Below are 56,032 nucleotides of genomic sequence, written 5' to 3' on the forward strand. Positions count from 1 at the left end.
GTTCAACCGCGCCCGCCGCTTGCCCGTCCGCTACGAACGGCGCGCCGACATCTACGAGGCCTTCACATTCCTGCAGGCCAGCCTCATCACCCTCAACCAGATCAAAAGGTTCTGTTAGGCGCTCTTAGTCGAGGTGGTGAGCGCGAGCGGCGCGACGGTGGTGATCCCGCCGCGCCGCAACCGTAAGGTCGCACGTGAATTTGATCGCGATGTGTACAAGGAGCGTAACCAGATCGAGTGCTTCTTCAACAAGCTGAAGCGGTTTCGGTGGGTGGCCACGCGCTATGACAAATTGCTTGTCAACGATATGGGCTTCGTCAAGCCTGCGGCCATCGCCATCTGGCTTGGATAGTTAATCAATCGCTACGGCATAGAGAACTTCACGATCGTGTCGCAATCGCGATGCTCTCTCGGTTTTTAGTTTTGCGGCATTTTCTTCGACGAACCGGCATGCACTTCGTCGGAAAATGCTCCAGTGGGCGGCGTTGATGACCGGCACGTCGACCCGCCCGAACGCCGCCACCGCCTTCTCGACGACGGCGCGGCAATGGGCCGGATCCTCGATGTCGCCCGGCACCAGCACCGCCCGCCGCCCGGCGGATTCGACCGGCTTGGCGGTCTCGCGGGCGTCTTCGTGCTTGTCGTGATAGGCGATCAGCACGTCGGCACCCTCGCGCGCGACGGCGAGCGCGACCGCCTCGCCGATGCTGCTGTCGCCGCCGGTGACGATCGCCTTGCGATCGGCGAGCCGCCCCGAGCCGCGGTAGCGCGTCTCACCGTAATCCGGACGGGGATCCATCTCGGCGTCGGCCGGGCATCGGGATCGGCTTCCGGCGGGCGAACGGGGGTTTCGGGAGGTCGGGCTCCGTCGGGTCCGGTGATGTCCAGCCAACTGGCGGGGAGTATGGCGTTCCAGGTCCGGCCCTGCCTCGCGCGCGAGCATGTTGCCCAATGGGCAACCAAGTCGGAGGAGCGGCGTTTCCGGTGTCCCTGATGGATGGCTCAGACGCCCTCGGAGACCACGATGCTGACCCGCTTCCTCGCCACCGCCGGCGCCCTCGCCCTCACCACCGGCCTCGCCCTCGCCCAGACGACGGCCCCGACCGCCCCGACCGCGCCGGGCACCGCCCCGATGGGCACGACCACCGCCCCGGTCGCGACGAAAGACATGAAGGACATGAAGGAGTGGCAGGCCGTCAAGCTTGCCAAGATCAGCCTGGCCGACGCCATCGCCACCGCCGAGAAGAAGGACGGCAACGGCCGCGCCATCGACGCCGATTTCGAGAAGGCCGACGGCAAGAACCCGACCCACTGGTCGATCAAGGTCGTCTATCCGGACGGCAAGCTGGTCGAGCACGGCATCAACGCCGACACCGGCGAGCTCTACAAGAGCGAGAACCAGCCGATCGAGCGCTACTTCACCCGCCTCAAGGTCGCTGACTTCAACAACGCCAAGGTCTCGCTGAAGGACGCCCTGGCGATCGCCGAGAAGCAGGCCGGCGGCGGCAAGGCCTACGAGGCCGAGGTCGAGCGCGAGGGCTCGGCCGTCGCCTACGAGATCAAGGTGGCGCTGGCCGACAACGAGAAGGAAGTGAAGGTCGGGCCGGACGGCCAGATCATGAAGGACTGAAGCGGTCGTTGATCGGCGCGCCGTCCCCGGGACGGGGCGCCGGCCTTCGCGAGATCCGTCGCACCGCAGCCGTAAGGGCGGGTGCGACGGCCCCCCGCCCCCGTGCTAGACCGGGGTAACGGCCGCGAACGGCCGAAGAGCCAGGGGGAAACGATGAGCGTCTTCTTCGGCGAGAGCCACCGGCGCCTGCAGGACGAGCACGGCACGCGCCGTCTCGCCGACCGGCTGGAAGACCACGCGCACGAGGCGTTCGAGGCGCCGGAGCGCGACTTCATCGCCGGTGCCACGATGGTCTTCCTCAGCACCGTCGACGACAACGGCCAGCCCACCGTGTCCTACAAGGGCGGCCCCCCGGGCTTCGTGCGCATCACCGGCCCGAGCGAGCTGATTTTTCCGAGCTACGACGGCAACGGGATGTTCCTGACGCTGGGCAATCTCGGGCAGAACCCCCGCATCGGCCTGCTCTTCATCGATTTCGAGAATCCGCACCGCCTGCGGGTGCACGGCGCCGCGGCGCTCGCCGACGATCCCGGCCTGCTCGCGCTCTATCCGGGCGCCGACCACGTCGTGCGGGTCTCGGTCGAAAAGATCTTCGTCAATTGCGGCCGCTACATCCACCGGAGCCGGGGCACCGAACTGTCGCCGCACCTGCCCGACGCGGACGGGCACCAGCCCTTCCCGGCCTGGAAGCGGATCGACCTCTTCGAGGGGGCCCTGCCGGCAGTCGACGAGCAAAAGGTCGCCCGCAAGGGCGGTACGATCCCGCTCGACGCCTATCGCGGCGAGGCCGATCCGGCGTGAGGCCTCAGGCCCCGCCGACGACGCTGCCGCCGGCCTCGGCGAGCGCGCCTTCACGCAGCTCGAGGCCGAGGAACCGGCCCGGATCGACCGGGCCCGGCAGGGTGAGCTTGCGCGGCGGCAGCACCCGGAAGCCGAAGCGGGCGTAGTAGGGCGCGTCGCCGACCAGGATGACGAGGCCGTGCCCGCCCTCCCGCGCCGCGTCGAGGGAGGCGCGCATCAGGGCGCCGCCGATGCCGCGGCTGCCGAAGGCCGGATCGACGGTGAGCGGCCCAAGCACCAGGAGCGGGCTCGCGCCGGCCCGGGCCGGCGAGACCCGGATCGACCCGACGAGCAGGGTGCCGACGAGGGCGGTGAACGAGAGGTCGGAGAGATGGGGCACGCCCTCGCGCAGCCGGAAGGCGGTGCGGGCGTAGCGTCCGGGCCCGAAGGCGCGCTCGTGCAGGCGCTCGATGGCGTCGTTGTCGCGCGGGGATTCGGGACGGATGACGAGGGGAAGCGTGGTCACGGGCACACTCTCGGGCGGGCGTCGATGAGGAAGGGCGGATCGGTCAGCCGATCCGTCGTCGCGCCTCTGCCCTCGGGGCCATCGCTCAACTCCTGGCGGGCGCTCCGCCCGCGGGGGCGCCATAGCAGCGCTTGCCTGTGAGTGCAAACCTCCGGTGGCATGCCGTTCGCATCGTGCGGGCATGCAAGCGCTTGCCTTGAGGCAGGGCTTGCGGGTTAGCTGCGCGTGGGAACGCCTCAACGGTTCGGGAACGACGCCACAATGACAATCAGGTCTGCTCTCGCCCTCGTCCTCTCCCTCGCCATCGGCTGCGCGGGGGCGGCCCGCGCGGAGGACGCGGTGCCGGCGACGGTCCGGATCGCCACCGAGGGCGCCTACGCGCCCTACAACTTCACCAAGCCGGACGGCACTTTGGACGGCTACGAGATCGAGCTCGGCCGCGAGATCTGCGCCCGCGCGAAGATCAAGTGCGAGTTCGTGGCCCAGGACTGGGACGGCGTGGTGCCGGGCCTCAACGCCAAGAAGTTCGACGCCATCATGTCGGGCATGACGATCACCGACGCCCGCCTGAAGGTGGTGGACTTCACTAAGCCCTATAGCGGCGACTCCTCGGGCTTCGCGGTCGACCGCAACGGGCCGCTCGCCAAGCTGCCGATGGGCGGCCAGAAGTTCAGCCTGATGGACGAGGCCGAGGCGGCGAAGGCCCTCGACGCGATCAAGCCGCTCCTCAAGGGCAAGACCGTCGGCGTCCAGGTCTCGACCATCCACGCCGCCTTCATGGACAAGTACCTCAAGGGCACCGTCGAGGTGCGCGAGTACAAGACCACCGAGCAGCACGACCTCGACCTCGCCGCCGGCCGCATCGACGCGATCTTCGCCAACGACGCTCCCCTTCGGGCAACCGTCGAGAAGCCGGAATTCGCCGACACGGTGATGCTGGCCGGGCCGCGCTTTCGCGGCGGCATCCTCGGCCGCGGCGTGGCGATGGGCCTGCGCAAGGGCGAGGCGAAGCTGAAGGCCAAGCTCGACGAGGGCATCGACGCGGTGATCGCCGACGGCACCCTGAAGAAGCTCTCGCTCAAGTGGTTCAAGGCCGACATGACCCCGCAGGGCTGATGGCACGCCATCGGACGGGGGCCGCATCCGCGTGAGCGCCTTCACCCTTCTCGGCTTCGGCCCCGGCGGCTGGGGCGGCGCGCTGCTCGTCGCCGCCGGCACCACGTTGGCGCTCGCCCTGTGCGGCTTCCTCCTCGGGGCCGTGCTCGGCGGCCTGGCGGCCGGCGCCAAGCTCTCCGGCGTCCTGCCCCTGCGGGCGCTCGCCGACGGCTACACCACGCTCCTGCGCGGCGTGCCGGACCTGCTCGTCATCTACCTGATGTATTTCGGCGGCAGCGCGGCCCTCGGCGTAGTCGGGGGCTGGTTCGGCGTCGAGGGGTTCATCGGCGTACCGGCCTTCGGGGTCGGCGTCGTGGCGCTCGGGGTGATCTCGGGCGCCTACCAGGCGGAGGTCTTCCGCGGCGCCTACCTCGCCCTCGACCGCGGGCAGATCGAGGCGGCCCGCGCCGTCGGCATGCATCGCGGGCTGATCCTGCGCCGCGTCGTGGGGCCGCTCGTCGCCCGCGACGCGCTGCCCGGCCTCGGCAACGTCTGGCAGATCCTGCTCAAAGACTCGGCGCTGGTCTCGGTCACGGGCCTCGTCGAATTGCTGCGCCAAGCCCAGGTCGGGGCGGGCTCGACCCGCCAGCCCTTCACCTTCTACCTCGCGGCCGGCGCCCTCTACCTTGCCATCACCTCGCTCTCGACCTGGGGCTTTTCCCGGGCCGAGTCGCACGCGCGCCGGGGGACCCGATGATCGACGTCGCGTTCCTCGAATCGACCATCCGGACGCTGCTCGGCGGCGTGCCCCTCACCCTGAGCCTCACCGCCGGCTCGGTCGCCCTCGGCGGCGTCCTGGCGGCGCTCGCCGCCTGGGGCCGGCTCTCGGGCGTCGCGCCCGCCGACTGGCTCGCCCGGCTCTACATCTTCGTGTTTCGCGGCACGCCCCTGCTCGTGCAGATCTTCCTGATCTATTACGGGCTCGGGCAGTTCCGGCCGACGCTCCAGGCCTGGGGCTTGTGGACGTTCTTCCGCGAGCCGTACTGGTGCGCGCTCCTGGCGCTCGCCCTCAACACCGGCGCCTACACGGCGGAGATCTTCCGCGGCGCGGTCCTGTCGGTGCCGTACGGGGCGCTGGTGGCGGGCCGCGCCTGCGGCATGCCGCGGCTCCTGCTGTTTCGCCGGGTCACCCTGCCGCTCGCCACCCGCCAGGCCCTGCCGGCCTACGGCAACGAGGTGATCTCGGTGGTCAAGGCGACTTCGCTCGCCTCCACCATCACCCTCATGGAGATCACCGGCCTCGCCCAGAAGCTGATCGCCCAGAGCTTCCGGGCGCTCGAGGTCTTCGTCTGCGCCGGCGCCTTCTACCTCGCCCTCACTTTCGTGATCATCGGCGCCCTGCGGCTCGCCGAGGCCTGGCTCTCCCCGGACCTGCGCCCGCGGCCGGTGGCCCGCCCCGCCTAATTGTCGGACCCGCCCATGCTCGCCCCCTCCCCCACGCGTACCGAGGCCGTCGCGGTCCGCGACCTGCACAAGCATTTCGGACAACTCGAGGTCCTGCGCGGCGTCTCGCTCTCGGCCCGCGAGGGCGAGGTGGTGGCGATCCTCGGCTCGTCGGGCTCCGGCAAGTCGACGCTGCTCCGCTGCATCAATCTCCTGGAGGTTCCGGAGGCCGGCGAGGTCGTGGTCGGCGACGAGGCGGTGGCCTGGCGCGCCAAGCGCGGCGGCCGGATTCCGGCGGATACCCGACAAGTCGACCGCATCCGCGCCCGGGTCGGCATGGTGTTCCAGAGCTTCAATCTCTGGTCCCACCGCACGGTGCTGGAGAACGTGATCGAGGCGCCGGTCCACGTGCTGGGGCGCAGGAAGGCCGAGTGCCTCGCCGAGGCCGAGGCGCTGCTCGCGAAGGTCGGCATCGCCGACAAGCGCGACCACTACCCGGCCCATCTCTCGGGTGGGCAGCAGCAGCGCGCCGCCATCGCCCGGGCGCTCGCCATGCACCCCCGCGTCCTGCTCTTCGACGAGCCGACCTCCGCCCTCGATCCCGAGCGCGTCGCCGAGGTCCTGCGGGTGATGCGGGCGCTCGCCGAGGAGGGCCGCACCATGCTGGTCGTCACCCACGAGATGGCGTTCGCCCGCGACGTCGCCCACCGGGTGATCTTCCTGCACGAGGGCCGGATCCTGGAGGACGGCCCCTCCGAGCAGGTGTTTTCCGCGCCGCGCTCCGACCGGTTCCGGCAGTTCCTGGCCCGGGGCGAGTGATACCGTGTCCGGAAGATCCCTTCCGGACACGGTATCACCAGCCCGCGCGGCGCTTGAGCGAAGCTGAAATCTGCATCGCGGAGCGATCAACCGGATTATCGTATGAGATTCCTCCCGGCGCCGGTCGCGCCGGGTGCGCCGTCAGCGCGCCGCGAGATCCCGGCGCAGGGTCGGCAGGCCGATGCCGGCGGCGTCGAATCCGCCATCCACCGCCAGGGTCTGGCCGGTGACGTAGCTCGCCCGCGCCCCGCACAGGTACACGATGGCGTCGGCGATCTCGCGCTCCAGGCCGTAGCGGTTGAGCGGCACCGCGTCGTGGTAGTCGGCCCGGATCGCCGGGCTGTGGACCTTCTTGGCCATCGCGGTGTCGACGGGCCCAGGCGCCACGGCGTTCACCCGGATGCCGAGATGCGCGAGCTCGACCGCCTGCTGCTTCGTCAGGTGCTTGAGCGCCGCCTTGCTGGTGCCGTAGGCGACCCGCAGGGTCGAGGCGCGCTGCCCCGAGATCGACGTGATGTTGACGACCGCCCCGCCGCCGCCCCGCGCCATCAGCGGGGCGGCCGCCTGCACGCACAGGAACGGGCCGGTCAGGTTGACGGCGAGCACCCGGGCCCACTCGGCCGGGGTGGTGTCGAGGAGCGGCTTGAACACCGCCGTGCCGGCATTGTTGACGAGCGCGTCGAGGCGGCCGAACCGGGCCTCCACGGCCGCCACCGCCGCCGCCACGGCCTCCGGGTCGGCGACGTCGCCGGTGAGCGCCAGCGTGTCGTCCGGCCGGGCGATCTCGGCCACGGCCGCCTCCTGCGCCGGCCCGTCGATGTCGAGGAGCGCGACGCGCCAGCCCTCCTCCAGGAAGAGCCGCGCCGCCGAAAGCCCGATGCCCCGCGCAGCCCCGGTGACCAGGGCCACCCGGCCCGCGCCCGTCCCGCTCACGCCCGTCATGTCGCGTCCTCCCGCTTGTTGTGCTCCGTGCATCGCGGCCGGAGCCGGGGAGGTCAAGCCGGATCGGGCTCGGCCGCGTTGCGCGCCATGAAGGTCTCCGCCGATCCGCTCGCGGCATCGACGAAGATCACGTCGGTCGGCGCCCGGCGGGGCGTGTCGACGGAGAGGAAGACCACCGGCTCCTCGATCAGCCGCGGCAGGGCGTGGACGACGCCGCGCTCGAAGAACAGGAGCTGGCCCGGCCCGAACTCCGCCTCGTCGGACGCGTCGCCGATCCAGAACGTGCCGCGGCCCGAGAGCACGTAGAGGTACTCGTCGCACCCCTCGTGGTAATGCGCCGGCGTCGGCCGGTAGACGCGAAACACCCGGGCGCTCGCCGCCGGCCGGTCGGTCAGGTAGGTGTCGACCAGCATCGTGGTGGCGCTCGCCGGCAGGGCGTCGGCGATCGCCCGGACGTCGAAACGGCCGCTCGTCGCCTTTTCGGTCGGATCGATCTTCGCCATCGCGCATCTCCCTGGGCGGTCGCGGCGCTCGGCGCCGTCCCCGGCAGCTAGGGCGATGCGGACGGGTGTGCGAGGGGGCGGCTCTCCCGGCCGATCGGTCGCGGGCAACTTTTATGCGAGCCTTATAATAAGACCTTGACGACGCAACCCTGACGGCTACCCTCTCGGACAATTCGCCGCCAAAAGGCGAAGCTGACACGAGAGGGAGGATAATGGATGTCGTCATCCATGTCGCGCCTTGACGCCTGGACGGCTACGCCATGCCGTCGCTGAGAGCGTCTCTCGACTACCGGCGCCGCACGGTGAGCGTGGCCTTTGCTGTGTTGCTGGGCTGTGTCCCGGCCCTGGCCGGCGAGATCGACGTGCTGCACGCTTCGGTCGCCCCCACCGAGAAGGTCGGGTCCGACGTGCCCCTGCACCTGACGGTGATGAACCGTGCGGCCGAGGCCGATTCGCTGGTGCGCTTCCGCTGCCCGTTCGCGAATTTCAGCGAGCGCGTCACGGTCGACAAGGGCGGCGAGGGCCCGCCCTCCAGGCGCCCGGTCCAGGCCATCGCCCTCAAGGCCTCCGGCGAGACCGCGCTGACGCCCGAGGGCATGCACGTGATGCTGCTGCAGACCCGCCAGCCGCTGGTGGCCGGCGAGCGCTTCACCTGCTCGGCGAGCTTCCGCAAGGCCGGCCCGGTCGAGGTGCCGGTCGAGGTTCGCGCCGCGAACTAGGATTTATTTCTTAATAAGAGACGCCGGCCGCGCGGCTGCCCGCGGCGCGGCGACACGTCCCAAAAGACGGCGGCCCGGAGGAGACCCCCATGACGACGTCCCGGACGGCGCGGCGCATCCTTGCCGCCACCTCCCTCGCCGCGCTCGCCGCCGGTGCCCTCTCCCTGCCCCCGGCGCTCGCCGCCGAGGGCGGCGTCACGCAGGAGCGCCTGCTGAACGCCGACAAGGAGGAAGGCAACTGGATCCAGCACCACAAGAACTTCGCCGGCCACCGCTTCTCGACCCTGACCCAGATCAACAAGGACAACGTCAAGGGCCTCAAGGTCGCCTGGACGATGGCGCTGGGCGGCATCGAGTCCGGCGGCATCTGGAGCCACGGCGGGCTCGAGGGCACGCCGATCGTCGAGAACGGCATGATGTTCGTCACCGACGGGTGGGGCTCGGTCTACAAGATCGACACGCGCGGCGGCGAGGGCAAGCTCCTCTGGAAGATGGACCCGAAGACCGACCGCGAATGGGCCGGTGCGGTCGCCTGTTGCGGCGTCAACAACCGCGGCGTCGCGCTCTGGGGCGACCTCGTGGTCAGCCACACCCTCGACGGACGCCTGATCGCCACCAACAAGGAGACCGGCCAGGTCGCCTGGCAGCGCCAGGTCGCCGATCCCGACAAGGGCGAGACCATCACGGGCGCACCGCTGATCGTGAAGGGCATGGCGATCTCGGGCGTCGGCGGCGCCGAGTACGGCATCCGCGGCTGGATCGCCGCCACCGACCTGAAGACCGAGAAGGAGGTCTGGCGCACCCACACCATCCCGGGCAAGGGCGAGCCGGGCTACGAGACCTGGAAGGGCAACAACAACGCGGCCGTCAGCGGCGGCGGCTCGACCTGGGTCACCGGCACCTACGACCCCGACACCGACACCATCGTGTGGGGCACCGGCAACCCGGGTCCGGACTGGGACAACGCCTACCGCCCGGGCGACAACCTCTACACCGACTCGACGCTCGCCCTCGACGCGACGACCGGCAAGATCAAATGGCACTTCCAGCACACGCCGAACGACCCCTACGACTATGACAGCGTGTCGGAGAACCTCCTGGTCGATGCCGGCGGCCGCAAGCTCGCCATCGAGGCCGACCGCAACGGCCATGCCTACGCGGTCGACCGCACCAACGGCCAGTTCGTCTGGGCGACGCCGTTCGTCAAGAAGGTGACCTGGACCAAGGGCATCAACCCCGATACCGGCAAGCCGTTCGAGTACGATCCGAACAAGGATGTGCAGCGCTACAACCCGGCAGCGACCCCTTCGGCCGAGAACAAGACCGCCGATTTCTGCCCGGGCAACATGGGCGGCAAGAACTGGCCGCCGACCGCCTACAATCCGAACCTGCAATACTGGTACATCCCGGTCATCGAGAGCTGCAACCGCGTCACCCACGAGGCGATGACGCAGGCCAACCTGAAACCCCGCGAGTTCTTCACCGGCGGCGGGCCGACCAACCCGTTCCGCATCACCGGCAGCGTGACGGCGATCGACGTGAAGACCGGCAAGGTCGCCGGCAAGCACGAGACCCAGTTCCCGCTGCTCGGCGGCATGCTGGCGACGCCCGACCTCGTCTTCACCGGCGAGCCCGGCGGCGGCGTGATGGCGCTCGACGCCAGGAGCCTCGAGAAGCTGTGGGAGTTCCGCACCGGCAGCGGCGTCAACGCCCCCCCGATGACCTTCACGGTCGACGGCAAGCAGTACGTCGCGATCCTGGTCGGTCTCGGCGGCGCCTGGGACAAGTGGTTCATCGACTCGACCCCGGAGCTGAAGAACATCCAGACCGGCTCGATGCTCTACGTCTTCGCGCTCTGAGCCGACATTCCTTGAGGCGGGGCGCCGGCGGCGCCCCGCCACGCGCGGGATCCCCGCGCACGAGGTCACGCAAGAGGTTCATGCGGATGCGGAAACTGGTAGTGCCGGCACTGCTCGCCGGCCTGGCGCTGGCCTCCCCGGCGGCCTGGGCGCAGGGGGTCCGGAGCGGCGGCGGCGAGGGCGACCTCGCGGTATTCAAGAAGGCCTGCTCGGGCTGCCACAAGTGGCATGGCGGCGGCGGCGGCGGCTATGGCGGCGAGGCCCTGTCCCTGCGCAAGACGCAGCTCGACAAGGACCAGATCGCCGAGGTGGTGCGCTGCGGCCGGCCCGGGACCGGCATGCCCTACCACCTGCGCGGCGCCTACGATTCGGTGAAGTGCTACGATTCGCTGAAGGCCGACATGGCCGGCAACATGCCGCCGGAGACGGCCGTGTTCCTGCGCCCGGCGGAGATCGACGCGGTGGCGGGCTACGTCGCCACCCAGCTCAAGGGCAAGGGCGAGCCGACCTTCGAGGAATGCACCGCCTTCTTCGGCACCACCTCCCGGGCCTGCGACGTCTACCGCAAGAAGGAGGGCTCCGATGCGCCGACCGTCTCGCACTGACCTGGCGATCCTCGCCGCCCTGACCTGCGCCGGCCCGGCTCTGGCCGCCGGCCCCGAGATCGCGGACCTGCGCGACATCAAGGTCGGGATGCCGGTCTCGGAGATCTCGCCGAAGGGCTACGGCGACCTCGCCTGCCGCGAAGGCCCGGCCAAGCTCATCGCCGGCTGGACCGATTGGCGCGCCTGCCCGGCCGACGCCAAGGGGCTGCACGCCATCGGTTTCTCCTACGCCGACGGCACCACCCGCAACGGCACCCGGGTCGCCGGGCACCCGGCCCGCCTCACGCTGCTGGTGGGCGACGACGCGCGGGTGGACGGGCTGGTGATCGAGACCGACGACGCGGTGCCGCTCTACCTGCGCAAGAAGGGCCACCTCCTCGGGATCCAGGCCCGGGGCCACTGGGGCGAGGACGGCTGGACCTGCGCCGAGGCCAAGCCCGTCGGCGACGAGACGCCGCTCGGCGAGACCTTCGTCAAGGAGGAGTGCCGCAAGGCGCTGGGGCCGAAGAGCGTGACGGTCACCCGCGACCTCTACGGCCACCAGGGCGCCGACCCGCGCGCCTTCATCAGCCGGACCCGGATCGTGGTGGCGGCGACGCGGTAACGGGAGCGGGGATCGGGACCTCCCGGTAGGGACCGAGACGGCACGGCCGGACCGCCGCTGGATGCGTCAAACCCTTCGATGCCCGGCGCCTCGGACACGGGCTGAGCATCCCTCCGCCCTCCCCGGGGACGCGATGCGGGCGGATCGGGGAGGACGCTCTTGGCCGCCCTCCTCCTCGTGAGCCGCGGCTGCACGAATTGACCGCCCCGACGAACCGCCCGTCACCTGACGGGTCGTCGATAGAAATCCGTCAACACCACAGTCATGGAAAAGCGCCCGATCGCGAGCCGATCGGGCGCTTTTCCCAGGCGTGCCGATTTTCGGCACGCCTCCCGCATCCCAGTCGCCAGTCGTTAATGAGCGTGTTCCATCGCGCCGATCCGGTTCTTCTTGCGCGCGAGCAGGAGAAGGCACCCCGCACCGCCGGCCAGAAGGCCGGACACGATCACCAGGCCGCTGCTGTAGCTGCCGGTCGTATCCTTGAGATATCCCATGACGAACGGTCCGAGATAGCCGGCCAGGTTTCCGATCGAGTTGATGAGCGCGATGCCCGCCGCGGCGCCGACGCCGGTCAGGAACGAGGTCGGCAGGGTCCAGAAGGTCGGAAGGGCCGAGTAGATGCCGATCGCCGCGAAGGTCAGTGCCACGATCGCGATGGCGGGCGTCGTCAGCGTGGCCGCGCAGACGCCGAAGGCGAGGGATGCCAGGAGGGCGGCCGTCGCGAAGTGGCCGACCCGCTCCTGGCGGGCATCGGACCGCCGCGTCCAGTAGATCATCGCGATCACGGCGAACAGGTTGACGACGCCGGTCGCCATGCCGATCTGCAGGTTGCTCATGGTGCCGAAGCTCTTGATCATCTGCGGCAGCCAGAAGCCGAGCGTGTACGAACCCATGACGACACAGAAGTAGATGAACGCGAAGCCGAGGACCTTCTTGTCGAGGAGTGCCGTCTTCAGCGACTTGTGACCGTGATCGCTCGCGATGCCGGCGCGCTCCGCCTCCATCGTCCGGATGAGCCAGTCACGCTGCTCCACCGGCAGCCACGCGGCCTTCTCGGGCCGGTCGGTCAGGTAGGCCAGCACCGCGAAGCCGAGCAGGAGCGCCGGAACGGCTTCGATGACGAACATCCACTGCCAGCCCTTCATCCCGAACCCCTCGACCCCGAGGAGCACGGAGGAGACCGGAGCCCCGATCATCGCCGACAGCGGGATCGCGACCATGAACAGGCCCACCGCCTTGCCGCGCGCCTTCGCCGGGTACCAGTAGGTCAGGTAGAGGATGATGCCCGGAAAGAAGCCGGCCTCCGCCGCGCCGAGCAGGAAACGCACGATGTAGAAGCTGATCGGGCCCTGGATGAAGGCCATGCTGGCCGACAGAAGGCCCCAGGTGATCATGATCCTGGCGATCCAGATGCGGGCACCGACCTTGTGCAGGAAGATATTGCTCGGAACCTCGAACAGCGCGTAGCCGATGAAGAAGACCCCGGCGCCGATGCCGTAGATCGTGGCGGAAAAACCGAGATCCGCATTCATCGTCAGCGCGGCGAAGCCGACGTTGACCCTGTCCAGATAGGCGATGAAGTAGAGCAGCATCACGAACGGGATGAGCCGCCACGTCACGGTCCTCAGCGTCGCCGATTGCAGGGCGTTATCAGCTTCCATGGACATCGTTTCCCCTCTTGCTTGGTCGTATTTTGGTGTCCCGGACCGCCCGGCGGGCAGGCTCGGCCGGGCGCGGGTGTCGGCCCGCGAGCGGAGCGACGCCGTTCGCTCGCGGGCAGACGGCCTTGGTGGCGCGCCGTCACGCCGCCGGCACGGTGCGGGCGCGTCACGAGATGCGTCGCGGCCTCTCGCCGTCGTCGCGCTTTCGCGCCGCGACCGCGGTGGACCGGCGGCCCGTTCGAGCGACGTGCCGCCGACGAAGCGTCAGTACGAGCCTTCCAGCATCGCCAGGTAATCCGCCGCCGACGCTTCGCGCGGGTTCGTCTTGTGGCAATGATCCTTGAGCGCGCCCGAGACGATCTGGGGAAAGAGCGCCTCCTCGACGCCGAGCGCGGAGAGCCCGCTCGGCAAGCCGATCTGCTTCGTCATCCGGGAGATGGCCGGGATGACCTCCTCCTCGTCCTTCAGGCCCATCGCCTGCGCGAGCCGGGCGAACTTCCCCTCCGCCATCACGGTCGCGTCGTCGCGGTTGAACGCCAGCACGGCCGGCATGAAGATGGCGTTGAGCGTGCCGTGATGCAGCCGCGGATTGAGACCGCCGAGGGAATGGCTGAGGCTGTGGACGCAGCCCAGCCCCTTCTGGAACGCCATCGCGCCCATCGTCGCGGCGATGCTCATGTTCAGGCGGGCGTCGCGGTCTTGCGGGGTCTCGGTCGCGGCGCGGATGTGCCCCCAGGCGCGACGGAGGCCTTCGAGCGCGATCCCGTCCGCCGGCGGGTTGAAGGAGGGAGCCAGGAAGGTCTCGATGCAATGAGAGATCGCATCCATGCCGGTCGCCGCCGTGAGCGTGGCCGGGAGGCTCAGCGTCAGCTCGGGATCGCAGATCGCGGCCTTGGGGATCAGGTAGGGCGACAGGAGGCCGACCTTGCGGCCGTCGTCGAGGATGAGGATGGCGCCGCGGCCGACCTCGCTGCCCGTCCCCGACGTCGTCGGGATCGCGACGGTCGGGAAGGTGGCGGCGGTGATGCGCTCGGAGCCGCCCTCGATGACGGCGAACGATTTCAGCGGGCCGTCATGGGCGGCCATGACGGCGACGGCCTTGGCGAGGTCGAGCGCCGAACCGCCGCCGAACGCCACCAGGCCGTCCGCACCGCAGGCCCGGAAGAGGTCGGTGGCCGCACGGACCGCGGCCTCGTCGGGATTGCTGGGGGTCGCATCGAACACGCCGACGACCCTGTCGCCGAGCCGGGTGCGGATCCGGTCGACCATGCCGAGGCGCTGGAGCGTGGCGTCGGTCACGATGAAGGCCCGGTCGATCCGTGCGAGCGACAGCTCCGCGTCGAGCGTGTCGAGCACCCCGTACCCGAACTGCACCCGGGTGACGTAGTTGATCAGCGGCAACGGCTTCCTCCACCTTTACGCAATCTTCGGCAACGGCGCTCCCGTGACCCATCGGGTCCGGTGCGGTCGCAATTGCCGTGAAGCTACCGGTAAGTTCTCTGCTGTAAATGCCTTGAATTCCGATACGGATATAACGAAAGCGAATATCGAATGTCGGAGCCTGTCACCCGCGGGTTGGGCCGCCTGACGATGCGGCAGATGCTCCTCCTCGCCACGATCGATGACAGCGCCTCGCTGAAGGGGGCGGCGACGCGCATCGGCATGAGCCAGCCGCGGGCGACCAAGAGCCTGCAGGAGATCGAGGACATGGTGGAGCAGCAGCTCTTCACCAGGACCAACCGGGGCCTGACGCCGACCATCGCGGGGGCCTGCGCGATCCGCCACGCGAAGGTCATGCTGTCGCAGATCGGCAGCCTCGAGGAAGAGTTGCGTCACATCGCCGAAGGCGCGTGGGCGAAGCTGCGCATCGGGACGATCATGGGGGCGACCCCGATCGTCACCGAGGCGATCGGGACGTTCTCCGAACGCTTCCCGAACGTCTCGCTGGAGATCCTCGAGGATACGAGCGTGGAACTGCTGCGGTTGCTGGACCGCGGCGACCTCGATCTGATGATCGGCCGAAGCTCCGTCAGCGGCAGGCCCGAGCTCTACGACACCGTCGCGTTCCACGACGAGCTGCTCACGGTCGTCGCCAACCCGGCCCATCCGCTCGTCGAGCGCAAGCGGGTGACCCTCGCGGAGCTGTCGCAGTCGCGGTGGATCGTCTACACCGCCATGATGCCGATGCGCATCTCGCTCGAGCAGGAATACCGCGAGGCCGGCCTGGCGTTTCCACGCACGCTGGTGGAGACGCGATCGGCCTTCGCGACGATGTCGCTGCTTCATTCCAGCCCGAACTACATCGCGCTCCTGTCGAGCGACGTCGCGGCCTTCTTCGTCGATCTCGGCGCAGCGCGGACGCTCAATTTCAGATTGCGCTCGAAGAGCCAGGCCTACGAGGTGATCACCCGCCGCAAGACGCCGCTCCCGCCGGCGGCCGCGGAGTTCATCCGGGCCTTGACCATGCGATGACCGCCGCGCGCCGGGCGCTCTCGAGGCGGACGGCCATCCGGCGAACGGGCGTGGGTGCCGGGCGCCCGGTATTTCCTGCCGTTATATCGCTATCCTCAAGCGCCGGATTTACACGTCGTCGTGCTTTCCTATAGTCGCCGCCGACCCGGGCCGGTCGTCGGGGCGGCGTGATCAAGTCAGGGCCGTGCAACGGCACGGCGGCCCGAAGTCGAGGGCAGAGCGCACGCGCGAACAAGCGTGAATGCGGCCCGACGGCGAGCGTCTTCCCTCGTCCGACCGGGATGGGGTCGTTACGTCGGCGCGAGGTGCGATACGTCGTGTCGCAAGGTCGATGGGCAGCAGAGCAGGCGGAGCGCGATCGGGCGCCGTGAGGACGCGAGCATGAGGTCGCGTCCTTGCCGGTCGCGCGCCACGACATCGAGAGCAAGAAGAATGTCCGAGGTCCTCATCGCGCGGCTCGCCGAGATCGTCGGCTCCCGTCACGTTCATGTCGGCCGGCGCGCTACGCGGCGGTTCAGTACCGGCTACCGCTACGGCGAGGGCGAGATCGCCGCGGCCGTGCAGCCGGGCACGCTCCTCGAGCAGTGGAGGGTGCTGCAAGCGTGCGTCGATCACGACGTCGCCATCATCCTGCAGGCGGCCAATACCGGGTTGACGGGGGGATCGACGCCGTTCGGCGACGGCTACGACCGGCCGATCGTGATCGTCAGCACGCTGCGCATGATCCGCATCGACCTGATCCGGGACGGGCACCAGGTCGTCTGCCTGCCCGGCGCCACCCTGGAGAACCTTGAGCGGCGCCTTCGCCCGATCGGCCGCGAGCCGCATTCCGTCATCGGCTCGAGCTGCATCGGCGCCTCGGTGACCGGGGGCGTGTGCAACAATTCGGGCGGCTCGCTGGTCCAACGCGGCCCGGCCTACACGCAGCTCTCGCTCTTCGCGCGGATCGACGCGCAGGGGCGGCTGGAACTCGTCAACCATCTCGGCGTCGCGCTGGGCACCTCCCCGGAGGAGATCCTGGGGCGCCTCGACCGCGCGGCCTACGGCCCCTCCGACATCCACGACGAGAACGGCGCCTGGGCCTCGGACCGCGAGTATCTCGGGCACGTCCGCGACATCGACGCCGCCACGCCGGCGCGCTTCAACGCCGATCCGCGGCGGCTCTACGAGGTCTCGGGCTCGGCCGGGAAGGTCGCGGTCTTCGCCGTGCGGCTCGATACCTTCGCGGTCGAGCCGGAGGAGCGGGTGTTCTACGTCGGGACGAACGATCCGGCCGTTCTGCAATCGATCCGCCGGCACGTTCTCGGCCGGTTCGAGAACCTGCCGATCGCCGGCGAGTACATGCACGCGGACGCCTTCCGCGCCGCCCAGACCTACGGCAAGGATCTCTTCCTTTTCATCCGCCGGTTCGGCGCGATCAACGTGCCGCGCGCCTACGCGGCCAAGAGCTGGTTCGACGGGGTGACCGAGGCGGTCGGCCTCGGCAAGTCCGTGTCGGATCACCTGCTGCAGGCCGTGACCCGGCTCCTGCCGGAGCACATGCCGGCTCGCCTGATCGGGTACCGCGACCGCTACGCGCATCACCTGATCTTCCGCACCGGCGGCGCCGGCATCGCGGAGATGCGGGACTACCTCTCGTCGATCCTCCCCTCCGAGGACGGTGCCTTCCTCGAATGCGACGACGAGGAGGGCCGTGCCGCCCTCCTGAACCGCTTCGTGACCGGCGGCGCCGTCGTGCGCTACCGGACGGTGCATCGACGGACCGTGGAGGACATCGTCGCCCTCGACGTCGCGCTCCCGCGCGACGCGCTCGACTGGTTCGAGCGGCTCCCGTCGGACATCGAGGAAAGAATCGCGCTGAAGATCTATGTCGGGCACTTCCTGTGCCACGTCATGCACCAGGAATACCTCGTCCACAAAGGCCAGGACTGCGAGGCGCTGGAACACGCGCTCTGCGCCCTGCTCGACGCGCGCGGCGCGGAATATCCGGCCGAGCACAATGTCGGCCACCTCTACGAGGCCAAGCCGGCGCTGAGGGATTTCTATCGTAGCCTCGATCCGACCAACGCCTTCAATCCCGGCATCGGGAAGACCTCCCGCCTGCGCCGGTGGGCGGCGTCGGAGGTCGCGAACGACACGGATGCGGCGTCCGACCCCTGCGGATGCCTGGACCATACCGGTGCCGGATGGACGGACCGGGCTCACGCTCAACGCCGCTGAGGCGGAGCCTTCCACCGACACCACGACGAGCGATCGAACCGGAGCGACGACATGAACATCGGCAATGCCAGCCTGATCGGGGGCGCCCAGGTCCGCGGCGAGGGGGAGACCTTCCGCGCCGTCGAGGCCGCCACCGGCAACGGCCTGGAGCCGGCCTTCGCCTCGGCGACGCTGGAGGATGTCGAGCGGGCCTGCGCGCTCGCCGACGCGGCCTTCGACACCTTCCGCGAGACGTCCCTCGAAGACCGTGCGGCGTTCCTCGAGGCCATTGCCCGCAACCTCCTCGATCTCGGCGACGACTTGATCGTGCGCTGCATGGCCGAGAGCGGCCTGCCCCGCGCCCGCCTCGAAGGCGAGCGCGGCCGCACCGTCGGCCAGTTGCGGATGTTCGCCGAGGTGGTCCGCAGCGGCGCCTTCCTGGGCCTGCGGGTCGACCCGGCGCAACCCGAGCGCAAGCCGCTGCCGCGCCCGGACCTGCGCCTGCGTCGGATCGCCGTCGGCCCGGTCACGGTGTTCGGCGCCTCGAACTTCCCGCTCGCCTTCTCGGTCGCGGGTGGCGACACGGCTTCCGCCTTCGCCGCCGGCTGCCCGGTGGTCGCCAAGGCGCACTCCGCCCATCCCGGCACCGCCTGGCTCGTCGGGACGGCGGTGCAGAAGGCGGTGCAGGAATGCGGGCTGCCGGAGGGGACGTTCTCGCTCCTGCTCGCCTCGAACCGCGACGTCGGGCAGCGGCTGGTGGCCGATCCGCGCATCGCCGCCGTCGCCTTTACGGGCTCCCGCGCCGGCGGCACGGCGCTGATGCACACGGCCGCGTCCCGTCCGGTCCCGATCCCGGTCTATGCCGAGATGAGCAGCATCAACCCGGTCGTCCTGCTGCCGGCGGCGCTCGAGGCCCGCGGTAGCGACATCGGCCGGGCCTTCGCCGGCTCGCTCACTCTCGGCTCGGGCCAGTTCTGCACCAATCCCGGCCTGATCCTGGCGGTCGAGGGCCCGGGCCTCGACGGCTTCGTCGAGGCGGCCTCGGCAGCCCTGGCCGAGATCCAGGCCGCCACGATGCTGACGCCCGGCATCCACCGGGCCTATTGCGCCGGCGTCGCGGCGCTCGAGGCCAACCCCGCCGTCACCACCCTGGCGCGGGGGCTCGCCGGCGGCACCCATCAGGGCCAGGCGGCGCTGTTCTCCACGACCGCCGAGGCGTTCCTGTCCGACCATACCCTCGCCGAGGAGGTGTTCGGCGCCGCCTCCCTGGTGGTGCGCTGCCCCAACCTCGCGACGATCCGGGCGGTGCTGGAGCGGCTGGAGGGCCAGCTGACCGCGGCCGTGCACCTCGACGAGGCCGACCATGATGCTGCCCGCGCGCTCATGCCGGTGCTGGAGCGCCGGGTCGGGCGCATCCTGGTCAACGGCTTCGGCACCGGCGTCGAGGTCGGCCACGCCATGGTGCATGGCGGGCCGTATCCGGCGACCTCGGACGGGCGCACCACCTCGGTCGGCAGCCTCGCCATCGACCGCTTCCTGCGCCCGGTGAGCTACCAGGACCTGCCCGACGCCCTGCTGCCGGACGCCCTTTCCACCGCGAACCCGCTGGGGCTGCTCCGCCTCGAGGATGGCCGGCTGACGGCCTGACGCTCGCGCGCCTATCGGGCGCCATCGAGACCGACATCCCGCGGACCTGACCACACGGTCGCGGGATGCAAAGCCGACCCGATCTCGCGAAGCGCGCGGCACCCAGCCGCGGCCCGGGACCGTGGTTGAGACCAAACGGGAGGATACGATGCAGATCTCGCGACGAGCCCTCGTGGGTGGGGCCACCGCGCTCGCGGCCGCCTGGAGCGGTGGTGCCCGCGCTCAAGGGATCGGATCCCAGGGGCCGAGGATCAAGATCGGCGTGCTGGCCGACTTCTCTGGCATCTACACCGACCTGCTCGGGCCGGGCGGCGTCGGTTGCGTGCAACAGGCGGTGGCGGATTTCGGACCCGAGCAGCACGGGTTCTCCGTCGACGTCGTGTTCGCCGACCACCAGAACAAGCCGGATGTCGGTTCAGGGATAGCCCGGCGCTGGTACGATTCCGAGGGCGTCGATCTGGTGATCGGCCTGCCGAACTCCTCCGTCGCGCTCGCACTCGCCTTCGTCACCGCCGAGCGCAACAAGGCCTGCATCGGCACCGCGGTCACCTCGATGGAGTTCACCGGCGCGCAATGCACGCCAAACACCATCAACTGGACCTACGACGCCTACATGCTGGCGAAGGCGCTCGGCACCGAGACGGTGAAGAGCGGCGGGCGCAAGTGGTACTTCATCACCACCGACAACGCCTTCGGCAACGCGATCCAGGGTGAGACGGCGAGCTTCGTGCAGCAGGCCGGCGGCACGGTGCTGGGCAATTCCCGCTACCCGATCGGCGCGACCGACTACTCGTCGTTCCTCATCGCCGCGCAGGGCAGCGGCGCGCAGGTGCTCGGTCTCGCGCTCGCCGGCACCGACATGGTGAACTGCCTCAAGCAGGCCGACGAATTCGGCCTGCGCGACCAGATGCGGATCGCCGCCCCCGTCATGTTCCTCAACGACATCAACGCGCTCGGCCTGCCGCTGACGCAAGGGTTGCTGCACACCAACAGCTTCTACTGGGACGCCAACGACCGCACCCGCGCCTTCACCAGGCGCGTGCTGCCGCGGATGCAGGGTGCCTATCCGGGCATGGTCCATGCCGGCTGCTACGCCGGCACGCTCCACTACCTCAAGGCCGTCGCCGCGCTCGGCGTCACGGCCGCCAAGGCGAGCGGAGCGGCGGCGATCGCCCGCATGAAGGAGATGCCGGCCGACGACGACGCCTTCGGCCGGACGGTGGTGCGCCAGGACGGCCGCGCCCTGGTCCCGGCCTTCCTGCTCCAGGTGAAGAAGCCCGCGGAGAGCAAGGCACGATGGGACTACTGCAAGGTGGTCACCGAGATCCCCGGCGACGAGGCGGCCAAGCCGCTCGCCCAGGGCGGGTGCCCGCTCGTCAAGGCGTGAGCGGCGCCCCGCAGGGCCGGTGCCCCGGGCCAAGCCCGGCGGCACGGTGTCGATGAACGCGCGCAGGCGGGTCCGGCCACGAACCGTCGCGCCGCCGTGACCGGCTTGCAGGGCCCCGGGCTGCGACCACCTGCGAGCGTGACGGGCTGGGGCACGAGCGGCGTGCCTCTCGGATATCGATCGCCTGTTCGAGCCCGTCTCCGCGCGCCCTTCGCGCGCCACCAGCGTGCAACATCTTGTCAGCATCTGACCAAAGGCAGGAGGCGCGCCAATAGACTTCATAATCAGTATTAGCTCAGAAATTTACCAACGATTAAGGCATTTCCAATATCGTGACTTGAGACTATTTATCCGAGAGGGCGCCGTGCCGTCAATTCGTGCCTTGATTGTATCGACGTCGGTTCTTCTCGGAGTATCGGCCGTCGGCCTGGCTGGGACCGAGCTCGTCAAAAGCCGCGATCGCAGCAACGTGGCCGACCAGGTGGCGGTCTACATGCAGACAGACCGCAACCTGTTCGCGAGCTTGGCGCAGGCACGCGTCGAGCGCGGATACGGGCTGTTGACGCTGCAGCGGGAGCCCGACCTCAATCGCAGCCATCGCGAGCTGTCGCTCGGCGCCCGCAAGTCTTTCGAGCAGGCGATCTCCTTCGCTCTCGACTATCTCGGCCAGGTGTCCGATCCCGCCGTCCTGGCGAAGCGCGGCGAGCTTCAGCGCCTCACCGACGAGTGGAGGCAGATGCGCCCGGCGCTGGATGCCGCCTACGATCAGAAGCTCTCGGCGCGCGACGCGTCGCTGACCAAGCGACTCGACGAGCTGGGCAGCCGGTTGCTCGTTGCGATCGACGCGACCTCGGACGCGACCGAGAAGGTCATCCAGAGGCTCGATCCCTCGTTGGGCAGCCGCATCGATGCCCGGGCGGCGACGTGGACCGCGCGCACCAGCGACGGGCGCGGCACCCTGGTCGTCAACCGCCTCCTGGCCGCCGACCAGGCCGCGACGGCCAACGACTGGACGCAGCTGAACAGCGCCTTCACCGAGAGCCGGACGGCCTGGCAACTGGCGGGCCGGATCATCGACGTCGGCGGGTTCGACGCCTCCGTGAAGGACACCTACGCGCGTTCGAACGAACTCTATTACGGCGGGACCTTTAAGGCGATGCGGGAGACCGCCGTCGCGGCCGTCGCGGAAGGGCGCAAGATTCCCCTCGCGCTGGCCGACTGGGATGCCGGCGTGATCGCGGGGCAGAGGGCGATCGTCGACGTGGCGCTCGCCGTGATCGATTCGGCCGTCGCGAAAGCCAAGGCAGAATCGGCGGCGGCGCAACGAAGCTTCGTCCTGGCGGTCGTCGTCATCGTCTTCGCCGGCCTCCTCTCGGTCGCCGCGGTCCTGATCGTGCAGACCCGCGTGGTGCGGGGCATTCTCGACCTCGCGGCGGCGATGCGGCGCCTCGCGGAGGGGCAGGTCGGCACGACGGTCCCGGGGATCGACCGCAGGGACGAGCTCGGCCGGATGGCGAGCGCGGTCCAGATCTTCAAGGACAACCTGATCCATACCCGGTCCCTGGAAGAGCAGACGGCTCTCGCCCGCGCCTCCGCGGAAGAGCAGCGCAAAGCCGGCATGCGCCAGATGGCCGATGCGTTCGAGGGCGCGGTCGGCGGCATCGTCTCGCAGGTCTCGGCCGCCGCCACCGAACTCCAGGCGACGGCGCAGCAGATGAGCTCCACCGCCTCCGAGACGGCCGCCCAATCCACCACCGTCGCGGCGACCGCCAGCCAAGCCGCCAGCAACGTCGATGCCGTCGCAGCCGCCGCCGAGCAGCTCGGCTCGTCCGTTCAGGAGATCGGCCGCCAAGTGTCCGGTTCCGCCGCCCTCGCCCAGACCGCCGTGTCCGAGGCCGAGCAGAGCGCCCGGCTGGTGCACGAGCTGAACGGCGCGGTGTCCAAGATCGGCGACGTGGTGGCGATGATCTCCTCGATCGCGGGTCAGACGAACCTTCTGGCGCTGAACGCCACGATCGAGGCGGCGCGCGCCGGCGAGGCGGGGCGCGGCTTCGCGGTCGTGGCGGCGGAGGTCAAGCAGCTCGCCGACCAGACCGCGAAGGCGACCGAGGAGATCGGTAAGCAGATCGGCCAGGTTCAAGGGGCGACGGGTCAGGCGGTCAGCGCGATCGGCGGGATCGGCGGCCGTATCCGCGAGATCAGCGCCGTGGCCGCCTCGATCGCAGCGGCCATCGAGGAGCAGGGCGCTGCGACGCAGGAGATCGTCCGCAATGTGGCGCAAGCTGCCATGGGGACGAGCGCTGTGACGGGCAACATCGCCGGTCTGGCGGGAGCAGCGGAGGAGACGGGAGCAGCGGCGAGCCAGGTTCTCGGATCCGCGTCCGAGCTCTCGCGCCAGTCAGAGCATCTCTCTGCGGAAGTGGATCGGTTCCTGGAGACCGTGCGCGCGGCCTGAGATCTGGTCAAAGCAGGGACCGCGCGCGGTGAGCCGATTCAAGCGGCTGACCGACGCGGGCCGACCGACTTGACGAGGCTGGGCGGGGGTTGCCTTCGGCAATGCGGACGCCTGGGTCGATCGTCCCACTGCGGGCGCTGCAGCTAGGCGGCGACAACGACTTCGCTGTCGCTGCAGTGAGCCAGACGCGGCTGGCGCCGACTGGGATTGGGATTGCCCCTTTTTTCTGGTTCCTGCTCGTTTTGCGTGGATCGGGCGGCCGGAACCAGGCGGCGCTTCAGGAGATCGAGGCCTGCCCGTCCGTAGCACTGGCGCTTCATGAGCTCGAGCCGGTTGACCTGGCTTTCCGCCTGGCCGCTGCTCCATGGCTCCGTGAGAGCAGCCCGGACGGCGGCGACGTCCGCCTCCAATCCCGCGGCGAACGTCGCGATGGCAGGAGCGTCGCAATTCCGTGCTTGCGTGATCCAGGCGGCGATGTCCGCTGCGGCGTCCGCATCCTGATCATTGGTGACGGTCTTGCCCTTCCCTGCGGCGCACCAGGGCCGTGAAGCGGCCAGCCAGACCCGTGATCGTCCGTGCGGTGTCATCCTGCTCGACGCGTCTCACCACAGCCGCGTCGCTCGCATCCAGCCCCGAGGGCGTGAGGCACCCTACGCGGACCCTGCCGTCGTACCCTCCTGCCAAAGCTATGAACTCAAGGAGCCAGAAGCGATTACGGGACATCGACGGCGGATGGCCGGGGGCTCTGCAAGGGTGCGTCCCCGTGCGCCGCCGTCCTCAGGCTGGCCCCAGCGTTCGTCCTTGCTGCCGCTCCACCCTGCTGCTACGCATTCTGTGGCGGAAGCGAAGCTAACCCACTGTACCATCTCATGTTTTCGTATGGCGGTCCGGTGGATCCCTATCCACGTCCCCCAGCCAAGTTTACCTTCGAGACAACTCGCGCCTTGCGATCGTTTGCCTTGCGGGGCGGATGAGAATCCTGCCTGTCCGGTCTGGCAGGCCTGCGCTGTCTGTTCTCCCGATCCCGCGCTACCACCATTCCGCGACGATTCGGCTCGGGATCGACCTCGGGCAAAGACTGCGCCGTCGCTGTCCACGGCCGACCGGCCCTCGGATCGGGGTTGCAGGGGACGAGGACGAGGCCCGGGCGATCCCCGACGTGATGCGTGCGGAGCGGGCGATCCCGGACTTGCGCTCCGCCGCCCCGCCCCCTCTGATGGGCCCGCCACGATCCGCTCGACCAGAAGCGGACGCGCCCGGGAGAACGCCCAATGCCCCTCACGCCCCTTCGCGCCGCGCTGCTCGCCGCCGCGTCCCTCTGTGCCCTGACCGTGCCCAGCCGCGCCGCCGAGCCGCGGCTCTCCGACGGCAAGGTCAAGCTCGCGGTCCTCAACGACATGTCGAGCGTCTACGCCGATTCCACCGGCCGCGGCTCGGTGATCGCCGCCGAGATGGCGGTCAAGGATTTCGGCGGCAGCCTCGACGGCAAGCCGATCGAGGTCGTGTTCGCCGATCACCAGAACAAGCCGGATGTCGGCTCCAACATCGCCCGGCAATGGTACGACCGCGACGGCGTCGACGTGATCCTCGACGTGCCGACCTCCTCGGTGGCGCTCGCGGTCCAGCAGATCGCCAAGGAGAAGGGCAAGGTGCTGATCGTCTCGGGCGGCGGCACCTCGGACCTCACCGGCCCGCAATGCTCGCCCACCGGCATCCACTGGACCTACGACACCTACGCGCTCTCGCACGTTTCCGGGAACGCCGCGGTGAAGAAGGGTCTCGACACCTGGAGCTTCGTCACCGCCGACTACGCCTTCGGCCACGCGCTGGAGCGCGACGCGGTCGCGGAGGTCAAGCGCTCGGGCGGCAAGGTGCTCTCCACGGTGCGCGCGCCCTTCGCCACCGCCGACTTCTCGTCGTTCCTGCTCCAGGCGCAAGGCTCGGGCTCGAAGCTGATCGCCTTCGCCAATGCCGGCGGCGACACCGTCAACGCGATCAAGCAGGCGCACGAGTTCGGCCTCGTCCAGGGCGGCCAGACCCTGCTGGCGCTCCTCATCAACATCGACGACGTGCACAGCCTCGGGATCGAGGTGGCGCAGAACCTGCTGCTCACCACCGCCTTCTACTGGGACCGCACGCCCGAGACCCGCGCCTTCGCGACCCGCTTCAAGGAGAAGGCCGGGCTGATGCCGACGATGCACCAGGCCGGCGTCTATTCCTCGGTGCTGCACTACCTGAAGGCCGTGCAGGCCGCCGGCACCGACGACGCCAAGACGGTGGTCGCCCGGATGCGCGAGACCCCGGTCAACGACATGTTCGCGACGAACGGCAAGATCCGCGAGGACGGCCGGATGGTCCACGACATGTACCTGATGCAGGTGAAGACCCCGAAGGAATCCACCGGCGAGTGGGACCTCTACAAGCTCATCGCCACGGTGCCGGGCGACGAGGCGTTCCGGCCGCTCGCCGAGGGCGGCTGCCCGCTGGTGAAGGCGGCCGCCAAGTAGCGCCGCCGCCCCGCCCACGGCGGGCGGGGCGGAAACCTGGCGCCGCCCTTGTCAGGCCTGCCCGCAATCCAGGCATGGTGGCGTCGGGGCGCCTATCGACAAGACTCCCGCCTTGCGGCCTAAGGGTTTAAGAACCGCCAAGCTAACAAGGAGAGGGGCCGTCATGGTATCACGCAGGGACATCGCATCGCTTCTCGGCGCCGGCACGCTGGCGGCGGCCGCCCTCTCCCCGATCGGCAGCGCCCAGGCCCAGACGGGGCCCGCGGCCGAGAACACGTTCCAGCGCATCCGGCGGACCAAGAAGCTGCGCATCGCCGGCATCGTCGGGACCGAGCCGTACTACAAGAAGGACATCGCGTCCGGGGAGTGGTCCGGCTTCTGCGTGAGCATGGCGCAGGACCTCGCCAAGGCGATGGATGCCGAGCTCGAGATCGCCGAGACCACCTGGGGCAACGCGGTGCTCGACCTCCAGGCGAACAAGATCGACATCATGTTCGGCCTGTCGCCGACGCCCTCGCGCGCCCTCACGGTCGAGTTCACCCGGCCGATCATGCTGAACACCTTCACCATCATCGCCAAGCCGGGCTTCGAGCCGAAGACCTGGGCCGACCTCAACAAGCCCGAGGTCCGGGTCGCCGTCGACATCGGCTCGACCCACGACCTGTTCGCCCGGCGCATCATCCCCAACGCCACGCTGCTCGCGCTGAAGACCCCTGACGACGCCATGCTGTCGGTGCAGTCGAACCGCGCCGACTGCGTCATCCAGGTCGCGATGCTGTCGCTGGTGACGGTGAAGAAGAACCCCAAGGTCGGCAAGATCATCGTGCCGACGCCGGCGAGCGCGCAGCCGACCTGCGCCGGCGTGCGGGCCGAGCCGGATCCCCGGTTCCGGACCTTCGTCGACAACTGGCTCGAGTACAATCGCGGCCTCGGCGTGATGAAGGGCTGGATCACCTCCAGCCTGGAGCTGGTCGGGGTCAAGGCCGGGGACATCCCGGCCGAGATCACCTTCTGATCCTGGTTTCCGGAAGACGACTTCCGGAAAACCATATGACGCGCGCCCGTCGCCACGGCCCGGGACGTCCCGTCCGGGCCGGGTCCTCGCGCCCTCGACCCATCCTGCCCGTCTCGCTCCATGCCCCCTGACCCCGCCCCGCCGTTGGGCATCATCATGCTCGACACCCGGTTCGAGCGCCCCCCCGGCGATGTCGGGCACGCGGCGAGCTGGCCCTTTCCGGTCCTGTTCGAGGTCGTGCGCGGCGCCACCGCGCGGCGGGTCGTCGGGGGGCGGGACGCCGACCTGGCGGACGCCTTCGTGGCGGCCGGGGAGGCGCTGCGGGCCCGCGGCGCCGTCGGCGTCATCACGTCGTGCGGGTTCCTCGCGGCGCGGCAGCGCGCGCTTGCCGCCCGGATGTCGCTGCCGCTCGCGACATCGAGCCTGATGCAGCTCCCGCTGGTCGACCGCTGCCTGCCCGGCGGCAAGCGGGCCGGGGTCGTGACCTACGACGCCGACGCGCTCACGCCGGCCCACTTCGTCGAGGTGGGGGCCGATCCCGCCACGCCGGTCGTCGGCCTGCCGGCGAACGGGGCGCTGCGCGGCCTGATCGAGCGGGAGGCGGCCTACGACGCGGCCGCCCTCGCCCGCGACGTCCTGGCGGCCGCGGGCGCGCTGATCGCGCGGAGCGACGTCGGCGCCGTCGTGATGGAATGCACCAACCTGCCGCCGTTCTCGCGCGCCGTCGCCGAGGCGTTCGGCGTCCCCGTCTTCGACGTCATCACCCTGGGCCGCTGGTTTCACTCGGGCCTCACGCAGACACGATACCCGTAGAGCGGGCCGGAGCAGACGATGACTTACGAGTGGGACTTTTCGTTCCTGCTGCAATACAAGGGCCTGATCGCGATCGGCGCCCTGTACACGATCGGGTTCACCATCGTCACGGCGATCGCCGGCTTCGTCGTCGGCGGCCTGATCGCCGTCGCGCGCCTCGCCGACGCCAGGGTGGTGACCCTCCCGCTCCTGGCCTTCATCGAGATCTTCCGCTGCACGCCCGTGCTCGTGCAGCTGGTCTGGATCTACTACGCCCTCCCAATCGTGATCGGCGTCGAGCTCAAGCCCGCGACGGCGGCGTTCATCGCCCTGACGCTCTACGGCGCGTCGTTCTTCGCCGAGATCATCCGCGGCGGCATCGCCTCGATCGACACCGGCCAGTGGGATGCCGGGCGGGCCCTCGGCATGCGCCGGGCGGCGCTGATGCGGCGCGTCGTCCTGCCCCAGGCGCTCAAGCGGATGATCCCGCCCCTCGTCAACCAGGTCGTCCTCCAGCTGAAGAACACCTCGCTCCTATCCGTGCTCGCCGTTCCCGATCTGCTCTACCAGGGACAGCTCATCACCTCGGCGACGTACAAGCCGCTCGAGGTCTACACGATGATCGCGGTCATCTACTTCATCATCCTGTTCCCGCTCACGACCCTAGCCCACGGCCTCGAGCGCAGGCTCGCCCGGTGAGCACGAGGAAGGACCCCATGACGACGGAAGCGGTGCGGGCCATGCCGGAGACGACGATGATCGCGGTCGAGCACGTCAGGAAGTCGTTCGGCCCCGTGCCTGTGCTCAAGGACATCTCCCTGAGCGTGCCGAAGGGCGGGGTCCTCTCGCTCATCGGCCCGAGCGGCTCGGGCAAGTCGACCCTGCTGCGCTGCCTGAACCTCCTCACCATCCCGTGCGAGGGCACGATCCGCATCGGGTCGCACGCGATGCGCTTCGGCCCCGACCATCGGATGCCGCGGGACCGGGACCTCGCCGCCTTCCGCTCGACGGTCGGCATGGTGTTTCAGAACTTCAACCTGTTTCCCCACATGTCGGTCGTCCAAAACGTCATGGAGGGGCCGGTCACCGTGCTCGGCCGGGGGCGGGACGAGGCCCGGGACCTCGCCGTCCGGCTCCTCGACAAGGTCGGCTTGCGCGAGAAGGCCGACGCCTATCCCGACCGGCTCTCCGGGGGACAGAAGCAGCGGGTCGCCATCGCGCGGGCGCTGGCGATGCAGCCGGAGGTGATGCTGTTCGACGAGGCGACCTCGGCGCTCGATCCCGAGCTCGTCGGGGAGGTCCTGAGCGTCGTCCGCCAGCTGGCGTCGGAGGGCATGACGATGGTGCTCGTCACCCACGAGATCGCCTTCGCGCGCGACGTCGCCGACACCTGCGTGTTCATGCGCGACGGTTTCGTGGTCGAGGAGGGACCGGCCCGGCAGATCATCGAGGACCCCCAGCAGGCCGCCACGAAGGCCTTCCTCAGCCATTTCCATAAGGCGGCGGTGTGATCCCGCCGCGTCGCGGTCAGCGCTGCATGTTGCGCAGCCGGCAATAGCCCCCGTTGTCCTGGTAGCCCGCCGGGCAGCGCCGGACGCAGGCGCCGGCCGCGAATTTCAGCGGCGGCCGGCAGACCTGGCCGCGGCCGAGCTGGCGGCGCTGGTACATATAGTCCTGGGCCGGCCCGGCCTGCGCGGGCGTCAGCGGCAGGAGGCCGGCGAGAAGCAGCAGGGCGGTGAAGGTCGGGCGGGTGGGCATCGGGGATCTCCGGCGCGGGGCGCCGGGGTAACTGCCTCAGGGGCAGGAAGTTCGGGATGTGGGCGCGACGCTGGTTTCCCCCTCCGCGCGGCCAGCTGCGGGCTGCGCAGGTTCTGGCTCGTTTTCTGCGCGGAGCGTTGTCCGTTTTTTCCGGCTCGGGCGCGATGGATGGGAGAATTGGGGGGCTGGAACGCGCTGTGACCCAGGCCGTGGGGCATGGCTATCGGAGCGGATGGTGGCACGCTCCGGTGGCTGGAACCGCCACGGCAAGCCCGCCGACCCCAGATCCTACCCAAGACCACGCCCCGCGGCAGGAACCGCTTCGCCGTGGCCCTCGCCGATGTCGTCGTCGCCCGGCCCGGCAAAGGCCTGTGTCGTTCGTAGCCGCCCGCGGGAGGAGGAAAAGATCCGTGCTCCTCTTCCCGGGACGGCGCCTATCGTTCCCGGGCCCGGACAACGAGGCCGGGCGCGCGGGAACGATAGGCGCCCCTACCCCCCGAACACCGACGTCATCTGCTGCCCGCCGCGGTTGATCGTGACCTCCCACATCGGGGCGGTGGCGCGGGTGACCCGCTCCAGGTCCTTGGTGGTGGCGACCGGGGTGCCGTTCACGGCGATCAGGATGTCGCCCTTCTGCAGGCCGACCCGGTTGGCGACGGTGCCAGCCTCGACCTCGGAGATGATCACACCCTCGCCCTGCGTCGCGGCCGGCAGGTCGAGCTGCAGGTCCTCGATCACCGCCGGCGACAGGTTGACCACCGTGGAGCCCAGGAAGGGCGAGCGGGTCTTCACCTTGAGCGCGTCGCGCGGGCGGGTCTCCGGCGCCGGGCCGAGGCGCACCGGCACCGTCGTGCGGCTGGAGCCGCGCAGGACCGTCAGCTTGGTCTCGCCCCTGATGCCCTTCAGGGCGAAGCGGTAGCCGAAGGCCTCCGGATCGTCGACCGTCTGGCCGTCCACCGCCAGGATCACGTCGCCGCGCTTGAGCCCCGCCTCCTCGGCCGGGCTCTTCGGCTGCATCGAGGCGACCATCACGCCGGTCGGGTGGTCGAGGCCGACGCTCTCGGCGATGTCCGGGGTGACGTGCTGGAGGCGCGCGCCGAGCCAGGGCCGGCGCACCGTCTTGGCGCCGCCCTTGGCGGTCTCCACCACCGCCTTGACCATGCTGGCGGGGATGGCGAAGCCGATGCCGTGGCTGCCGCCGGACTGCGAGTAGATCGCCGTGTTGATGCCGACGAGGCCGCCGTTGAGGTCGACCAGCGCGCCGCCCGAGTTGCCCGGGTTGATCGCCGCGTCGGTCTGGATGAAGAACTGGTAGTCGGCCGAGCCGACCTGGGTGCGGGCGAGCGCCGAGACGATGCCCTGCGTCACCGTCTGGCCGACGCCGAACGGGTTGCCGATCGCGATCACGAAGTCGCCGACCTGCAGGTGCTCGGAATCGCCGATCTCCATCGGCGTCAGGCCGCCGCTCGGGCTCTTGATCTTAAGGATGGCGAGGTCGGTGCGGGGGTCGCGCAGCAGGATCTGCGCCTCGAACTCGCGCCGGTCGTTCAGCGCCACCTTCACCTCGTTCATGTTCTCGATGACGTGGTTGTTGGTGACGATCAGCCCCGAGGCATCGACGATGACGCCCGAGCCGAGCGAGCGCTGCGCCCGCTCCTGCGGCAGGTTCGGGCCGGCATCGCCGAAGAAGCGGCGCAGGAATTCGTCCATGGCGCCGCGGTTGGCGGCGCGCTTCTCGACATGGGTGCCGTAGACGTTGACCACGCTGGGCGCCGCGCGCTTGACCAGCGGCGCGAAGGAGAGCTGCACCTGCGCCTTCGACTCCGGGACCGTGCGGTTGTCCTGAAGGGCGCGGAACGGCGGCACCGACTCGGCCTGCGCGCCTGCCGGGTGGGCGGCGCCGAGGAGGAGCGCGGCGAGCAGCAGGGAGGTCGTCGGGCGGCGCATCGGCATTCGTGTCCTGTCGGTGTCTGGGTGCTCTCTCACATGACAGCACTGCGCTGAAAAGATGGCGCCTCGGCGGCTCCCGTCATCCCCGCATAGAGGTCGCACAGGGCCGCCGCGTGGGTGGCGAGCGTCATCGGGGCCGCCCAGTAGCGCTCGTGCGCGGCCGCGCCGAGGCGGCGCACCAGGGCGTCGTCCTTCAAGCGACCGAACGCCTCGGCGAGCGCCGCGACGTCGGGCGCGACGACGAAGCCGGTCTCGCCGTCCCGGATCTTCTCTCCGGCGCCGGCCCGGTCGGAGGCGACCGCCGGGATGCCGGCGGCGAGCGCCTCGTAGACGGTCAAGGGCCCGGTCTCGAGCCAGCGCGACGGGGCCGCCACGGCCCGGACCCGGCGGCGCAGCAGCGCCTCGACCTCCGCGGGTGCGCGCCAGCCGACCACCTCGGCGCCGGGCACGGCGCGCAACTCCTCCGCGAGCGGCCCGTCGCCGACGAACAGCGACGCCAGCCCGGCGCGGTGGGCGGCCTGCGCCACGAGGTCGGCCCCCTTCTCGCGGGTGAACCGCCCGACGAAGGCGACGGCGTCGCCGCCGGCCGGATCGGCCGGGGCGGTACGCTCGACCCGGACCGGGTTGTCGATGCGGTAGTGGAAGAACGGCCCGCCGGCCAGCATCGGTTCGAGCCGCGCCCTGCTGCCGTCGGAGACGTGGACGAGGGCGAGCGGCCGGCGCCCGAAGCCGCGGAAGATCGCGGCCAGTTGGACGAAGCCGCGCACCAGCCGCACCGCCTTGTGGGTACGCGATTGCGGATCGCAGGACGCCGCGAGGCAGCCGGGCGAGAACGGCCGCAGGGAGCAGGGCTCCGCGGTGTCGAAGCGGTAGTAGACCCCGTTGGGGCAGGCGAGGAAGTAGTCGTGCAGGGTCACGGCCACCGGGGCGCGCTGGCGCGCCAGCACGGAAAACACCGCCGGCGAGAGCGAGCGGGTCCACTGGTGCAGGTGCAGCACGTCGGGCCTGTCCGGCAGGGCCGCCAGCGCCGCTTCCAGGCGCCGCGCCGCCTCGCGGCTCCAGATCCCCTCGATCGCGCCGCGCCAGGCCGGCCGCTCCCACACGTCGGTGAGGCCCAAGGACACCCGGCGGATGCCGGAATGGTCGAGGAGCGGGTCGGCCGGCCCGTCGACCCCGTGGATCAGCGTCACGGCGACGCCGCGCTCGGCGAGGCCGCGGGCGGATTCGATCGCGACCTTCTCGGCGCCGCCCTTCGGCGTGGCGAAATTCGTCAGGATGACGGCGTGCATCGGCGGGCCCTCTCACCCGCGCATCCTAGCCGGCGAGGCGCCACCGCGCGGTTAAGCGCGGGGCGGACGAAACAGGCGCCGACCCCGCGCGTTAGCCGGGCAACCCGTCCCGTGCCGGGACGCCGTGCCCAGGGAGGCCCCGATGGCCGACGACACCAAGACCCCGAACCAGGACCAGCCCGGTTTCCGCCGCGACAGCGCCTCCCCGGACGACAAGGCGCGGCCGGAGAACCAGCAGAGCAAGCTCAGCGAGCGCCTCGACGAGGGGCTGGAGGAAACCTTTCCGTCGAGCGATCCGGTCTCGGTGAAGATCACCAAGTAACCCCGGGTCGGTTGCCCGGAACGACGACGGCGCGCGGGGCGATCCCCGCGCGCCGTCGTCGCGTCGGGGGCTCGTTCGGCCCCCTCGCCTCACTGCACCTCGAGCAGGCGCCGGGCGATGACCTGGGCCTGGATCTCGGCCGCCCCCTCGAAGATCGACAGGATGCGGGCGTCGCAGAGCAGGCGGCTCACCTGGTATTCGAGGGCGAAGCCGTTGCCGCCGTGGATCTGGAGCGCGTTGTCGGCCGCCGCCCAGGCGACGCGGGCGGCGAGGAGCTTGGCCATGCCGGCCTCGAGGTCGCAGCGCTTGCCCTCGTCCTTCTGGTGGGCGGCGTAGTAGGTGAGCTGGCGGGCTATCGCGATCTCGACCGCCATCATGGCGAGCTTGTCGGCGACCCGCGGGAACGACACCAGCGGCTTGCCGAACTGCACCCGCTCCTCGCCGTAGCGCAGGCCGACATCGAGGGCCGCCTGGGCGACGCCGACGGCCCGGGCCGCGGTCTGGATGCGGGCCGATTCGAAGGTCTGCATCAGCTGGGCGAAGCCCTTGCCCTCGACGCCGCCCAGGAGGTTGCCCTCCGGCACCGCGAAACCGTCGAAGGCGAGCTCGTATTCCTTCATGCCGCGATAGCCGAGCACCTCGATCTCGCCGCCCGACAGCCCCTCGACCGGGAAGGGATCCTCGTCGGTGCCGCGGGGCTTCTCGCCGAGCAGGAGCGACAGGCCCTTGTGGCCCGGCTCCTCGGGCTTGGTGCGCACCAGCACGGTCATCAGGTCGGCGCGGACCGGGTGGGTGATCCAGGTCTTGTTGCCGTGGATCCGCCAGGTGTCGCCGTCCTTCACCGCCTTGGTGCGGAGCGAGGCGAGATCGGAGCCGGTATTGGGCTCGGTGAAGACCGCGGTCGGCAGGATCTCGCCCGAAGCGATCCTGGGCAGGAAGCGGCTCTTCTGCTCCTCGGTGCCACCGCAGAGAATGAGTTCGGCCGCGATCTCCGAGCGGGTGCCGAGCGAGCCGACGCCGATATAGGCGCGCGACAACTCCTCGGAGACCACGCACATCGAGATCTTCGGCAGGCCCATGCCGCCGTACTCCTCGGGGATCGTCAGGCCGAACACGCCGAGCTCGGCCATCTGGCCAATGATCTCGAGCGGGATGTAGGCGTTCTCGAGGTGCCACTCGTGGGCGTGGGGCGCGACCTCGGCTTGGCCGAAGCGGCGCATCTCGGTGCGGATCGCCTCCATGTCCTCGTCGAGGCCGCTGTCGCCGACGGTCGCGGCGGCGACGCCCTCGCGGATCAGCCGCACCAGGGCGGCGCGGTTCTTGGCGGTGTTGCCCTCGGCGATCAGGGTCTCGACGGCGTCCGAGCGGTGGCGCGCCACCTCCTGGGCCTTGAGGCCCAGCGAGGTCGTCGGGCGCACCATCTCGCCCTGGCTCATCGGTATGCCGCCGAAGAGCTGCTCCAGGTACTCGCCGAGCCCGATGCGCACGAGGAGCGTCTCGGTCTCGCCGAAGCGCCCCTCGCCTGCGAGGCGGGCCGCGTAGGCGCCGAGCTGGACGATCGCCTCGGCGTAGGTCGAGAGCCAGGCGAGGCCGTGGGCGGCGTGCTGCTCGGCCTCGAGGCGCTCCGCCGACAGGCGGCCGTCGGCCCCGACGAGGCCGGCGCGCACGCGCCGGGCGGCATCCGCGGCGAGCGCCTTCGCGGAAAGGCCCGCCTCCTGCGCGAGGGTGACGAGATCGGTCGGGGCGGGGGCGGCCTGGGCGGACATCGGTCAGGTCTCCGGAGAATTTGCTGCGGCGCATACAAATAGCCGCGAATCGGCGACCTGTAGAGGGGGCAGCCTGCCGCCGGGTTCCGACTTTCGGGGCAGCCGTTTATTGGGCGGTCACGCCGCCGTCGATCACCATCTCGGCCCCGGTGACGAAGCCGGCCTCGTCGGAGGCGAGGTAGGCGGCGAGCCCGGCGATCTCGTCGGCCGCGGCGTTGCGCCCCAGGGGCACCGCGGCCTGCAGGCGCTGGCGCAGCTCCTCTGGGCTGTAGCGGCTGCCTGCGGCGAGGTCGCGCAGCATGTCGGTCTCGGTGAAGCCCGGATGGATCGAGTTGCAGCGCACGCCGTAATTCTGGCGCGCGCAATGCAGCGCGACCGACTTGGTGAGGAGCCGCACCGCCCCCTTCGAGGCGTTGTAGGCGGCGAGGTTGTGCCCGCCGACGATGCCGGAGACCGACGAGAGGTTGACGATCGCCCCGCCCCGCCCGGCCGGCGGCTTCATCGCCCGCACGGCATGGCGGCAGCCCAGGAAGGTGCCGTCGACATTGATGTCCTGGACCCGGCGCCACTCCTCCAGGGTCACGGATTCGATCGTGCCGACGACGGCGATGCCGGCGTTGTTGACCAGCACGTCGAGGGCGCCGTGGCGGGAGACCGTGCGGTCGACCGCCCGGGTCCAGTCCTCGTCCCGGGTCACGTCGAGGGCGCAGGGCTCGAAGGCGGGGTTCTCGGCCGCGACGCGCTCGGCCTGCGCCGCGTCGATGTCGGCGAGGATCACCGCCGCCGCCCCCTCGCGGGCGAAGCGCCGCGCGATGGCGAGCCCGATCCCCCGCGCGCCGCCCGTCACCAGGGCGACCTTGCCGGCCAGACGCTGCATCGGGAATCTCCTGCCCTTCGGTCCGCCTCTTCTCGCGGGGCGGCCCGGCAGGGTGGCGCGGCGGAGCCGCGCCCGCAAGCGCTCGCCGTGAGCGGGCCCTAGAACTTCACCGCGGCACCGCCGCGCACGGTGTTAATATTCATCTTGTGGCCGTCGAAATCGTTGAACAGGACGTACTGGTACTCGGCGCGCAGCAGGATGCCCGGCGTGATCGCGTATTCGAGGCCCGCGCCCGCCGCGAAGCCGCCCACGATCTTTTCCTTGGTGCGCGCGATCACCCGCGGATCGTCGAGTTCGCTTGCTCGCGGATTGTAGGGGTTGAAGTTCGGGTTGCTTTGATTGAACTTTCCAGGGGCATAGCCGACATTGTCGACCGGCACTCGCATCGACGCATCGCTTAGGGCTTGATTGGAGCGATAGGTCGCCTGGTCGAACTCATAGTTCTGGATCGACACGCGATCCGTGACCTGCGCGCGACCGATGGCGAGGCCGCCGGTGACGTACGGCATCAGATTGCCGAGGGCGTAGCCGGCGCGGGCCCTGATCGTGGCGTAGTCGTTGATCTGGGTCGAGGAGTCGCCGATCAGGCCGGCGGCGCGATAGTAGCCGTCGCTGCCGACGATGCTGCGCCCAATCGCATCCTGCGGCGCTCGACCCGTGATACCGAGATGAGTGTAGTCCAGCTCGATGCCGAAGACGGTGTCGTCGAACTGGTAGTTCACACCGGCATAGGCGCCGAAGCTCACGCCGTCGCGGCGGACGTCGCTGGCATGGAGCAGCGTCGAAGCACCCAGCTCCTTCTCGACCCGCGTCGCCCGCAGGGCGTCGGCGACGATCGGCTGGAAGACCGAGCCGAAGCCGAAGCTCGCGCTCGACCAGCCGCCATGGCCGCCGACATAGATGCCGTCCCAGACGGTCGGCGACGGGGCGGCGACGGGATCGTAGTCGCCGCCGCGCAGGACCCCGAAATCGAGGTCGGCGGCCTGCGCCGCCAGCGGTGCGCCGAGGCCCAGACCGGCCAGAATTCCGAGAATCGCGAAACGCATGGTGGACCCGCCCCCGGCCATTCGATCGGCAGTCGTCGCCGCGCCGTTATGGGCAGAATGACTCGGTAACCTTAATATTGCGTTTCCGGAAACTGGTTTCTGCGAGTCGCTTCCCCAAAGTCAAACGCCCGGTGCGACGGGCGCACCGGGCGGTTCGATCGATGGTGACGGCGCATGCGCGCGGTGCCGGCGGCGCTCCTCGGCGACCGTCGGCATGAAGGCTCAGTAGGTCAGCCCGCCGAGCCCCGGCAGCGCCAGGCCGTTGCCGAAGGCCCAGCGCAGGCCGACCCGGAACTCGTTGGCGGTGATGTCCTTGATGCGGGTGTTCTGGGCGTAGGCGTCGAAGCCCGAGCGCGCCTTGCCGGCATTGAGGTAGCGGTAGCTGGCATCGACGCTCACGCCGGCGCCGATCTCGTAGGAGATGCCCGCCATCGCCGCCCAGGCGAGGCCGATCGCGGTGTGGTTGGCGCGCACGTCGAAGCCCTGGCCGCCGAGCTTGTACACGCCGTCGACGCCGCCGCCGCAGGCGGTGGTGTAGCAGGTCGTGCCGGTCCAGGCATCGCGGAAGCGGTTGCTCGCCATGCCGACGCCGGCGCCGACATACGGGGTCAGGCCCCACCAGGTGCCGAGGTCGACGTAGACGTTGAACAGGCCGGTCAGGACGTCGATCTTGCCGGCCTCGGTGTTGAAGCCCTCGGTGAACAGCGTGCGCGAGGAATAGTCGCGGAAGCGGCTGTGGGTACGCCCGTCGATGGTGACGTCGGCGCGCAGGAAGCTGTTGAAGCGGTAGCCGATGCCGCCGCCGTATCCGTCGGTGCTCCCCATGCGGAAGCCGACGAGCGGCGCGCCGTCGGTGCCCGGCAACGTGCCGTCTTTCGGGTGGCGGAAGTCGCTCGCCGTGTAGTCGCCGCGCAGGTACCAGCCGGAGCCGACCTCCACCGGGGCGACCGGCGGCGGGGGCGGCGGCGGAAGCGCCGGGAGCAGATCGGCGGCGAGGGCCGGCGCGCCGAGCAGGCCGAGCCCGAAGGCCGCGACCGGAATGCAGTGACCGAACCGTGCCATGGGGCGCCCTCTTCTGCCCGGTCGGCTCCTCAGCCGGGGCGTACGTCGTGATCGTGCCGGACGGACCCGCGGGCCCGATGACGAGGATTAAGACCGCAAGGTTAGCGGGCCCTTAACCTTAAGTGCCTTTCGCCGCACCGCCCGCCCCCGATGCGGGGGCGGGCGTGTGCGAGGTTTTTCAGTACTTGCGCACCAGCGGCGCCATCGGCATCGGCGGCGGGGGCGGCTCGTAGGCGGCGGTCACGACCGGCGCGCCGAACATCCAGCGCATGCCGAGCTTGATGTCGTGCGACTCGAGCTCCTTGGCGCGGTACACCGTCTTGAGGGCGCAGCTCGGCAGGCAGCCGACGACGCCGGTTTCGGCCTCGCCCATGTTCAGGTAGCGGTAGGCGAGCTCGAGCTTGAGGTTGGGCGTGACCGCGTAGCTGAGACCGGCATGGGCCGCCCAGGCGAAGTTGGTCTTGTCCTTGGCGCGCCCGTAGCCGAGGCCGCCGGCGTAGGTGCCCTGGCCCTGGTCCGTCACGCTGCCGAACATGTGGTGGGCAAAGCCCACGCCGGCGCCGACGAACGGGGTGATGCCGTACCAGTTGCCGAGATCGACGTAGCCGTTCGCCAGGCCGACGACGGACGAGAACTTGCCCGTGGTGAGGTTGTAGCCGCCGCGGGTGTCGTAGGACCGGTCCTCGGCCAGGAAGCGCCATTCCGCCTGCGTGCGGTACTCGCCGGTGACGTCGAAGCGCAGCCAGGGATTGTACTGGTAGCCGGCGCCGACGCCGACGAAGGCCTGGTCGCCGACGTGGTCCTCGATCGCGGTGTACTTGTAGGGGACGCGCGGGGTCGAGACGTCCTCGACGACCGTCTTGCGCAGATCGAGGATGCCGACGCCGACATCGCCGCGCAGGTACCAGCTGCCGCCGATCTCAACCGGCGGGGGCGGCAGCGGCATCGGCGGCGGGGGCAGGAGGTCGGCGGCGTGAACGAGCCCCGGCGCGGCCACGCTCGCAGCGAGCGTGAAGATGCGCGCCAGCGCGAGTGGCTTGCTGCGGCCCATGACGGTTCCCTGTTGCGAAGGGCCGCTGGAGATCGGGCGGCCGTTCCGAAAGACGTCACGACTCTTGCCGCGTTCGGTAAACCCGACCTTAACGTTAAGCCTTATGCCTGAGAAATCGTTGCTTTCGCGCGAGACTGCATCCGTCAGGACGCAGCGCCGGCACGAACCGGGGAGACCCGGATTTCCGCCACGCGCGCAATGCCTCCGCCGGAGGAGGCGGCGGGTTCCCGCGCCTCGTCCGTCGATCGCGCGACGGTGGGGGCGTCCTCGCTCAGGCTGCGACCTTGCGCAGGGCCTCGATCACGTCGTCGACGACCTGGACCACGAGGTCGCGGTCGTCGCCCTCGGCCATCACGCGGATCACCGGCTCGGTGCCGGAGGGACGGATGACGAGGCGGCCGCCCTCGCCCAGGCGCTGGCGGGCGCCCTCGATGGCGGTGACGACGCTGTCCTGGCGCAGCGGCTCGCGGCCGGCGCCGTAGCGCACGTTCTTGAGCACCTGCGGCAGCGGCTCGAAGCAGTGGCAGACCTCGCTCACCGGGCGCTGCTGGCGCTGCACGACCGAGAGGAGCTGGAGCGCCGCCACCAGCCCGTCGCCGGTGGTGGCGTAGTCCGACATGATGATGTGGCCGGACTGCTCGCCGCCGAGGTTGTAGCCGTGCTCGCGCATGTGCTCGAGCACGTAGCGGTCGCCGACGGCGGTACGGACCATGCCGAGGCCCAAGCCCCCGAGATAGCGCTCGAGGCCGAGATTCGACATGATGGTGGCGACGATGCCGTTCTTCGTCAGCCGCTGGTCCTCCTGCCAGGACCGGGCGACCACCGCCATCAGCTGGTCGCCGTCGACCCGCTGGCCCTTCTCGTCGACGATCAGCACCCGGTCGGCGTCGCCGTCCAGCGCGATGCCGATATCGGCGCGCAGCTCGCGCACCTTGCCGACCAGCGCCTCGGGGGCGGTCGAGCCGACGTCGCGGTTGATGTTGAAGCCGTCCGGCTCGGTGCCGATGGCGATCACCTCGGCGCCGAGCTCCCACAGGGTCTCGGGCGCCACCCGGTAGGCGGCGCCGTTGGCGCAGTCGACCACCACCCGCAGGCCGTCGAGGGTCAGCGCCCGCGGCAGGGTGCGCTTGGCGAACTCGATGTAGCGGGCATGCACGCTCTCGATGCGCTTGGCGCGGCCGAGGTCGTTCGAGCCGGCGAGCTTGGTCTGCAGGTTCGAGTCGATCAGGCGCTCGATCTCGCGCTCGACCTCGTCGGAGAGCTTGAACCCGTCCGGACCGAAGATCTTGATGCCGTTATCCTCGAACGGGTTGTGCGAGGCCGAGATCATCACCCCGATATCGGCGCGCATCGAGCGGGTCAGCATCGCCACGGCCGGCGTCGGCATCGGGCCGAGCAGCATCACGTCCATGCCGACCGAGGTGAAGCCGGCGACGAGCGCCGTCTCGATCATGTAGCCCGACAGCCGGGTATCCTTGCCGATCACCACCCGGTGGCGGTGGTCGCCGCGCAGGAACACGAGCCCGGCGGCCTGGCCGACCTTGAGCGCGAGTTCCGGCGTGATCACGCCGTTGGCCCGGCCCCGGATGCCGTCGGTCCCGAAATACTTGCGCACGCTCGTCGTCTCCCTGTCCCGTCCGGGCCGTCGGCGCCGGGCCGCGCCGCTCGGGGCGCGGCGACCGATGCCGCCTCTTCCAGCCGGACGCGGTCACACGTTGGTTGGGTTATTTTGGGGCTCTGCCACAACGACAAGGGGCGACGGGATCCCTCCCGCCGCCCCTCGCTGCAAAAACCGGCCGGTGTGGACTTTTTAGCCCGCCCCGGCTCGTTCGGTCGCCCCGGCGCCGTCAGGCCTGGGGCTGGGGCTCGTAGCCACCGTCGTTCTCCCGCGGCCGGCCGCGGCCGGCGGAGGGGACCGGCGAGCCGCGGCTCGGGTTGGTCGGGTAGTCGCCGGCATCGCGCACGGGAGGCTTGCCGTTGATGAGATCGCGGATCTCGTCACCCGACAGGGTCTCGTACTCGAGGAGGCCGCGGGCCAGGGCCTCGAGGTCGGCGTGACGCTCGCTGAGGATGCGGCGGGCATCCTGCAGGCCGGCCTCGATCAGGCGGCGGACCTCGGCGTCGATCTTCTGGGCGGTGGCCTCCGACACGTTCTGCTGCCGGTTGACCTGCATGCCGAGGAAGACCTCGTCGTTGTTCTCGCCGTAGGCGACGGTGCCGAGCTCGGGGCTGAAGCCCCAGCGGGTCACCATCATCCGGGCGAGACGGGTCGCCTGCTCGATGTCCGACTGGGCGCCGGAGGTGACCTTGTCGTGGCCGAAGATCATCTCCTCGGCGACGCGGCCGCCCATCATGATGGCGAGGCGCGAGGTCATCTGCTCGAAGGACATCGACAGCTTGTCGCGCTCCGGCAGCTGCATGACCATGCCGAGCGCCCGGCCGCGGGGGATGATCGTCGCCTTGTGGACGGGATCGGTCGCCGGAACGTTGAAGGCCACGATGGCGTGGCCGCCCTCGTGGTAGGCGGTCAGCCGCTTCTCGTCCTCGGTCATGACGAGGGTGCGCCGCTCGGCACCCATCATCACCTTGTCCTTGGCGTCCTCGAACTCGTGCATCGTGACGATGCGCTTGCCGCGGCGCGCCGCCAGCAGGGCCGCCTCGTTGACGAGGTTCATCAGGTCGGCGCCCGAGAAGCCGGGGGTGCCGCGGGCGATCACCTTCAGGTCGACGTCGGGGGAGAGCGGGACCTTGCGGACGTGGACGCGCAGGATGCGCTCGCGGCCGATCACGTCCGGGTTCGGCACGATGATCTGGCGGTCGAAGCGACCCGGGCGCAGCAGGGCGGGGTCAAGCACGTCGGGGCGGTTGGTCGCCGCGATGATGATGATGCCCTCGTTGGCCTCGAAGCCGTCCATCTCCACGAGGAGCTGGTTGAGGGTCTGCTCGCGCTCGTCGTTGCCACCGCCCAGGCCCGCGCCGCGGTGGCGGCCGACGGCGTCGATCTCGTCGATGAAGATGATGCAGGGGGCGTTCTTCTTCGCCTGGTCGAACATGTCGCGGACGCGGCTGGCGCCGACGCCGACGAACATCTCGACGAAGTCCGAGCCCGAGATGGTGAAGAACGGCACGTTGGCCTCGCCCGCGACCGCCCGGGCGATCAGGGTCTTACCGGTGCCGGGGGGGCCGACCAGCAGCACGCCGCGCGGGATCCGGCCGCCGAGGCGCTGGAACTTCTGCGGGTCGCGCAGGAACTCGACGATCTCCTGGAGGTCCTCCTTGGCCTCGTCGACGCCCGCCACGTCCTCGAAGGTCACGCGGCCATGGGCCTCGGTCAGGAGCTTCGCCTTGGACTTGCCGAAGCCCATGGCCCGGCCGGCGCCCGACTGCATCTGGCGCGACAGGAAGATCCAGGCTCCGATGAACACCAGGATCGGCAGCCAGTTGACGAGCAGCGCGATGAACCACGGCGTGTTGTCGGAGGGCGGACGGGCCGTGATGGTCACGCCCTTGCCCTGCAGCTTCGACACCAGCGAGGGGTCGTTCGGCGCGTAGGTCGTGAAGGTGCCGCCGCTCGTGTAGCTGCCGCTCACCTCCTGGCCGGAGATGACCACGTTCTGGATGCGGCCCGCCTCGGCGTCGTTCAGGAGCTGGCTGTAGGCGATCTCCCCGCCGCCCGAGCGGTGACCCGGATTCTGGAACAGGGTCACGAGGGCCAGCACCAGCAGGAAGATGACGACCCACAGGGCGAAATTTCGGAAATTGGGGTTCATCGAAGAGTCAATCCCTGAGGAGCGCGGCGCCGCGCGGGCGTGCTGGGTGGGCACCGGCACTCGGGGTGCAATGTAGGCACCCGCCCCTGCCTTGCCAAGTAATGGTCCGGCGCCTGCGGCGCCGCGCGCCCGGCCACCCCCGCGCGTCACCCCGCGGGCGGGCGCCGCCGCGGCGGCTCCGGTTCCAGGACGAGGCGTCCGCCCCGGGCGGTGAGGAGCAGGCCGCCCAGCGTGCGGCGGCAGGTGCCTCCCGCCCGCAGGGCCGGCAGGACCTCGCCGAGGAGCACCCGCTCCAGCCGCTCGAGCCGCAAGGCCGTCCCGTGGCCGGCGATCGCCTCGAGCCCGAGCCCCGCGACCCGCAGGGCCACCGCCTCCGGCAGGGCCGCGAGGCCGGGACCGTCGAGGACGAGGCGTCCCTCCCCCGCCGGATCGGTCTTTCCCGCCGGATCGGTCCGTTGCAGGTCGTGGAACGCCGCGGCGGCGGCCTGCGCCAAGGCCGCCTCGTCGCGGCGCAGCCGACCGGCGAGGCGGGCGAGGCGCTCGGCGCTCAAGCCCTCCTCGGCCAGCAGCGGCAGCAGGCGCCGCAGCCGGGCGCGGCCGAAGCGCGGGTCGGCGTTCGAGGGGTCGCGGACGAACGGCCAGCCATGGGCCTCGCAGGTCGCTACGAGCCGGACCTTCGGCACGCTGAGGAACGGCCGCCCGAGGGTGAGGCGGGCACCGGCCGGGTCGTCGAGGAGGCGGGCGGGCGCCATGCCGGCGAGCCCCGTCGGGCCGGACCCGGCGCAGAGCCGCATCAGCACCGTCTCGGCCTGGTCGTCGAGGGTATGGGCGGTGAGGACGAGGTCGGCCCCGACCTCGCCGGCGAGGCCGGTGAGCAGACGGTAGCGCTCCCGCCGCGCCGCCTCCTGCAGCCGCGCCGCCGGCTTGCGCCCGGTCCAGGGGAGGATGCGGTGCGGCAGGCCGAAGCCCGCGGCGAGGCCCGCCACCCCCTCGGCTTCCTCTCGCGCGCCGGATCGCAGGCCGTGATCGACCGTGGCGACGACGAGCGGGATGGCGGTGGTCACGAGGGCGACGCAGCCCATCAGCGCCGTCGAATCGGGGCCGCCGGAGACCGCCAGCACCACCCCCCGGTAGGGGGTGCCGGGACCGATCCAGGCTCGCAGGAGGGCATCTCGCTCGGACGGGTCGAGGGGGCCGTCCCGGCCGCTCACGTCGACGGGCTCAGGCAGGCCGGATCACGCGGCGCAGCGCGCCCGCCGCTGCTCGCGGTCGACGCCCTGCTTCACGGTCGAGGAGGCCTGCGGGAACTTGCGCTCCAGCTCGGCCAGGGTGGCGCAGGCCTGCTCGCGGGCGCCGAGCGCGTTGAGCGAGGCGCCGAGCTTCAGCATCGCGTCCGGTGCCTTGCGCGAGCGGGCGTAGTCGGTCGAGACCTTCAGGAACTGCTCGGCCGCCTCGCGGGTGCGGTTGCGCTGCAGGTAGCTCTCGCCGAGCCAATAGGTCGCGTCCGGCACCAGGGTGTCCCTGGGATGCGACTGGATGAACTGGCGCAGGCTCATCTCGGCCTGCTCGTACTGGCGCTGCAGCACGTAGGCGTAGGCCGCCTCGTAATCGGCCTTCGCGTCGCCGGTGCCGGTGGCGGCGACGCTGGCGGAGGGGCGCGGCGCCGGCGTCGCGGCCGGGGCGGCGGCGCGAGCCGGCGGGCGCAGGTCCACGGGGGCGCCGTAATCGGGGGTCTCGTCCTCGATCGCGCCGCGGGGCGCGCTCAGCGCGGCGGTGGCGTTCGGGGTCGCGGCGGGGCGCGGCGCGGCGGGAGTCGCCTGGGACGGGGTCGCGCCGGAGGCCTGGGTGGTGCCGAGCGCCTGCGGGGCGCCCGGGGCATCGGGGTTCTGGGACGGATCGAAGGCGTCGCTGCGCTTGTGCGGCTTGGCCGGCGGGGTCGCGGAAGCCGGGCGCTGGCCGCCCTTCGACTCCTGGAACCGGAACTCGACGTCCTCCTGGAACTTGCGCAGCTGCTCCTTGAGCTGGCGGTTCTCGTACTGGAGCGACTCGATCTGCCCGGACATCTGGCGCGACTGGTTCTCGAGCCGGTTGAGGCGCACCACGAACTCCGACGCGTCCTGGGCCGCGGCCGGGCAGGCGGCGGCGAGGGCGAGCCCCGAGACGGCGAGGACGGGGGCAAGGAACAGGCGGCGAAGCATGGCGGGGCGCATCACGGCTCGGGTCAGGCTGCGGGTCCGCACTCGGCGAGTCCGCGCTCGGGAGGGCGGGTTAGCAGAAGCCGCGCCTCCCGGCAAAAGGGGCGGCGCGAGCCGCCCTCCCCTGTCGAGGCTCAGGAGCCGGCGCCGCCGTCGAGCACCGTGACGGCGCGGCGGTTCTGCGACCAGCACGAGATGTCGTTGCAGACCGCGACCGGACGCTCCTTGCCGTAGGACACCGTGCGCATGCGGTTCGAGCCGATGCCCCGGGAGGCGAGGTAGTCCCGCACCGCCTGCGAGCGGCGGGCGCCGAGGGAGAAGTTGTACTCGCGGGTGCCGCGCTCGTCGGCGTGGCCCTCGATCAGGAAGGTGTAGCGCGGGTAGCGCTGCAGCCACTGGGCCTGCTTGTCGAGGGTGGCGACGGCGGTGGGGTTCAGGTCGGTCGAGTCGGAATCGAAGAAGACCCGGTCGCCGATATTGACCACGAAGTCCTGGGCGCTGCCCGGCGTCGCGGGGCCGCCGCGGCCCCCGTACCCGCCGGCCCCGCCCGCGCCCCCGGCGCCGTAGGCCGCGGAGGCGTCGGCGAGGTCGTTGTTGCTCGCGCAGGCGGCCATCGAGAGGGCGAGCCCGAAGGCGGCGGCGATCTTGAGCGCGCGCAGGGGCGCGAGCGGCAGCGACATCGACCAAAACTCCTCTGGCGGCCCCGGGCGGGGCCGCGCCCGGCGACGGCCCGGAGCGGATCCTCCCGTCCGGCGGCGCCATGCACTGGAACACCGGATCGTCTGTAGTCCCGGCCGGTTAAGCGAAGGTTCCGTCAACCTTGACGGGAGCTCGACGCGCCGGCCGGTACCTGTCGGCCCCGCACGGTGACCGGAACCGGCGACACAACACCGTCGAAATACGGCCACGCTGCGGCGCCGCCGGCCGGCCGGCCACGGGCCGCCACGCCGTTGCACGAAGGCCACAGATCGGGCGGTCCGGGCACGGCGGCGCCGGCCACGGGATTGACGTGCGATTAACCAATTCGCGCGAGCGTCGGGGAATCGATCATCGGGACCGTCCGGCGATGCCAGCGCCTCTCCCTCCGCCTCCGACGCCCCGACCGGACGTCCCGCGCCGCCCCGGCGACCGGCCCTGCGTGCTGATCGTCGAGGACAGCTACATGCTGCTCGAGCTCCTGGTGACCCTGTGCGAGCAGCACGGGGTCGCGACGCTGACCGCCTCGAGCGGCGAGGCCGCCCTGATGCTGCTGCGCGAGCACGGCGCCCGGATCGACTGGCTCCTCACCGACATCCGGCTGCCCGGCCTCGTCGACGGCTGGAGCGTCGCCGAGGCCTTCCGGCAGATCCAGCCGCACCGCCCGGTGATCTATTCCTCGACCACCGCCAACCTGCACCACCCGGCGGTGTCCGGCAGCATCTTCGTGACCAAGCCCTACGTGATCGGCGACATCCTGCGGCTCGCCCGGATGATGGGGGGCGAGATGGAGGAGGCCCGCCGGCTCAGCGCCTGAGGCCGCCGCGCGATCCGGTCGCGGCCCGGGCCGCCGCCTCGGCCTTGGCGTTGGCCGCCTCCTCGGCGGCGTCCGCGGCCTCGCTGAGGCGAAAGTCCCGCGCCCGCGCCTCGCAGCGGGCGCGCAGGCCGTCGAGCTCCTCCTCGGTCAGGTTCTCGATGCCGATATAGGCGTTCTGGGCCGCGCTCGCCCGGATCAGCTCGTCGAGCTTGGCCTGGATCGCCGCGCCGTCGCGGTTCTGGGTGTTCTGGATCAGGAACACCATCAGGAACGTCACGATGGTCGTGCCGGTGTTGATGATCAGCTGCCAAGTGTCCGAGTAGTGGAACAGCGGGCCGGTCAACGCCCACACCGCGATCAGCAGCAGGCTCGCCGCGAAGGTGCCGGGGCGCCCCGCCGCCCGGGCGACCGCGGCGGCGAAATCCGAGAAGGTGCGGATGCGTGTCGTGACCATCGTGGCTCCCGCGGTTTCCCCGGGGCTTCCCCAAGGTTTTCTCGAATGTTTCCAGGGGCTCCAAGTCGACGAGACCCCGCTTACGAATTCCGATTGCGCGCCCGCGGTTCCCCTCTTGACGCAAGCCCCCGCCCGGCGCAGTGACGGGTCGCCCGCAGCGCGCTCTCGCGCCGCAGCATTCCCGGACACCCCCGACTCCATGCCGAGCGACAGTCACAGTCGACCGCCCTTGCCGTCTTCGGCCTGAGGTCCCGCGCGCTCAGCCTTTCGGCGGCTCGCCGCGACCGGCCGGAGACGGCCGGCCGACGCCAGCGCCCAACAGGTGAGCCATGACCGACACCGTGATCGACGCCCCCGTCGAGCCCGCCGCCCTCGCCGCGCGCCTCTCCGAGGAGAGCGCCCCCGATATCGTCGAGGCCCTGAACCGGGAGGCGCCGGAGGTGGCGGCCGCCATCCTGCTCAGCCTGCCGCACGACCGCGCCGTCGAGGTGCTGGACCAGCCCGAGCTCGACTGCGCCCCCGACATCATCGAGATGCTGCCGCGCGACCGCGTCGCCTCGTTCCTGTCGGGGATGTCGGCCGACCGGGTCACCGACGTCTTCCGCGAGATCGAGGAGCCGAGCCGCTCCGACCTGCGCACCCGCCTCGACGTCGAGACCCGCGGGGCGGTCGACAAGCTCATCGCCTATCCGGAAGAGAGCGTCGGCTCGATCATGACGACCGAGTTCGTCGCCGTGCCGACGACGTGGACGGTGGGGCTCACCCTCGACTACATCCGCAAGGTCGAGCGCACCCGCGAGACGATCTACTCGATCTTCGTCCTCGATCCGCGCACCGGGGCGCTCGCCAAGGCGGTCCCCTTGCGCCGCCTCATCACCGGCAACCCGGAGGACAACATCCTGTCGGTGGCGCCGAGCCGCCGCCCGGTGGTGGTCTCGGCCGATGCCAGCCGCGACCAGGCGGCCCGCCTGATCTCGAAATACGACCTCCTGGCGATCCCGGTGGTCGACGCCACCAACCAGGTGGTCGGCATCGTCACCGTCGACGACGTGATCGACGCGATGATCCAGAAGCAGACCGAGGACGTGCAGCGCTTCGGCGGCATGGAGGCGCTCGACGAGCCCTACATGTCGATCAACTTCCTGACCATGATCCGCAAGCGGGCCGGCTGGCTCTGCGTGCTCTTCCTGTCCGAGATGCTGACCGCCAGCGCGATGCAGGGCTTCGAGGGCGAGCTGGAAAAGGCCCTGGTGCTGACCCTCTTCATCCCGCTCATCATGAGCTCGGGCGGCAATTCCGGCTCGCAGGCGACCTCGCTGCTGATCCGGGCGCTCGCCCTCCACCAGGTGCGCTTGAGCGACTGGTGGCGGGTGGCGCTCCGCGAGATCCCGGCCGGGCTCACGCTCGGGGCGATCCTCGGGACGATCGGCGTGGTGCGGATCGTGATCTGGCAGAAGCTCGGCTTCTACGATTACGGCGAGCACTGGTTCCTGGTGGCCGCGACCGTCGGCACCGCGCTCGTCGGCATCGTGCTGTTCGGCTCGCTCACCGGCTCGATGCTGCCCTTCGTGCTCCAGCGCGTCGGCTTCGACCCCGCCACCGCCTCGGCCCCGTTCGTCGCCACACTCGTCGACGTGTCGGGGCTGGTGATCTACTTCACGGTGGCGCTGGTGATCCTGAAGGGGACGTTGCTGTAGCGCCCAGGATCGCCGTCCCGCGGCGGGGTCCGACCGATCCCGTCCGCGGCCTCCGGCCCACGGCCTTCGAGGTATGTCTCTACGGCGTATCGTCTGAGATCGATCCCGGATCGAGGTGCGGTCTTCCGCCCTCGGCTTCCCGAGTCCCGGATGTCGTCCCACGCACGCTCCGGTCGTTCGGGACGGCGCGCGGCTCCTACTTCGGCAGGGCGTAGATGTTGACCTCGAGCGCCTCGTCGGACGGGCTCGCGAGCGGCGTCAGGTACTCCTCGACGAAGGCGTCCTGGACCAGGATGCCCTTGGCGTCGAGATAGGCCGTCACCGTCTCGTAGGTCTGGTCGATGCCCTCGTAGGGCCCCTTGTGGGTGAAGCGCAGGGCCTTGCCGCTCGGGGTCGCGCCGAAGCGCAGGTCGTCGGGCAGGCCGGCGGGGCGCGGGCTCGGCACCGCTTCGACCGGCACCATCACCTCGTACTGGAAGCCGTCGTCGTCGGTGCGGTTGAAGACCGAGATCGGCTTGCCGTTGGCCTTGATGCCGGCCTGGGCCAAAGCCGCCTCGACCTTGGCGATCGCCTCCTTGAGGCTCGGCACCGCCTGGTCCCACTTCGCGTTGCCGGACAGGATCGCGGCGGGCTTGGCCGGCAGCGTCACCTCGTCGACGTCCGACGGGTCGCCCGGATTGGCGACGAGGGGCGGTCGGTTGGCGCTCGACGGCGCCGGCGCGGCGGGCGGCACCGCCGGGGTGCCGGGCGGCAGCGCCTTCTCGGGGGCGGGTGGCGTCGGCGCCTGGTTCGCGCCCGGGCCGGGGCCCGGGGCCGTGGTGGTCGGCAGCGGCGTCGTCTGGGCCGGCGAGGGCGTCGCAGCCGGGGGCGCTGCGGTCGACGGCACAGGGGCCGGCGCGGGCGCCTGGGCCAGAACGGAGGCCCCGCAGGCCAGGGACGCGGCGAGGCCGATCGCGATCGTCGGGAGGCGGGTCTTCATCACGGGCGGAACGCTCCGGTCTCTGGCGTAGGCCGGCCGGGGCCGGCTCTGGCAGGGGCCGGCGGAGGGCCGGCCGGCTCTGGCGTAGGGCCGGCATCGCCGGCCCGGTCGAACGCGTCAAGCGCAAAGCTGTTGCGCCCTCATCGCGAGACCGTGAGCATCGGCCCCACGGATCGCCCTCGTCTCGCCTGCGGACCGGTTCTGGTCCATACAGCGGCCGGCCCCTGTCCCATGTGCCCGCCGGAGAACCCTGCCCGTGTCCCCCCTCGCCCATCGCCGCTTCCTGAAGATGAACGGGCTCGGCAACGAGATCGTGGTTCTGGACCTGCGCGGGAGCGACGTGCGGGTGCAGCCCGCCGAGGCCCGGGCCATCGCGGCCGACCCGGCCTCGCGCTTCGACCAGATGATGGTGCTGCACGATCCCGTCACCCCGGGCACCGATGCCTTCGTGCGGATCTACAACACCGACGGTTCGGAGGCCGGCGCCTGCGGCAACGGCACCCGCTGCGTCGCCTGGGCGATGCTGGACGATCCCGCGATGGCGCGCCCGCCGCTGGGCGAGAACCTGCTTCTCGAGACCCGGCCCGGCCTGCTCGCGGTCGTGCGGGTGTCGCCGGTGGACTTCACCGTCGACATGGGGCGGCCGCGCCTGCGCTGGGACGAGATCCCCCTCGCCGAGCCCTTTCCCGACACCCGCCGCATCGAGCTGCAGGTCGGGCCGATCGACGATCCGGTGCTGCACTCGCCGGGGGCGGTCAGCATGGGCAACCCGCACGCGGTGTTCTTCGTCGAACGCGACCCCGACAGCTACGACCTCGCCCGGGTCGGGCCGCTGCTCGAATGCCACCCGATCTTCCCGGACCGGGCCAACATCTCCCTCGCCCGGGTCCTCGACCGCGGCCACATCCGCCTGAAGGTGTGGGAGCGCGGCGCCGGCCTGACCCGGGCCTGCGGCACGGCGGCCTGCGCCGCTCTCGTCGCAGCGGCGCGCCTGCGCCTCACCGACCGTGAGGCCACCGTCACCCTGCCGGGCGGCGATCTGCGCATCGTCTGGGGCGAGGACGACCACGTCCGCATGACCGGCCCGACCGAGCTGGAGCACGAGGGTACCTTCGCGCCCTCGCTGTTCGAGGCCGCCGCGTGAGCGTGGAGGTCCTGAGCTTCGGCTGCCGCCTCAACGCCGCCGAATCCGAGGCGATGCGCCGGCAGGCGGAAGCCGCGGGCCGCACCGATCTCCTCCTCTTCAACACCTGCGCGGTCACGGCCGAGGCCGGCCGCCAGGCCCGCAAGGCGATCCGGGCCGCCGCCCGCGCCAACCCGGCGGCCCGGGTGGTGGTGACGGGCTGCGGCGCGCAGGTCGAGACCGACGCCTACGCCGCCATGCCGGAGGTGGCCGAGATCGTCGGCAACCGCCGCAAGCTCGACCCGGCGACCTGGACCGTCCCCGCGCCCGAGCGGGTGCGGATCGACGACGTGATGGCGCCGGGCCCCGATCCGGTGCCCGCGGCGACGGCGATGCGGGCGCGCACCCGCGCCTTCCTGCCGGTGCAGAACGGCTGCGACCACCGCTGCACGTTCTGCGTCATCCCGTTCGGGCGCGGCAACTCGCGCTCGGTGCCGGCCGCCGAGGTCGTGGCGCAGGTCCGTGCGATGGTGGCGGAGGGCACCCGCGAGGTGGTGCTGACCGGCGTCGACCTCACCGCCTATGGCCGCGATCTCGGCGAGACCAGCCTCGGCGCCCTGGTGCGGGCGATCCTGCGCGGGGTGCCCGACCTCGACCGCCTGCGCCTGTCCTCGATCGATTCGGTCGAGGCCGATCCCGAATTGGTGGCGGCCTTCGCCGAGGAGGCGCGGCTGATGCCGCATCTCCACCTCTCGCTCCAGGCCGGCGACGACCTGATCCTGAAGCGCATGAAGCGCCGCCACGGCCGGGACGACGCGATCCGGTTCTGCGCCGAGATCCGGGCTCTTCGCCCCGACGCGGTGTTCGGCGCCGACCTGATCGCCGGATTCCCGACCGAGACCGAGGCGCAGTTCGCCCGCTCCCTCGACCTCGTCGCGGAATGCGGCCTCGCCCAGCTCCACGTCTTCCCCTACTCGCCCCGCCCCGGCACCCCGGCCGCGCGGATGCCCCAGGTCGCCCCGGCGGCGATCAAGGAGCGCGCCGCGCGCCTGCGCGAGGCCGGCGCGACCGCCTTCGCCCGCCGCCTCGAGCGCGAGGTCGGCGAGACCCGTCGCGTCCTGGCCGAGCGCGGCGGCACCGGCCGCACCGAGGGCTTTCTGCCGGTCCGGCTGCCGGAGGGCGTCGAGGCCGGGACGCTGATCGACCTGCGGATCGCCGGGCATGACGGGCAGGTCTTGCAGGGACAGAGGCTGCGGGCGGGGTGAGACGGGAAGCGACCCCGGCCTCACGCCACCACACCGCCTCACCGCCCCAGTGACTGCCGCTCCGCCGGTCCCTCGATCAGCCGGTCGCTCTCGTCCTTGAGCGCCACGCCGGTCAGCTCCCGGGTCAGCGCCTGGTCGATCAGCCAGGACAGCTTGAACGCCGCGAGGTCCGGCGCGAGCCCGGCGGCGCGCACGTTCGACAGGCAGTTGCGCTCGGCGTCGGTGCGGCCGGGGCGCGGGCCGAAGGTGAGGTAGACGCCGAGGCTGTCGGGCGAGGACAGGCCGGGCCGTTCGCCGATCAGCACAGCGACGGCGCGGGCCTTGAGCAGCGCGCCGACCGCGTCGCCGAGCGCGACCCGGCTCTGCGTCACGACGACCACCGGGGCGAGGCGCAACCCGGCGCCGGCGAGCGCCGGCTGGAGCGCCGCCAGCAGCGGCACCGCCCCCTCGTGGACCGCGCGGGCCGACAGGCCGTCCGCCACCACGAGGGCGAGGTCGACCGGATCGCTCGCCGCCGCCGCAAGCGCCGCCGCGGAGGTCTCGTCGAGGCGCCGCCCGAGATCGGGCCGGCGCAGGTAGGTCGCCCTGTCCGGCGCGGCCGAGGCCGCCACCAGCGTCTCGAAGCCGAGCGCCGCGATCGCCCCCCGCACCGCCTCGACGTCGAGGGGCGCGTGGACCGCGTCGCGGGCCTGGGCATGGGCGAGGGAGAAGCGCAGCACCTCCCGGGTCGGCAGGCCGGACCCGGCACGGCCGAGCGCGATCCGGGCCGGGGTCAGGGCGGCGAGGCGCCGCCAGGCCCCCGCCGCCTCGTCGTCGCGGCTCACGCGGCGATCCCCGAGAGCAGCGGCGCCCCGCCGCCGGGCCGCAGCACGCCGTCGGCGTCGGTCAGGCCCATCCGGGCGAGCCAGGCGGCGAATTCCGGCGCGCGCTTCAGGCCCGTCACCTCGCGCAGGTAGAGCTGGTCGTGGAACGAGGTCGACTGGTAGTTCAGCATCACGTCGTCGGCGCCGGGAATGCCCATGACGTAGGTCACACCGGCGGTGCCGAGCAGCGTCAGCAGCGTGTCCATGTCGTCCTGGTCGGCCTCGGCGTGGTTGGTGTAGCAGACGTCGACGCCGAGCGGCACGCCCATCAGCTTGCCGCAGAAATGGTCCTCAAGCCCGGCCCGGATGATCTCCTTGCCGTCGTAGAGGTATTCCGGCCCGATGAAGCCCACCACCGTGTTGACGAGGAGCGGCCGGAAGGCGCGGGCCACCGCGTAGGCCCGGGCCTCCAGGGTCTGCTGGTCGATGCCGTGATGGGCGTTCGCCGAGAGCGCTGAGCCCTGGCCGGTCTCGAAATACATCACGTTGTCGCCCAGGGTCCCGCGCCTCTGCCCCAGGGCCGCCTCGTGCGCTTCCCTGAGGAGCGGCAGGGTGACCCCGAACGACGCGTTGGCGGCCTGCGTGCCGGCGATCGACTGGAAGACGAGGTCGACCGGCACGCCGCGGTTCATCGCCTCCAGCGTCGTGGTGACGTGGGTGAGCACGCAACCCTGGGTCGGGATGTCGAAGCGCTCGATCGTCTCGGACAGGAGGTGCAGCAGGCCGGCGAGCCCCTGCACCGAATCCGAGACCGGGTTGATGCCGATGCAGGCATCGCCGCAGCCATAGGCCAGCCCGTCGAGGATCGCCGCGGCGATGCCGGCGGGATCGTCGCTCGGATGGTTGGGCTGGAGGCGCACCGCCATCGTGCCGGGGAGCCCGATGGTGTTGCGCAGGCGGGTGACCACCCGGGCCTTGCGGGCGACCAGGATCAGGTCCTGGTTGCGCATGATCTTCGAGACCGCGGCGGCGATCTCCGGCGTCACCCCGGGGGCGATCGCCGCCAGGGTCTCGGACGGGGCGGTGAGCAGGAACTCGCGGAAATCGCCGACGGTCAGGTGTCCGATCCGCGCGAAGGCCGCCGCGTCGTGGGTGTCGAGGATCAGCCGCGTCACGTCGTCGGCCTCGTAGGGGATCAGCGGCCGGGCCAGGATCTCGGCGAGTGGCACCTCGGCGAGGCACCAGCGCGCCGCGACGCATTCCTCGGCGCTTTCCGCCGCGAGCCCCGCCAGCCGGTCGCCGGAGCGCGGCGGGGTCGCCTTCGCCATCAGCTCGGCGAGGTCGGAAAAGACGAAGGTCCGGGGTCCGACGACGTGGCGGTAGCTCATGCGGGGCCTCCCGGGATGGAACCTAGCGCAGGCCGCCCCCGGCGTCAGGGCCCTCCTCGGCGGTCGAGATCGCCGCGACCGTGCGCTCGCCCGTCTCCGGCGCGCCGTCGGCCCGCTCGATGCGGATCTCCATGCCGGTCGGGCTCATCTCGCCGAAGGGCGTCGAGAAGGCGATCTCGGCCGCGTCCCGCCCGACGCCGATCCGCACCAGCCCGTCGAGATTGGCCTGCCGCGTGGCGTCGAACAGCCACCAGCGCCCGTCGAGATAGGCCTCGAACACCGCGTGGAAGTCGCACGGCACGAGGCCGTAGGCGTAGCAGCTGACGAAACGGGCCGGGATGCCGAGCGCCCGGCAGAACGCGGCCCCGAGATGCGCGAAATCGCGGCACACCCCGGCCCGTTTCAGCAGCGTCTCGTCGGCGGTGGTCTCCTCGTCGCTGGCGCCGCGCACGTAGGCGATGTGGTCGTGGATCCAGTTGCAGATCCGGTTCACCCGCTCGAAGCCCGGGGGGACGTCGCCGAACTCCGCCTCGGCGAAGGCCGCGAGGCGGTCGGAGGAGACGAAGCGGCTCGGCAGCAGGTAGGGCAGGATGGCGAGCGGCAGGTCCTTCACCGGCGTCTCGCCGATCCCGGCGGGGTCGGCCCGGTGGGGATCGAGCGTCACGGCGGCCTCGTAGTCGAGGCTGAAGCGGCCGGGCGGCACCGTGACGGCGACGTAGCGGTTGCCGGTCTCCGGCGCCGCGTGTCGGCGCAGGGCGAGATCCGGGGAGAGCCGCAGCGTCTCCGAGAGGTCGCCGTGGCGCGCCAGCCGTGCGACCTCCAGGTTGAAGATGAAAACCGTCTCCGTCTCGACCTCGTAGGAGAGACGACAACCTAAAGTGTAGCGCACGGCTTGAGTCCCTTCCCGCTGGCGGGCTAGGGTGACGCAAGAGCCGCGCCGAATCGACCGGTCTCGTGGGCCGCTCCGGGGCGGCCCGAACTTTGCTAGGCAAGGCTTAGCCTGCCTTAGGGCCGATTGTCGTGGGGCCCGGCAAGACCGGGGCGAGCAGGGAGGACACGCCGTGCACCGCTACTTCTTCGACCTCGAAGCCGGAACCTGGGACGCCCGCGACACGATCGGCGTCGTGCTGACCGATGCCGGCGCCGCCCATGCCGAGGCCGTCCAGGCCCTGCGCTCGTGCTCCCTCGACCCGGCCCGCTCCGCCGGCGCCGCCCTCGCCATGAACGTCCGCGACGAGACCGGGCGGACGCTCTTCCGGGTGTCGCTCGCAGCCGCATAGAGCCGAGCCTGCCGCTCCGGGGTGGCTTCGCCGGGGCGGCGTGCCGTCAGATCATGGGCTTGCCGCCGGTCGCCGCCACGGTGGCGCCCGAGACGTAGCTCGCCTCCTCGCTGGCCGGCATCACGTAGACGGGGCTGAGGTCGACCGGCTGGCCGGGGCGCTTCATCGGCACCTGCGAGCCGAACTGGCGCACCTTCTCCTCGGGCATGGTCGAGGGGATCGGCGGGGTCCAGACCGAGCCGGGGAGCGACGCAATTCACCCGGATCTCCTCGGCGAGCAGCTGCGCCAGGCCGCCGGTGAAGTTCCGGATCGCCCCCTTGGTGGTGGCGTAGGCGAGCAAGTGCGGGCGCGGCGCGTCGGCGTTGATCGACGTCGTGTTTATGATCGCCGCGCCCGGCCGCATGTGCGGCACCGCCGCCTTGGTCAGGTAGAACATCGCGTGGATGTTGGTGCGGAAGGTGACGTCCAACCCCCGTGGGGGCCGATCACCACGCGGCGCGATCGCCTGGATGCCGTCCTGCGCCGGACTGTTCACGGCCTTGGCGACCACCGGCTCTTGGCTCGGCGTTGGTGAAGGCGAACAGCGACAGGGTACCGTCCCGTCGTCCGACCGTAGAATGCCGCTGGTCGACGAAGCGAGAGATCGGATTCCTTCCTGATCGCCGCAACGTCGACCTTGCGAGGGACGTGGACGCGCAGGCTCGGCACGGTCTCGCCGCAGCCTGCTCGAGGCTGCGGCTCGGGTCATCGAACATGGCGTCGTCCGTGGTGCCTCCTCAGGAC

Annotated in this window: 50 protein-coding genes and 4 pseudogenes; 28 read left to right on the top strand and 26 right to left on the bottom strand. The window is 70.8% G+C overall.

Annotated features, from left to right (window positions below; genetic code table 11):
* Together V3T34_RS21165 and V3T34_RS21170 are read left to right on the top strand one after the other, a co-directional pair.
* A pseudogene (locus V3T34_RS21165) lies at positions 1-118 on the top strand (IS5/IS1182 family transposase); the annotation flags it as partial.
* 36 nt (positions 119-154) lie between these two features.
* Positions 155-352 (top strand): annotated as a pseudogene (locus V3T34_RS21170) (IS5/IS1182 family transposase); the annotation flags it as partial.
* Positions 353-463: 111 nt separating this feature from the next.
* On the opposite strand, the pseudogene V3T34_RS21175 reads toward V3T34_RS21170, so the two are convergent.
* Positions 464-818, bottom strand: a pseudogene (locus tag V3T34_RS21175) (SDR family NAD(P)-dependent oxidoreductase); the annotation flags it as partial.
* A 206-nt stretch (positions 819-1,024) separates the two neighbouring features.
* Here V3T34_RS21175 and V3T34_RS21180 point away from each other — a divergent pair.
* Both V3T34_RS21180 and V3T34_RS21185 read left to right on the top strand, forming a co-directional pair.
* Positions 1,025-1,630, top strand: coding sequence for a PepSY domain-containing protein (locus V3T34_RS21180; RefSeq protein WP_060846219.1), 606 nt, complete (start codon positions 1,025-1,027; stop codon positions 1,628-1,630).
* Between the two features lie 153 nt (positions 1,631-1,783).
* Entirely contained in the window at positions 1,784-2,431 is a 648-nt protein-coding gene (locus V3T34_RS21185) for a pyridoxamine 5'-phosphate oxidase family protein (protein WP_305079716.1), read from the top strand.
* 4 nt (positions 2,432-2,435) lie between these two features.
* Here V3T34_RS21185 and V3T34_RS21190 read toward each other — a convergent pair whose 3' ends face one another.
* On the bottom strand, positions 2,436-2,936 hold the full coding sequence (locus V3T34_RS21190; protein ID WP_060846221.1) for a GNAT family N-acetyltransferase: 501 nt from the start codon (positions 2,934-2,936) through the stop codon (positions 2,436-2,438).
* Between the two features lie 261 nt (positions 2,937-3,197).
* Here V3T34_RS21190 and V3T34_RS21195 point away from each other — a divergent pair, with 261 nt between their 5' ends.
* The 4 genes from V3T34_RS21195 to V3T34_RS21210 are packed head-to-tail and all read left to right on the top strand — an operon-like array spanning position 3,198 to position 6,293.
* On the top strand, positions 3,198-4,052 hold the full coding sequence (locus tag V3T34_RS21195; RefSeq protein ID WP_305079715.1) for a transporter substrate-binding domain-containing protein: 855 nt from the start codon (positions 3,198-3,200) through the stop codon (positions 4,050-4,052).
* 31 nt (positions 4,053-4,083) lie between these two features.
* Positions 4,084-4,788: an ABC transporter permease gene (locus V3T34_RS21200; protein WP_091748674.1), complete on the top strand. Its 705-nt coding sequence runs from the start codon at positions 4,084-4,086 to the stop codon at positions 4,786-4,788.
* Positions 4,785-5,495, top strand: coding sequence for an ABC transporter permease (locus V3T34_RS21205; RefSeq protein ID WP_060846224.1), 711 nt, complete (start codon positions 4,785-4,787; stop codon positions 5,493-5,495). The genes V3T34_RS21200 and V3T34_RS21205 overlap by 4 nt, the downstream gene beginning before the upstream one ends.
* 15 nt (positions 5,496-5,510) lie before the next feature.
* On the top strand, positions 5,511-6,293 hold the full coding sequence (locus tag V3T34_RS21210; protein ID WP_305079714.1) for an ABC transporter ATP-binding protein: 783 nt from the start codon (positions 5,511-5,513) through the stop codon (positions 6,291-6,293).
* 141 nt (positions 6,294-6,434) lie between these two features.
* Here the strand turns inward: V3T34_RS21210 and V3T34_RS21215 are convergent, their stop codons facing one another.
* The gene (locus V3T34_RS21215) at positions 6,435-7,235 is read right to left on the bottom strand and encodes an SDR family NAD(P)-dependent oxidoreductase (RefSeq protein WP_060846226.1); all 801 of its coding nucleotides are present in this window, start codon (positions 7,233-7,235) and stop codon (positions 6,435-6,437) included.
* A 53-nt stretch (positions 7,236-7,288) separates the two neighbouring features.
* Positions 7,289-7,738 (bottom strand): cupin domain-containing protein, encoded by a 450-nt coding sequence (locus tag V3T34_RS21220; protein ID WP_305079713.1) that lies wholly within the window; start codon positions 7,736-7,738, stop codon positions 7,289-7,291.
* 260 nt (positions 7,739-7,998) lie between these two features.
* Here V3T34_RS21220 and V3T34_RS21225 point away from each other — a divergent pair, with 260 nt between their 5' ends.
* The 4 genes from V3T34_RS21225 (at position 7,999) to V3T34_RS21240 (ending at position 11,525) form a co-directional block, all read left to right on the top strand.
* Positions 7,999-8,457, top strand: a complete 459-nt coding sequence (locus V3T34_RS21225; protein ID WP_091886969.1) for a copper chaperone PCu(A)C — start codon at positions 7,999-8,001, stop codon at positions 8,455-8,457.
* An 89-nt stretch (positions 8,458-8,546) separates the two neighbouring features.
* Positions 8,547-10,316, top strand: coding sequence for a PQQ-dependent dehydrogenase, methanol/ethanol family (locus tag V3T34_RS21230; protein ID WP_091886967.1), 1,770 nt, complete (start codon positions 8,547-8,549; stop codon positions 10,314-10,316).
* Between the two features lie 80 nt (positions 10,317-10,396).
* Positions 10,397-10,921 carry a c-type cytochrome gene (locus V3T34_RS21235; RefSeq protein ID WP_331369282.1) on the top strand — a complete coding sequence of 175 codons (525 nt, stop codon included), beginning with the start codon at positions 10,397-10,399 and terminating at the stop codon, positions 10,919-10,921.
* Positions 10,899-11,525, top strand: a complete 627-nt coding sequence (locus V3T34_RS21240) for a hypothetical protein (RefSeq protein WP_305079711.1) — start codon at positions 10,899-10,901, stop codon at positions 11,523-11,525. The genes V3T34_RS21235 and V3T34_RS21240 overlap by 23 nt, the downstream gene beginning before the upstream one ends.
* A 353-nt stretch (positions 11,526-11,878) precedes the next feature.
* On the opposite strand, the gene V3T34_RS21245 is transcribed toward V3T34_RS21240, so the two are convergent.
* Both V3T34_RS21245 and V3T34_RS21250 read right to left on the bottom strand, forming a co-directional pair.
* Complete coding sequence (locus tag V3T34_RS21245; RefSeq protein WP_305078379.1) at positions 11,879-13,186, bottom strand: MFS transporter; 1,308 nt, start codon at positions 13,184-13,186, stop codon at positions 11,879-11,881.
* 264 nt (positions 13,187-13,450) lie between these two features.
* Positions 13,451-14,587 carry an iron-containing alcohol dehydrogenase gene (locus tag V3T34_RS21250; protein ID WP_305078378.1) on the bottom strand — a complete coding sequence of 379 codons (1,137 nt, stop codon included), beginning with the start codon at positions 14,585-14,587 and terminating at the stop codon, positions 13,451-13,453.
* A 150-nt stretch (positions 14,588-14,737) separates the two neighbouring features.
* Between V3T34_RS21250 and V3T34_RS21255 the strand changes: the two genes are divergently transcribed.
* The 5 genes from V3T34_RS21255 to V3T34_RS21275 all read left to right on the top strand — a co-directional run bounded on the left by V3T34_RS21255 (position 14,738) and on the right by V3T34_RS21275 (position 23,346).
* Positions 14,738-15,658 carry a LysR family transcriptional regulator gene (locus V3T34_RS21255; protein WP_060846233.1) on the top strand — a complete coding sequence of 307 codons (921 nt, stop codon included), beginning with the start codon at positions 14,738-14,740 and terminating at the stop codon, positions 15,656-15,658.
* Between the two features lie 432 nt (positions 15,659-16,090).
* Positions 16,091-17,878, top strand: a complete 1,788-nt coding sequence (dld, locus tag V3T34_RS21260; RefSeq protein ID WP_305078376.1) for a D-lactate dehydrogenase — start codon at positions 16,091-16,093, stop codon at positions 17,876-17,878.
* 51 nt (positions 17,879-17,929) lie between these two features.
* A complete protein-coding gene (locus V3T34_RS21265) occupies positions 17,930-19,504 on the top strand; it encodes an aldehyde dehydrogenase (NADP(+)) (protein ID WP_305078375.1) in 1,575 nt (524 codons plus the stop codon).
* Between the two features lie 148 nt (positions 19,505-19,652).
* Entirely contained in the window at positions 19,653-20,891 is a 1,239-nt protein-coding gene (locus V3T34_RS21270) for an ABC transporter substrate-binding protein (protein WP_305078374.1), read from the top strand.
* 364 nt (positions 20,892-21,255) lie between these two features.
* Positions 21,256-23,346, top strand: coding sequence for a methyl-accepting chemotaxis protein (locus tag V3T34_RS21275; RefSeq protein WP_060847767.1), 2,091 nt, complete (start codon positions 21,256-21,258; stop codon positions 23,344-23,346).
* A gap of 143 nt (positions 23,347-23,489) precedes the next feature.
* Here V3T34_RS21275 and V3T34_RS21280 read toward each other — a convergent pair whose 3' ends face one another.
* Positions 23,490-23,933, bottom strand: coding sequence for a transposase (locus tag V3T34_RS21280; protein ID WP_407942746.1), 444 nt, complete (start codon positions 23,931-23,933; stop codon positions 23,490-23,492).
* Between the two features lie 684 nt (positions 23,934-24,617).
* Between V3T34_RS21280 and V3T34_RS21285 the strand changes: the two genes are divergently transcribed.
* From V3T34_RS21285 to V3T34_RS21305, 5 genes are all read left to right on the top strand, one after another.
* Positions 24,618-25,853, top strand: coding sequence for an ABC transporter substrate-binding protein (locus V3T34_RS21285; protein WP_305078372.1), 1,236 nt, complete (start codon positions 24,618-24,620; stop codon positions 25,851-25,853).
* Positions 25,854-26,016: 163 nt separating this feature from the next.
* A complete protein-coding gene (locus V3T34_RS21290; protein WP_305078371.1) occupies positions 26,017-26,868 on the top strand; it encodes a transporter substrate-binding domain-containing protein in 852 nt (283 codons plus the stop codon).
* 120 nt (positions 26,869-26,988) lie between these two features.
* Positions 26,989-27,681 carry an aspartate/glutamate racemase family protein gene (locus V3T34_RS21295; RefSeq protein WP_305078370.1) on the top strand — a complete coding sequence of 231 codons (693 nt, stop codon included), beginning with the start codon at positions 26,989-26,991 and terminating at the stop codon, positions 27,679-27,681.
* Positions 27,682-27,699: 18 nt separating this feature from the next.
* Positions 27,700-28,359, top strand: coding sequence for an amino acid ABC transporter permease (locus V3T34_RS21300; protein WP_060846197.1), 660 nt, complete (start codon positions 27,700-27,702; stop codon positions 28,357-28,359).
* Positions 28,360-28,400: 41 nt separating this feature from the next.
* Positions 28,401-29,171: an amino acid ABC transporter ATP-binding protein gene (locus V3T34_RS21305; RefSeq protein WP_305078382.1), complete on the top strand. Its 771-nt coding sequence runs from the start codon at positions 28,401-28,403 to the stop codon at positions 29,169-29,171.
* A gap of 16 nt (positions 29,172-29,187) precedes the next feature.
* On the opposite strand, the gene V3T34_RS21310 is transcribed toward V3T34_RS21305, so the two are convergent.
* The 3 genes from V3T34_RS21310 to V3T34_RS21320 form a co-directional block, all read right to left on the bottom strand.
* The gene (locus V3T34_RS21310) at positions 29,188-29,418 is read right to left on the bottom strand and encodes a hypothetical protein (protein ID WP_091886947.1); all 231 of its coding nucleotides are present in this window, start codon (positions 29,416-29,418) and stop codon (positions 29,188-29,190) included.
* A gap of 489 nt (positions 29,419-29,907) precedes the next feature.
* Positions 29,908-31,365: a DegQ family serine endoprotease gene (locus V3T34_RS21315; RefSeq protein ID WP_305078369.1), complete on the bottom strand. Its 1,458-nt coding sequence runs from the start codon at positions 31,363-31,365 to the stop codon at positions 29,908-29,910.
* 35 nt (positions 31,366-31,400) lie between these two features.
* Positions 31,401-32,657 (bottom strand): glycosyltransferase family 4 protein, encoded by a 1,257-nt coding sequence (locus V3T34_RS21320; protein ID WP_305078368.1) that lies wholly within the window; start codon positions 32,655-32,657, stop codon positions 31,401-31,403.
* Between the two features lie 142 nt (positions 32,658-32,799).
* On the opposite strand from V3T34_RS21320, the gene V3T34_RS21325 reads away from it, so the two are divergent.
* Positions 32,800-32,979, top strand: coding sequence for a hypothetical protein (locus V3T34_RS21325; protein ID WP_048427723.1), 180 nt, complete (start codon positions 32,800-32,802; stop codon positions 32,977-32,979).
* 89 nt (positions 32,980-33,068) lie between these two features.
* On the opposite strand, the gene V3T34_RS21330 is transcribed toward V3T34_RS21325, so the two are convergent.
* The 10 genes from V3T34_RS21330 to pal all read right to left on the bottom strand — a co-directional run bounded on the left by V3T34_RS21330 (position 33,069) and on the right by pal (position 45,426).
* Positions 33,069-34,745 carry an acyl-CoA dehydrogenase family protein gene (locus tag V3T34_RS21330; protein WP_305078367.1) on the bottom strand — a complete coding sequence of 559 codons (1,677 nt, stop codon included), beginning with the start codon at positions 34,743-34,745 and terminating at the stop codon, positions 33,069-33,071.
* Positions 34,746-34,851: 106 nt separating this feature from the next.
* The gene (locus V3T34_RS21335; protein WP_305078366.1) at positions 34,852-35,622 is read right to left on the bottom strand and encodes a glucose 1-dehydrogenase; all 771 of its coding nucleotides are present in this window, start codon (positions 35,620-35,622) and stop codon (positions 34,852-34,854) included.
* 98 nt (positions 35,623-35,720) lie between these two features.
* The gene (locus tag V3T34_RS21340; RefSeq protein WP_331369283.1) at positions 35,721-36,689 is read right to left on the bottom strand and encodes an outer membrane protein; all 969 of its coding nucleotides are present in this window, start codon (positions 36,687-36,689) and stop codon (positions 35,721-35,723) included.
* A 201-nt stretch (positions 36,690-36,890) separates the two neighbouring features.
* Positions 36,891-37,730 (bottom strand): outer membrane protein, encoded by an 840-nt coding sequence (locus V3T34_RS21345; RefSeq protein WP_305078365.1) that lies wholly within the window; start codon positions 37,728-37,730, stop codon positions 36,891-36,893.
* A gap of 178 nt (positions 37,731-37,908) precedes the next feature.
* On the bottom strand, positions 37,909-38,781 hold the full coding sequence (locus V3T34_RS21350) for an outer membrane protein (RefSeq protein ID WP_305078364.1): 873 nt from the start codon (positions 38,779-38,781) through the stop codon (positions 37,909-37,911).
* Between the two features lie 271 nt (positions 38,782-39,052).
* Positions 39,053-40,396, bottom strand: a complete 1,344-nt coding sequence (gene glmM, locus V3T34_RS21355; RefSeq protein ID WP_060846205.1) for a phosphoglucosamine mutase — start codon at positions 40,394-40,396, stop codon at positions 39,053-39,055.
* Between the two features lie 232 nt (positions 40,397-40,628).
* On the bottom strand, positions 40,629-42,551 hold the full coding sequence (gene ftsH / locus V3T34_RS21360) for an ATP-dependent zinc metalloprotease FtsH (protein WP_060846206.1): 1,923 nt from the start codon (positions 42,549-42,551) through the stop codon (positions 40,629-40,631).
* Positions 42,552-42,697: 146 nt separating this feature from the next.
* A complete protein-coding gene (gene tilS, locus V3T34_RS21365; RefSeq protein ID WP_407942747.1) occupies positions 42,698-43,762 on the bottom strand; it encodes a tRNA lysidine(34) synthetase TilS in 1,065 nt (354 codons plus the stop codon).
* 24 nt (positions 43,763-43,786) lie between these two features.
* The gene (gene ybgF, locus V3T34_RS21370; protein ID WP_305078363.1) at positions 43,787-44,749 is read right to left on the bottom strand and encodes a tol-pal system protein YbgF; all 963 of its coding nucleotides are present in this window, start codon (positions 44,747-44,749) and stop codon (positions 43,787-43,789) included.
* 131 nt (positions 44,750-44,880) lie between these two features.
* Positions 44,881-45,426, bottom strand: coding sequence for a peptidoglycan-associated lipoprotein Pal (pal, locus tag V3T34_RS21375; RefSeq protein ID WP_060846208.1), 546 nt, complete (start codon positions 45,424-45,426; stop codon positions 44,881-44,883).
* 458 nt (positions 45,427-45,884) lie between these two features.
* Here pal and V3T34_RS21380 point away from each other — a divergent pair, with 458 nt between their 5' ends.
* A complete protein-coding gene (locus V3T34_RS21380) occupies positions 45,885-46,259 on the top strand; it encodes a response regulator (RefSeq protein WP_305078362.1) in 375 nt (124 codons plus the stop codon).
* Here V3T34_RS21380 and V3T34_RS21385 read toward each other — a convergent pair.
* On the bottom strand, positions 46,249-46,713 hold the full coding sequence (locus V3T34_RS21385) for a low affinity iron permease family protein (RefSeq protein WP_060846210.1): 465 nt from the start codon (positions 46,711-46,713) through the stop codon (positions 46,249-46,251). The two genes, V3T34_RS21380 and V3T34_RS21385, sit on opposite strands and share 11 nt — an antisense overlap.
* Positions 46,714-47,042: 329 nt before the next feature.
* Here V3T34_RS21385 and mgtE point away from each other — a divergent pair, with 329 nt between their 5' ends.
* A complete protein-coding gene (gene mgtE / locus V3T34_RS21390) occupies positions 47,043-48,410 on the top strand; it encodes a magnesium transporter (RefSeq protein ID WP_305078361.1) in 1,368 nt (455 codons plus the stop codon).
* 196 nt (positions 48,411-48,606) lie between these two features.
* Here the strand turns inward: mgtE and V3T34_RS21395 are convergent, their stop codons facing one another.
* Complete coding sequence (locus V3T34_RS21395) at positions 48,607-49,389, bottom strand: GyrI-like domain-containing protein (protein ID WP_060846212.1); 783 nt, start codon at positions 49,387-49,389, stop codon at positions 48,607-48,609.
* Between the two features lie 256 nt (positions 49,390-49,645).
* On the opposite strand from V3T34_RS21395, the gene dapF reads away from it, so the two are divergent.
* Entirely contained in the window at positions 49,646-50,533 is an 888-nt protein-coding gene (dapF, locus tag V3T34_RS21400) for a diaminopimelate epimerase (protein ID WP_060846213.1), read from the top strand.
* Positions 50,530-51,777: a tRNA (N(6)-L-threonylcarbamoyladenosine(37)-C(2))-methylthiotransferase MtaB gene (gene mtaB, locus V3T34_RS21405; protein WP_305078360.1), complete on the top strand. Its 1,248-nt coding sequence runs from the start codon at positions 50,530-50,532 to the stop codon at positions 51,775-51,777. Before dapF ends, mtaB begins: the two co-directional genes overlap by 4 nt.
* 38 nt (positions 51,778-51,815) lie before the next feature.
* Here the strand turns inward: mtaB and eutC are convergent, their stop codons facing one another.
* Genes eutC through V3T34_RS21420 form a run of 3 tightly spaced genes read right to left on the bottom strand, consistent with a single transcriptional unit; the run spans position 51,816 to position 54,857 of the window.
* On the bottom strand, positions 51,816-52,601 hold the full coding sequence (eutC, locus tag V3T34_RS21410) for an ethanolamine ammonia-lyase subunit EutC (RefSeq protein WP_305078359.1): 786 nt from the start codon (positions 52,599-52,601) through the stop codon (positions 51,816-51,818).
* Positions 52,598-53,968, bottom strand: a complete 1,371-nt coding sequence (locus V3T34_RS21415; protein WP_305078358.1) for an ethanolamine ammonia-lyase subunit EutB — start codon at positions 53,966-53,968, stop codon at positions 52,598-52,600. The genes eutC and V3T34_RS21415 overlap by 4 nt, the downstream gene beginning before the upstream one ends.
* Before the next feature lie 22 nt (positions 53,969-53,990).
* Positions 53,991-54,857: a transglutaminase-like domain-containing protein gene (locus V3T34_RS21420; protein WP_305078357.1), complete on the bottom strand. Its 867-nt coding sequence runs from the start codon at positions 54,855-54,857 to the stop codon at positions 53,991-53,993.
* A 172-nt stretch (positions 54,858-55,029) separates the two neighbouring features.
* Here V3T34_RS21420 and V3T34_RS21425 point away from each other — a divergent pair, with 172 nt between their 5' ends.
* A complete protein-coding gene (locus V3T34_RS21425) occupies positions 55,030-55,248 on the top strand; it encodes a DUF6894 family protein (protein ID WP_060846218.1) in 219 nt (72 codons plus the stop codon).
* A gap of 46 nt (positions 55,249-55,294) precedes the next feature.
* Here V3T34_RS21425 and V3T34_RS21430 read toward each other — a convergent pair.
* A pseudogene (locus tag V3T34_RS21430) lies at positions 55,295-55,709 on the bottom strand (SDR family oxidoreductase); the annotation flags it as partial.
* Between the last annotated feature and the right edge of the window lie 323 nt (positions 55,710-56,032).

It is taken from the genome of Methylobacterium ajmalii (genome assembly GCF_036448855.1).
In the GTDB taxonomy this organism is placed as follows: Bacteria; Pseudomonadota; Alphaproteobacteria; order Rhizobiales; family Beijerinckiaceae; genus Methylobacterium; species Methylobacterium ajmalii.

Bases quoted from the DNA above. Each gene is read 5' to 3' on its own strand.
- V3T34_RS21255 (WP_060846233.1), top strand. From the start codon at position 14,738: ATGTCGGAGCCTGTCACCCGCGGGTTGGGCCGCCTGACGATGCGGCAG.
- V3T34_RS21215 (WP_060846226.1), bottom strand. From the start codon at position 7,235: ATGACGGGCGTGAGCGGGACGGGCGCGGGCCGGGTGGCCCTGGTCACC.
- mgtE (WP_305078361.1), top strand. From the start codon at position 47,043: ATGACCGACACCGTGATCGACGCCCCCGTCGAGCCCGCCGCCCTCGCC.
- V3T34_RS21310 (WP_091886947.1), bottom strand. From the start codon at position 29,418: ATGCCCACCCGCCCGACCTTCACCGCCCTGCTGCTTCTCGCCGGCCTC.
- V3T34_RS21220 (WP_305079713.1), bottom strand. From the start codon at position 7,738: ATGGCGAAGATCGATCCGACCGAAAAGGCGACGAGCGGCCGTTTCGAC.
- V3T34_RS21195 (WP_305079715.1), top strand. From the start codon at position 3,198: ATGACAATCAGGTCTGCTCTCGCCCTCGTCCTCTCCCTCGCCATCGGC.
- V3T34_RS21210 (WP_305079714.1), top strand. From the start codon at position 5,511: ATGCTCGCCCCCTCCCCCACGCGTACCGAGGCCGTCGCGGTCCGCGAC.
- V3T34_RS21330 (WP_305078367.1), bottom strand. From the start codon at position 34,745: ATGTCCGCCCAGGCCGCCCCCGCCCCGACCGATCTCGTCACCCTCGCG.
- V3T34_RS21385 (WP_060846210.1), bottom strand. From the start codon at position 46,713: ATGGTCACGACACGCATCCGCACCTTCTCGGATTTCGCCGCCGCGGTC.
- V3T34_RS21325 (WP_048427723.1), top strand. From the start codon at position 32,800: ATGGCCGACGACACCAAGACCCCGAACCAGGACCAGCCCGGTTTCCGC.
- V3T34_RS21340 (WP_331369283.1), bottom strand. From the start codon at position 36,689: ATGGCCGGGGGCGGGTCCACCATGCGTTTCGCGATTCTCGGAATTCTG.
- pal (WP_060846208.1), bottom strand. From the start codon at position 45,426: ATGTCGCTGCCGCTCGCGCCCCTGCGCGCGCTCAAGATCGCCGCCGCC.
- V3T34_RS21335 (WP_305078366.1), bottom strand. From the start codon at position 35,622: ATGCAGCGTCTGGCCGGCAAGGTCGCCCTGGTGACGGGCGGCGCGCGG.
- ftsH (WP_060846206.1), bottom strand. From the start codon at position 42,551: ATGAACCCCAATTTCCGAAATTTCGCCCTGTGGGTCGTCATCTTCCTG.
- V3T34_RS21230 (WP_091886967.1), top strand. From the start codon at position 8,547: ATGACGACGTCCCGGACGGCGCGGCGCATCCTTGCCGCCACCTCCCTC.
- V3T34_RS21185 (WP_305079716.1), top strand. From the start codon at position 1,784: ATGAGCGTCTTCTTCGGCGAGAGCCACCGGCGCCTGCAGGACGAGCAC.
- V3T34_RS21350 (WP_305078364.1), bottom strand. From the start codon at position 38,781: ATGGGCCGCAGCAAGCCACTCGCGCTGGCGCGCATCTTCACGCTCGCT.
- V3T34_RS21345 (WP_305078365.1), bottom strand. From the start codon at position 37,730: ATGGCACGGTTCGGTCACTGCATTCCGGTCGCGGCCTTCGGGCTCGGC.
- V3T34_RS21290 (WP_305078371.1), top strand. From the start codon at position 26,017: ATGGTATCACGCAGGGACATCGCATCGCTTCTCGGCGCCGGCACGCTG.
- ybgF (WP_305078363.1), bottom strand. From the start codon at position 44,749: ATGCTTCGCCGCCTGTTCCTTGCCCCCGTCCTCGCCGTCTCGGGGCTC.
- V3T34_RS21285 (WP_305078372.1), top strand. From the start codon at position 24,618: ATGCCCCTCACGCCCCTTCGCGCCGCGCTGCTCGCCGCCGCGTCCCTC.
- V3T34_RS21235 (WP_331369282.1), top strand. From the start codon at position 10,397: ATGCGGATGCGGAAACTGGTAGTGCCGGCACTGCTCGCCGGCCTGGCG.
- V3T34_RS21180 (WP_060846219.1), top strand. From the start codon at position 1,025: ATGCTGACCCGCTTCCTCGCCACCGCCGGCGCCCTCGCCCTCACCACC.
- V3T34_RS21245 (WP_305078379.1), bottom strand. From the start codon at position 13,186: ATGGAAGCTGATAACGCCCTGCAATCGGCGACGCTGAGGACCGTGACG.
- V3T34_RS21270 (WP_305078374.1), top strand. From the start codon at position 19,653: ATGCAGATCTCGCGACGAGCCCTCGTGGGTGGGGCCACCGCGCTCGCG.
- V3T34_RS21395 (WP_060846212.1), bottom strand. From the start codon at position 49,389: ATGAAGACCCGCCTCCCGACGATCGCGATCGGCCTCGCCGCGTCCCTG.
- V3T34_RS21295 (WP_305078370.1), top strand. From the start codon at position 26,989: ATGCCCCCTGACCCCGCCCCGCCGTTGGGCATCATCATGCTCGACACC.
- V3T34_RS21305 (WP_305078382.1), top strand. From the start codon at position 28,401: ATGCCGGAGACGACGATGATCGCGGTCGAGCACGTCAGGAAGTCGTTC.
- V3T34_RS21205 (WP_060846224.1), top strand. From the start codon at position 4,785: ATGATCGACGTCGCGTTCCTCGAATCGACCATCCGGACGCTGCTCGGC.
- V3T34_RS21315 (WP_305078369.1), bottom strand. From the start codon at position 31,365: ATGCGCCGCCCGACGACCTCCCTGCTGCTCGCCGCGCTCCTCCTCGGC.
- V3T34_RS21225 (WP_091886969.1), top strand. From the start codon at position 7,999: ATGCCGTCGCTGAGAGCGTCTCTCGACTACCGGCGCCGCACGGTGAGC.
- V3T34_RS21300 (WP_060846197.1), top strand. From the start codon at position 27,700: ATGACTTACGAGTGGGACTTTTCGTTCCTGCTGCAATACAAGGGCCTG.
- dld (WP_305078376.1), top strand. From the start codon at position 16,091: ATGTCCGAGGTCCTCATCGCGCGGCTCGCCGAGATCGTCGGCTCCCGT.
- V3T34_RS21280 (WP_407942746.1), bottom strand. From the start codon at position 23,933: ATGACACCGCACGGACGATCACGGGTCTGGCTGGCCGCTTCACGGCCC.
- V3T34_RS21265 (WP_305078375.1), top strand. From the start codon at position 17,930: ATGAACATCGGCAATGCCAGCCTGATCGGGGGCGCCCAGGTCCGCGGC.
- V3T34_RS21320 (WP_305078368.1), bottom strand. From the start codon at position 32,657: ATGCACGCCGTCATCCTGACGAATTTCGCCACGCCGAAGGGCGGCGCC.
- V3T34_RS21240 (WP_305079711.1), top strand. From the start codon at position 10,899: ATGCGCCGACCGTCTCGCACTGACCTGGCGATCCTCGCCGCCCTGACC.
- V3T34_RS21415 (WP_305078358.1), bottom strand. From the start codon at position 53,968: ATGAGCTACCGCCACGTCGTCGGACCCCGGACCTTCGTCTTTTCCGAC.